General features: G+C 73.3%; 52 protein-coding genes (2 of these 52 running past the window's edge). 28 read left to right on the forward strand and 24 right to left on the reverse strand.

The window, feature by feature from the left end; genetic code table 11:
* On the reverse strand, positions 1-710 hold the 5' portion of the coding sequence (locus OG361_RS35330) for a YndJ family protein (protein WP_405862624.1). The gene continues 175 nt to the left of window position 1, outside the view; the window shows 710 of its 885 coding nt (coding positions 1-710); its start codon is at positions 708-710; its stop codon lies off the left edge, out of view.
* A gap of 216 nt (positions 711-926) precedes the next feature.
* Between OG361_RS35330 and OG361_RS35335 the strand changes: the two genes are divergently transcribed.
* From OG361_RS35335 to OG361_RS35370, 8 genes are all read left to right on the forward strand, one after another.
* Entirely contained in the window at positions 927-2228 is a 1302-nt protein-coding gene (locus OG361_RS35335) for a DUF6777 domain-containing protein (RefSeq protein WP_405860147.1), read from the forward strand.
* A gap of 65 nt (positions 2229-2293) precedes the next feature.
* Positions 2294-4381: a SpoIIE family protein phosphatase gene (locus tag OG361_RS35340; protein ID WP_405860149.1), complete on the forward strand. Its 2088-nt coding sequence runs from the start codon at positions 2294-2296 to the stop codon at positions 4379-4381.
* A 101-nt stretch (positions 4382-4482) separates the two neighbouring features.
* A complete protein-coding gene (locus OG361_RS35345; protein ID WP_405860151.1) occupies positions 4483-5967 on the forward strand; it encodes a wax ester/triacylglycerol synthase family O-acyltransferase in 1485 nt (494 codons plus the stop codon).
* Positions 5968-6003: 36 nt separating this feature from the next.
* Positions 6004-6876, forward strand: coding sequence for an Fpg/Nei family DNA glycosylase (locus OG361_RS35350; RefSeq protein ID WP_405860153.1), 873 nt, complete (start codon positions 6004-6006; stop codon positions 6874-6876).
* Positions 6877-6886: 10 nt separating this feature from the next.
* The gene (locus OG361_RS35355) at positions 6887-7645 is read left to right on the forward strand and encodes a LytR/AlgR family response regulator transcription factor (RefSeq protein ID WP_405860155.1); all 759 of its coding nucleotides are present in this window, start codon (positions 6887-6889) and stop codon (positions 7643-7645) included.
* A gap of 198 nt (positions 7646-7843) precedes the next feature.
* Entirely contained in the window at positions 7844-8230 is a 387-nt protein-coding gene (locus OG361_RS35360) for a hypothetical protein (RefSeq protein ID WP_384573458.1), read from the forward strand.
* A 36-nt stretch (positions 8231-8266) separates the two neighbouring features.
* The gene (locus OG361_RS35365; RefSeq protein WP_405860157.1) at positions 8267-10000 is read left to right on the forward strand and encodes a cation acetate symporter; all 1734 of its coding nucleotides are present in this window, start codon (positions 8267-8269) and stop codon (positions 9998-10000) included.
* Between the two features lie 61 nt (positions 10001-10061).
* Positions 10062-11270 (forward strand): histidine kinase, encoded by a 1209-nt coding sequence (locus tag OG361_RS35370; protein ID WP_405860159.1) that lies wholly within the window; start codon positions 10062-10064, stop codon positions 11268-11270.
* Positions 11271-11308: 38 nt separating this feature from the next.
* Here OG361_RS35370 and OG361_RS35375 read toward each other — a convergent pair whose 3' ends face one another.
* The 3 genes from OG361_RS35375 to OG361_RS35385 form a co-directional block, all read right to left on the reverse strand.
* Positions 11309-11830 (reverse strand): hypothetical protein, encoded by a 522-nt coding sequence (locus tag OG361_RS35375; protein ID WP_405860161.1) that lies wholly within the window; start codon positions 11828-11830, stop codon positions 11309-11311.
* Between the two features lie 240 nt (positions 11831-12070).
* A complete protein-coding gene (locus OG361_RS35380; RefSeq protein WP_405860163.1) occupies positions 12071-12508 on the reverse strand; it encodes a PaaI family thioesterase in 438 nt (145 codons plus the stop codon).
* A gap of 4 nt (positions 12509-12512) precedes the next feature.
* Positions 12513-13070 (reverse strand): sigma-70 family RNA polymerase sigma factor, encoded by a 558-nt coding sequence (locus OG361_RS35385; protein WP_405860165.1) that lies wholly within the window; start codon positions 13068-13070, stop codon positions 12513-12515.
* Between the two features lie 260 nt (positions 13071-13330).
* Between OG361_RS35385 and OG361_RS35390 the strand changes: the two genes are divergently transcribed.
* Positions 13331-14560: a CapA family protein gene (locus OG361_RS35390; RefSeq protein ID WP_405860167.1), complete on the forward strand. Its 1230-nt coding sequence runs from the start codon at positions 13331-13333 to the stop codon at positions 14558-14560.
* Positions 14561-14658: 98 nt separating this feature from the next.
* Entirely contained in the window at positions 14659-15534 is an 876-nt protein-coding gene (locus OG361_RS35395; RefSeq protein ID WP_405860169.1) for a polysaccharide deacetylase family protein, read from the forward strand.
* 61 nt (positions 15535-15595) lie between these two features.
* Here the strand turns inward: OG361_RS35395 and OG361_RS35400 are convergent, their stop codons facing one another.
* Positions 15596-16258, reverse strand: coding sequence for a class F sortase (locus tag OG361_RS35400; RefSeq protein WP_384573481.1), 663 nt, complete (start codon positions 16256-16258; stop codon positions 15596-15598).
* Between the two features lie 426 nt (positions 16259-16684).
* On the opposite strand from OG361_RS35400, the gene OG361_RS35405 reads away from it, so the two are divergent.
* Entirely contained in the window at positions 16685-17203 is a 519-nt protein-coding gene (locus OG361_RS35405; protein ID WP_405860171.1) for a hypothetical protein, read from the forward strand.
* A gap of 131 nt (positions 17204-17334) precedes the next feature.
* Here the strand turns inward: OG361_RS35405 and OG361_RS35410 are convergent, their stop codons facing one another.
* The 3 genes from OG361_RS35410 to OG361_RS35420 form a co-directional block, all read right to left on the reverse strand.
* Positions 17335-17892, reverse strand: a complete 558-nt coding sequence (locus OG361_RS35410) for a hypothetical protein (RefSeq protein WP_405860173.1) — start codon at positions 17890-17892, stop codon at positions 17335-17337.
* Between the two features lie 168 nt (positions 17893-18060).
* Positions 18061-18825, reverse strand: a complete 765-nt coding sequence (locus OG361_RS35415; protein WP_384573489.1) for a hypothetical protein — start codon at positions 18823-18825, stop codon at positions 18061-18063.
* Between the two features lie 19 nt (positions 18826-18844).
* Positions 18845-19435 (reverse strand): hypothetical protein, encoded by a 591-nt coding sequence (locus OG361_RS35420; RefSeq protein ID WP_405860175.1) that lies wholly within the window; start codon positions 19433-19435, stop codon positions 18845-18847.
* Positions 19436-20052: 617 nt separating this feature from the next.
* Here OG361_RS35420 and OG361_RS35425 point away from each other — a divergent pair.
* Together OG361_RS35425 and OG361_RS35430 are read left to right on the forward strand one after the other, a co-directional pair.
* Positions 20053-20865 (forward strand): SAM-dependent methyltransferase, encoded by an 813-nt coding sequence (locus OG361_RS35425; protein WP_405860177.1) that lies wholly within the window; start codon positions 20053-20055, stop codon positions 20863-20865.
* Positions 20862-23027 (forward strand): putative bifunctional diguanylate cyclase/phosphodiesterase, encoded by a 2166-nt coding sequence (locus OG361_RS35430; RefSeq protein ID WP_405860179.1) that lies wholly within the window; start codon positions 20862-20864, stop codon positions 23025-23027. The genes OG361_RS35425 and OG361_RS35430 overlap by 4 nt, the downstream gene beginning before the upstream one ends.
* A 140-nt stretch (positions 23028-23167) precedes the next feature.
* Here OG361_RS35430 and OG361_RS35435 read toward each other — a convergent pair whose 3' ends face one another.
* Positions 23168-25342: a hypothetical protein gene (locus tag OG361_RS35435; RefSeq protein ID WP_405860181.1), complete on the reverse strand. Its 2175-nt coding sequence runs from the start codon at positions 25340-25342 to the stop codon at positions 23168-23170.
* Positions 25343-25431: 89 nt separating this feature from the next.
* Positions 25432-26343 (reverse strand): LysR family transcriptional regulator, encoded by a 912-nt coding sequence (locus OG361_RS35440; RefSeq protein WP_405860183.1) that lies wholly within the window; start codon positions 26341-26343, stop codon positions 25432-25434.
* Between the two features lie 96 nt (positions 26344-26439).
* On the opposite strand from OG361_RS35440, the gene OG361_RS35445 reads away from it, so the two are divergent.
* Genes OG361_RS35445 through OG361_RS35455 form a run of 3 tightly spaced genes read left to right on the forward strand, consistent with a single transcriptional unit; the run spans position 26440 to position 29856 of the window.
* On the forward strand, positions 26440-27165 hold the full coding sequence (locus tag OG361_RS35445; protein ID WP_405860185.1) for a succinate dehydrogenase: 726 nt from the start codon (positions 26440-26442) through the stop codon (positions 27163-27165).
* 1 nt (position 27166) lies between these two features.
* A complete protein-coding gene (locus tag OG361_RS35450) occupies positions 27167-29113 on the forward strand; it encodes a fumarate reductase/succinate dehydrogenase flavoprotein subunit (protein WP_405860187.1) in 1947 nt (648 codons plus the stop codon).
* Positions 29110-29856 (forward strand): succinate dehydrogenase/fumarate reductase iron-sulfur subunit, encoded by a 747-nt coding sequence (locus OG361_RS35455; RefSeq protein WP_405860189.1) that lies wholly within the window; start codon positions 29110-29112, stop codon positions 29854-29856. The genes OG361_RS35450 and OG361_RS35455 overlap by 4 nt, the downstream gene beginning before the upstream one ends.
* A 7-nt stretch (positions 29857-29863) precedes the next feature.
* On the opposite strand, the gene OG361_RS35460 is transcribed toward OG361_RS35455, so the two are convergent.
* The 3 genes from OG361_RS35460 to OG361_RS35470 are packed head-to-tail and all read right to left on the reverse strand — an operon-like array spanning position 29864 to position 35533.
* Positions 29864-32056 carry a protein kinase domain-containing protein gene (locus OG361_RS35460; protein WP_405860191.1) on the reverse strand — a complete coding sequence of 731 codons (2193 nt, stop codon included), beginning with the start codon at positions 32054-32056 and terminating at the stop codon, positions 29864-29866.
* Between the two features lie 42 nt (positions 32057-32098).
* Positions 32099-34450 (reverse strand): ATP-binding cassette domain-containing protein, encoded by a 2352-nt coding sequence (locus tag OG361_RS35465; protein WP_405860193.1) that lies wholly within the window; start codon positions 34448-34450, stop codon positions 32099-32101.
* A gap of 9 nt (positions 34451-34459) precedes the next feature.
* Entirely contained in the window at positions 34460-35533 is a 1074-nt protein-coding gene (locus tag OG361_RS35470; protein WP_405860194.1) for an LLM class flavin-dependent oxidoreductase, read from the reverse strand.
* A 79-nt stretch (positions 35534-35612) separates the two neighbouring features.
* Here OG361_RS35470 and OG361_RS35475 point away from each other — a divergent pair, with 79 nt between their 5' ends.
* Positions 35613-36101: a hypothetical protein gene (locus tag OG361_RS35475; RefSeq protein ID WP_405860196.1), complete on the forward strand. Its 489-nt coding sequence runs from the start codon at positions 35613-35615 to the stop codon at positions 36099-36101.
* 116 nt (positions 36102-36217) lie between these two features.
* On the opposite strand, the gene OG361_RS35480 is transcribed toward OG361_RS35475, so the two are convergent.
* Positions 36218-36433: a dodecin gene (locus OG361_RS35480; protein ID WP_384575853.1), complete on the reverse strand. Its 216-nt coding sequence runs from the start codon at positions 36431-36433 to the stop codon at positions 36218-36220.
* Between the two features lie 288 nt (positions 36434-36721).
* Between OG361_RS35480 and OG361_RS35485 the strand changes: the two genes are divergently transcribed.
* From OG361_RS35485 to OG361_RS35495, 3 genes are all read left to right on the forward strand, one after another.
* Positions 36722-37969 (forward strand): extracellular solute-binding protein, encoded by a 1248-nt coding sequence (locus OG361_RS35485; RefSeq protein WP_405860198.1) that lies wholly within the window; start codon positions 36722-36724, stop codon positions 37967-37969.
* A gap of 138 nt (positions 37970-38107) precedes the next feature.
* A complete protein-coding gene (locus OG361_RS35490) occupies positions 38108-38986 on the forward strand; it encodes a GNAT family N-acetyltransferase (RefSeq protein WP_405860200.1) in 879 nt (292 codons plus the stop codon).
* Entirely contained in the window at positions 38983-39954 is a 972-nt protein-coding gene (locus OG361_RS35495) for a lysophospholipid acyltransferase family protein (protein ID WP_405860202.1), read from the forward strand. The genes OG361_RS35490 and OG361_RS35495 overlap by 4 nt, the downstream gene beginning before the upstream one ends.
* On the opposite strand, the gene egtD is transcribed toward OG361_RS35495, so the two are convergent.
* Genes egtD through egtA form a run of 4 tightly spaced genes read right to left on the reverse strand, consistent with a single transcriptional unit; the run spans position 39849 to position 44144 of the window.
* Positions 39849-40814 (reverse strand): L-histidine N(alpha)-methyltransferase, encoded by a 966-nt coding sequence (egtD, locus tag OG361_RS35500; RefSeq protein ID WP_405860204.1) that lies wholly within the window; start codon positions 40812-40814, stop codon positions 39849-39851. The two genes, OG361_RS35495 and egtD, sit on opposite strands and share 106 nt — an antisense overlap.
* Positions 40811-41563: an ergothioneine biosynthesis protein EgtC gene (gene egtC / locus OG361_RS35505; protein ID WP_405860206.1), complete on the reverse strand. Its 753-nt coding sequence runs from the start codon at positions 41561-41563 to the stop codon at positions 40811-40813. Before egtC ends, egtD begins: the two co-directional genes overlap by 4 nt.
* Positions 41563-42888: an ergothioneine biosynthesis protein EgtB gene (gene egtB, locus OG361_RS35510; protein WP_405860208.1), complete on the reverse strand. Its 1326-nt coding sequence runs from the start codon at positions 42886-42888 to the stop codon at positions 41563-41565. Before egtB ends, egtC begins: the two co-directional genes overlap by 1 nt.
* On the reverse strand, positions 42885-44144 hold the full coding sequence (gene egtA / locus OG361_RS35515) for an ergothioneine biosynthesis glutamate--cysteine ligase EgtA (RefSeq protein ID WP_405860210.1): 1260 nt from the start codon (positions 44142-44144) through the stop codon (positions 42885-42887). Before egtA ends, egtB begins: the two co-directional genes overlap by 4 nt.
* A gap of 233 nt (positions 44145-44377) precedes the next feature.
* On the opposite strand from egtA, the gene OG361_RS35520 reads away from it, so the two are divergent.
* Complete coding sequence (locus OG361_RS35520; protein WP_405860212.1) at positions 44378-45208, forward strand: TIGR02452 family protein; 831 nt, start codon at positions 44378-44380, stop codon at positions 45206-45208.
* Between the two features lie 77 nt (positions 45209-45285).
* Entirely contained in the window at positions 45286-45456 is a 171-nt protein-coding gene (locus OG361_RS35525; protein ID WP_405860214.1) for a hypothetical protein, read from the forward strand.
* A gap of 273 nt (positions 45457-45729) precedes the next feature.
* Here OG361_RS35525 and OG361_RS35530 read toward each other — a convergent pair whose 3' ends face one another.
* The 4 genes from OG361_RS35530 to OG361_RS35545 form a co-directional block, all read right to left on the reverse strand.
* Positions 45730-47160 carry a flotillin family protein gene (locus OG361_RS35530; RefSeq protein WP_405860216.1) on the reverse strand — a complete coding sequence of 477 codons (1431 nt, stop codon included), beginning with the start codon at positions 47158-47160 and terminating at the stop codon, positions 45730-45732.
* An 81-nt stretch (positions 47161-47241) separates the two neighbouring features.
* A complete protein-coding gene (locus OG361_RS35535; protein WP_267047192.1) occupies positions 47242-47472 on the reverse strand; it encodes a hypothetical protein in 231 nt (76 codons plus the stop codon).
* 14 nt (positions 47473-47486) lie between these two features.
* Positions 47487-48194, reverse strand: a complete 708-nt coding sequence (locus OG361_RS35540; RefSeq protein WP_405860218.1) for an alpha/beta fold hydrolase — start codon at positions 48192-48194, stop codon at positions 47487-47489.
* A gap of 107 nt (positions 48195-48301) precedes the next feature.
* Positions 48302-49582 carry an MFS transporter gene (locus tag OG361_RS35545; RefSeq protein WP_405860220.1) on the reverse strand — a complete coding sequence of 427 codons (1281 nt, stop codon included), beginning with the start codon at positions 49580-49582 and terminating at the stop codon, positions 48302-48304.
* A 155-nt stretch (positions 49583-49737) separates the two neighbouring features.
* On the opposite strand from OG361_RS35545, the gene OG361_RS35550 reads away from it, so the two are divergent.
* From OG361_RS35550 to OG361_RS35560, 3 genes are all read left to right on the forward strand, one after another.
* The gene (locus OG361_RS35550; protein WP_405860222.1) at positions 49738-50772 is read left to right on the forward strand and encodes a LacI family DNA-binding transcriptional regulator; all 1035 of its coding nucleotides are present in this window, start codon (positions 49738-49740) and stop codon (positions 50770-50772) included.
* A 17-nt stretch (positions 50773-50789) separates the two neighbouring features.
* Positions 50790-51059, forward strand: coding sequence for a hypothetical protein (locus OG361_RS35555; protein ID WP_405860224.1), 270 nt, complete (start codon positions 50790-50792; stop codon positions 51057-51059).
* Positions 51060-51203: 144 nt separating this feature from the next.
* A complete protein-coding gene (locus tag OG361_RS35560; RefSeq protein ID WP_405860226.1) occupies positions 51204-52391 on the forward strand; it encodes a thiolase family protein in 1188 nt (395 codons plus the stop codon).
* 131 nt (positions 52392-52522) lie between these two features.
* On the opposite strand, the gene trxA is transcribed toward OG361_RS35560, so the two are convergent.
* Entirely contained in the window at positions 52523-52888 is a 366-nt protein-coding gene (gene trxA / locus OG361_RS35565) for a thioredoxin (RefSeq protein ID WP_405860228.1), read from the reverse strand.
* A gap of 115 nt (positions 52889-53003) precedes the next feature.
* Here trxA and OG361_RS35570 point away from each other — a divergent pair, with 115 nt between their 5' ends.
* Positions 53004-54533 (forward strand): dihydrolipoyl dehydrogenase family protein, encoded by a 1530-nt coding sequence (locus OG361_RS35570; RefSeq protein WP_405860230.1) that lies wholly within the window; start codon positions 53004-53006, stop codon positions 54531-54533.
* 7 nt (positions 54534-54540) lie between these two features.
* On the opposite strand, the gene OG361_RS35575 is transcribed toward OG361_RS35570, so the two are convergent.
* On the reverse strand, positions 54541-55176 hold the full coding sequence (locus OG361_RS35575) for a TetR/AcrR family transcriptional regulator (protein WP_405860232.1): 636 nt from the start codon (positions 55174-55176) through the stop codon (positions 54541-54543).
* Positions 55177-55333: 157 nt separating this feature from the next.
* Here OG361_RS35575 and OG361_RS35580 point away from each other — a divergent pair, with 157 nt between their 5' ends.
* Positions 55334-56731: a purine-cytosine permease family protein gene (locus tag OG361_RS35580; RefSeq protein ID WP_405860234.1), complete on the forward strand. Its 1398-nt coding sequence runs from the start codon at positions 55334-55336 to the stop codon at positions 56729-56731.
* A gap of 61 nt (positions 56732-56792) precedes the next feature.
* On the forward strand, positions 56793-57671 hold the 5' portion of the coding sequence (locus OG361_RS35585) for an amidohydrolase (RefSeq protein WP_405860235.1). The gene runs 867 nt beyond the window's last position; 879 of the gene's 1746 nt are visible here — the first part of the coding sequence; it begins with the start codon at positions 56793-56795; its stop codon lies off the right edge, out of view.

A 57671-nucleotide genomic window follows, 5' to 3' on the forward strand; every position in this document is an offset into this window, starting at 1 on the left:
GTGGCCTCGCCGAGCGCCCAGCTCAGCGCGAGCAGCATGGTGACGACGAGGACCAGGGCCGAGACGGCGAGCAGGCCGCGTGTGAGCCGGTCGGCCGCGAGTTCGCGCCGCTCCCGCAGGGTCAGGACGGCGACCGCCGCCATGCCGGCCGTGAGGACGACCGCTCCCACGAGCTCGGCCCAGTCGTCGACGAAGTAGCCGAGCAGGACGAGCAGGGTGCCGGCGGGGACGCTCAGTGCGGCGAAGCGGGCGGTGGGGCCGTCGTCGGCGCGGCAGACGAGACCGGCGACGAGCGCGGCGGCGAAGCCCGCGAAGTGGAAGTGCGGGACGGTCAGCGCGAGCATGTCGAGCTCGAAGCCGAAGAACGGGTACGCGGCCCGTTCGGCGACGAGCGCCGCCCCGGCGACGGAGGGGGCGACGAGGGAGGTCAGGACCGCGATCTCTCTCGGCCGCAGCGAGCGGGTGAGGGTCAGCCGGGCCGGGGCCTGGAGCGCGAGCGCCAGGGTGGCGAGGGCGTAGACGGCGGCGAGCCCGGCCGCGAGACCGGAGCGGGGGAGCCAGAGGGCCAGCGCTCCGGGGGCGGCGAGGAGCGGCCAGGCGCGGCGGAGCGGGTCCCACCCCGGTGGCCTGGGGCCGTCGAGGAGTGCGAGCCCCGTCGGCACCACCCAGAACATCCCGATCATCACGACCGGATTCACCAGAAGTGACAGCGCGGTCATAGGACACCCCCCGACTTGAACGTGTTCAACTGGCGATCCGAGCGTAGAGCCTTTCTTGAACGTGTTCAAGTACTGCGTTCGGCCGGCCGGGTGCAGGCCGCCCCGGTCGGCCGTCCCCCGCTTGCGGGGGCCCGCGCGCTGCGACAGACATGAGGGACTGGCCGGAACCGGGCGCAGGGCCCCGGGGAGAGAAAACGGGAGAACCAGGTGCGCACACCCCTGCGCCGGACGCGGCGAACTCCTTCGGCTCCCCGCCCGACCCCACCCGCCCGGAACCGCTCGGTTCCCACCGGGCCCGCCGCGGTAACCGCCGTCACCGCACTCGCCTCGGCCCTGCTGATCGCCGGCTGCTCGTCCCGCGGCGACGGCGGCAGCCACGGCGAGCAGCCCGCGGCCGCCGTCGGCCAGGAGATCCTCCTCCAGCCGCTCGGCGCCCGGGGCCCCGACCCCTTCACCGACTCCACCGCCCGGATCACCGGCCCGGTGGCCGCCCCGGAGCGGGACCCGGACGCCGCCTCCCTGCAGCAGGTCCGCGAGGTCACCGGCTCCACCCCCGGCCTCTACGGCGGCACGCGGGCGGAGGGCAGCTGCGACGTCGAGCGGCAGGTCTCCTTCCTCGCCGCCGACCAGGCCAGGACCCGCGCCTTCGCCGAGGCCGCCGGCATCCCCGAGACGAACGTCTCCGGCTGGCTGCGCGGGCTGACCCCCGTCGTCCTGCGCGCCGACGCCAGGGTCACCAACCACGGCTACCGGGGCGGCCGTGCCACCCCCTTCCAGTCCGTCCTCCAGACCGGTACGGCGGTCCTCGTCGACCAGTACGGCTCGCCGCGCGTCCGCTGCGCCTGCGGCAACCCGCTCCGCACCCCGGTCGTGGCCAAGGGCGGGGTCCACCAGGGCGACGCCTGGGACGGCTTCGACCCCGAGCACGTCATCGTCGTCCGGCCGACCACCACCGTCGTCACCAGCCTGGTCATCGTGAACGCCGCCGACAGCACCTGGATCGAGCGGCGGACCGGCAGTGACGGGGCCGAGGACCGGAAGCCCACCGTGGAGCCGGACTGCGACCCGGACACGTGCCACCTGTCCGAGGCCGCCACGCCGGATCCCGCCCGGCCGGACGCGAGCGCGCCGGTCCCGAGCACACCGGACCGGGCCACGCCCGACCCGAGCGCCCCGGACCGCCGGACCCCACCGGATCCGGCCTCCCCCGATCCGGTCTCGCCCGACCCCGCCTCCCCGGCCCCGACGGACCCCGCTCCCGTGGTCCCGGACCCGTCCGGGACGGGCGGCACGGATGGCGACCCGACGCCCGCGCACCCCGATCCCTCGGGGGAGCCGTACCCCGACCCGTACGAGGAACCGCGCTCCGAGCCGTACCCCGACCCGTACACGGACCCGAACACCGACCCGTATGCCGAGCCGCCCACCGTTCCGGACGGCGAGCTGCCGCCCGAGGAGCTCTTCCCGAACGGCACGGGGCAGGAGCAGCCCGAGACCTTCGAAGGATGAGGGGCCGACGGGGTGAAACGGATCTCCATGGTGCGCATGGGCGGGGCTGCGCCTAGCGTGGCCCCATGAGCGCGGGTATCGGGGGCGGGGAGGCGGCCGAGCGGCTCCGCCGTGCGGCGGAGGAGCCGGGCGCCGGAGCCCGGATCCTGCACGACTTCGGCTCGGCCTTCCGGATGGGCGGCTTCGACTGGGACCTGCTCACCGGGACGATGATCATGGACGAGGCCGCCCTTGAGGTCTTCGACATCGACCGCGCCGATTACGACGACCGCCCCGAGAGCCTCGGCTCCCGGATCCTGCCCGACGAGGCCCGCCGCCTCGACACCATGGTCGCCCAGGCGCTCAAGGAGGGCAGCGACCAGTACGGCGCCTACTTCCGGATCCGCCGCCGCGACGGCGGGCAGCAGTGGACCCACACCCAGGGCATCGTCGAGCACGACGACACGGGCCGTCCGGTGCGCATCGTGGGCGTCGTCCGCGACGCCACCCACGAGCTGACCGAGTCCGCCGCCCGGCTCGGCCTCGACGAGGGGCGCCGACGGCGCGCAGGCGTCGTCGAGGGCACGACGGCCGCCCTCGCCGACGCCCGGACCGTGCAGGACGTCATCGACCTGCTCAACGACTCGCACGCCCTCGAACACTTCGGTGCCGCGAGCCTCGTCGTGGGCCTCCTCGAAGCCGGCCGCATCCATCTGGTCGCCGAGGGGGCCGACGGCGCCTTCGTGCCGGGCACCCGCTTCACCCGGGTGGACGAGCCGTACCCGATGAGCGAGGTGATCCGCACCCTGCGGCCTCGGTTCATCGACTCGGCCCGGGACTTCGCCACCTCCTTCCCGGTGCTCTGGCCGCACATCAGCGGGCTCGGCATCACCGCCGCCGCCTATCTGCCCCTGATCGCCCAGGCCCGGCCCATCGGCGCGCTCGGGCTGCTGTACAGCGACAGGACCGGCTTCAGCGAGGACGAGCGGACCCTGCTCGTCGCCCTCGGGAGCAGCATCGCCCAGAGCCTCCAGCGCGCCATGCTGTACGAGCAGGAACACGACCTCGCCGAAGGGCTCCAGCAGGCGATGCTGCCGCGCCGGATCCCCGAGGTGCCCGGCGCGCAGACGGCCGTCCGCTACCGCTCGGCCCGGCTCGGCCAGGACATCGGCGGCGACTGGTACGACATCATCCCGCTGCCCGGCGGACGGGTCGGCGCCGTCATCGGCGACGTCCAGGGCCACGACACCCACGCGGCCGCCGTCATGGGCCAGCTGCGGATCGTGCTCCGCGCCTACGCGGCCGAGGGGCACACCCCGGCCACGGTCATGGCCAGGGCCTCGGTCTTCCTGCACGAGCTCGACACCGAACGCTTCGCCACCTGCACCTACGCCGAGGTGGACCTCGCCACCGGGGTCGTCCAGATCGTCCGGGCCGGCCATGTCGACCCGCTGGTCAGGGAGGTCGACGGCAGCTGCCGCAGGCTTCCCGTGGAGGGCGGGCTGCCGCTCGGGCTCTCCGCGGAGTTCGGCCGCCTCGACTACCCCGTGACCACCCTGGAGCTGGACCCCGGCCAGACCCTGATGCTCTACACCGACGGTCTGGTCGAGAAGCCCGGCGCCGACCTCGACGAGGGCTTCCAATGGCTCACCTCCCTCGTCCGGCGCGGGCCCGCCGACCTCCAGCAGCTCGCGGACCACCTCTGCGACGTGGTCGCCGACCGCGGCGGCGAGGACGACGTGGCGATCCTGCTGCTGCGCCGCCAGGCCGCGTACCCGCCGCAGCGGGCCGGCCGGTTCCGGCAGCACGTGGCCCAGAGCGACCCGGAGGCGCTGAGTTCCGCCCGGCACATGATCCGGGCCGCGGTCCGGGCCTGGGGCGCGGGGGAGCGCGCGGACGAGATCGAGCTGGTCGCCGACGAGCTGATGACCAACGCGCTGATGCACACCGACGGCGGGGCGATCGTGACCCTGCGGATCCTCGTCGGACCCGAGCGCCGGCTGCGGGTGGAGGTCGAGGACCGGTCCAGCGCGCTGCCCCGGCGCCGTGAGGCGGGCGAGGCGGGGGTCTCCGGCCGTGGACTGCTTCTGGTCGACCGGCTCTCCGACGTCTGGGGCGTGGAATCGCGGGGCGGAGGCAAGTGTGTGTGGTGCGAGTTCACCGTGGAGGAGTGATCCTGTTAACTGAGCGTGAACTGGTCGTACTTGACCGTAACTGACGGTACGCGATTGACTTTGCTCTCCCGCCCCTCCGCGCAGGACGTGAGGACCCCCCGTTGAGCAGCAGCGAGCTACTGGCACCCCTCGATCTGGCCTTCTGGCATCTGGAATCCGCCGCCCACCCCCTGCACCTCGGGGCCCTCGTCCACTTCGGCCCCGTCCCCCCGGCCACGGGCCACGAGCCTCCGGACGTCCTGGAACTCCTCGCCCGCCGCGCCGCCGCCGTCCCCCGGCTGCGGATGCGCGTGCGCGACGTCCTGCTCCCCGTCGGCGGCGCCGCCTGGAGCGCCGACCCGGACTTCGACGTAAGCCGCCACGTCCGCCGGATCGCCCTCCCCGGCGCGGACTTCCCCGCCGAGGCCGCCCGGCTCGCCGCCGAGCTCATGGAGCAGCCCGTCGAGCGCGGCCTGCCGCCCTGGGAGATGTACCTGCTCAGCGGCGCCCCCGACGGCTCCTTCGCGGTCCTCGTCAAACTCCACCACGCCCTCGCCGACGGCATGCGGGCCGTCGCCATCGGCGCCGGGATCTTCGACGAGATCGCCGCCGGCCGCCGCCCGGCGCGCCGACCCCGCCCCGTACCCCCGCGGTCCTGGCTCCCCGGCCCCGGACGCCTCTTCGACCTCGCCCGGGAGCGGCTCGGCGACCTCGGCCGGGCCGTCGAGGTCGGCGTCTCCGTCGTCGGCTCCTCCGTCGTCCGCGCCGGCCGCCTCGACGGTCGGCCCGCCGCCGCCCTCGCCGCCGACTCCAGCGGTACGCGCCGGATCGCCACCGTGACCCTGCCCCTCGACCGCGTCCAGCGGATCCGCCGCACCACCGGCGGCACCGCCAACGACGTGCTCCTCGCCGTCGTCGCCGGAGCCCTGCGCCGCTGGTTCGACGGGCGCGGGCTGCCCCTCCCCGGCGCCGACCCCCGGGCCCTCGTCCCCGTCTCGCGCCGCCGCCCCGGCGCCCCGCCCGGCCCCGGCAACAGCCTCTCCGGCTACCTCCTCGACCTGCCGGTCACCGAACCCGACCCGGCGGCCCGACTCGCCGCCGTACGGCACGCCATGGACCGCAACAAGGCCGCCGGCCCCTTCAGGGGCGCGGGCGCGGTCGCCCTCCTGGCCGACCAACTGCCACCGCTCGCCCACCGCTTCGGCGCCCCCTTCGCCTCCGGCGCGGCCCGGCTCCTCTTCGACCTCCTCGTCACCCAGGTGCCGCTGCCCCGCTCGGCGCTCTCCCTGGGCGGCGCCCCGCTGCGCGCGCTCTTCCCGATGGCCCCGCTCGCCCGCGGCCAGTCCCTCGCCGTCGCCATGTCCCCGTACGGGGGCCAGGTCCACATCGGTCTCGTCGCCGACGGGGCGGCCGTCCCCGACCTCGACGCCCTCGCCGCCGCGCTCACCGCCGAACTGGAGCTGCTGGACCCGGTCCCGGAACCGGACCTGGACCTGGAACTGGTCCCGGACCTGGCCCCGGTCCCGGAACCGGACCTGGACCTGGCCCCCGACCTGGACACGAAACCGGTCCCGGAACAGGTCCCGGAACCGGTCCCGGAGTCCTGACGCGCGCCGGGGCCGCCCGTGCGGCAGGGTGGAGCCATGCCCGAACTGCCCGAGGTGGAAGCGCTTCGCGAGTTCCTCGACGCGCACCTGGTGGGCAAGGAGATCGCCCGCGTCCTGCCCGTCGCGATCAGCGTCCTCAAGACGTACGACCCGCCCCTGACCGCCGTCGAGGGCGCCGAGGTCACCGCCGTCGGCCGGCACGGCAAGTTCCTCGACCTCACCACCGTCGGCGCGGCGGGCGAACTGCACCTCCTGTTCCACCTGGCCCGCGCGGGCTGGCTCCGCTGGCAGGACCCGCTGCCCTCCGGGCCGCCGAAGCCCGGCAAGGGCCCGCTGGCCCTCCGTACCGCGCTCACCGGGGGCGACGGCTTCGACCTCACCGAGGCCGGCACCACCAAACGCCTCGCCGTCCACCTCGTCCACGACCCGCGGGAGGTGCCGGGCGTCGCCCGCCTCGGCCCCGACCCGCTCGCCGAGGACTTCGGCCCCGGGGCCTTCGCCGCCCTCCTCGCGGGCGAACGCCGCCAGATCAAGGGCGCCCTGCGCGACCAGAGCCTCATCGCCGGCATCGGCAACGCCTACAGCGACGAGATCCTCCACGCCGCGAGGATGTCCCCCTTCAAACCCACCCAGAACCTCACCCCGGAGGAGACCACCGCCCTCCACACGGCGATGCGGACCACCCTCCGCGAGGCCGTCGAACGCTCCCACGGGCTCGCCGCGGGCCGGCTGAAGGCGGAGAAGAAGAGCGGGCTGCGCGTCCACGGCCGGACGGGGGAGCCCTGCCCGGTCTGCGGCGACACCATCCGGGAGGTCAGCTTCAGCGACTCCTCCCTCCAGTACTGCCCCACCTGCCAGACCGGCGGCAAGCCGCTCGCCGACCGCCGCCTGTCCAGACTCCTCAAATAGACTCCCGCGCATGCTGCGCGTACTGGCCGTCGACGACGAGGAACCCGCCCTCGGGGAGCTGCTCTACCTGCTGCGCGCCGACCCGCGGGTGCGCACCGCCGAGGGCGCCGGCGACGCGACCGCGGCCCTGCGCAGGATCGGGCGCGCCCTGGAGACGGGACCCGACGGGGACGAGGGGGTCGACGTCGTCTTCCTGGACATCCACATGCCCGGACTCACCGGACTCGACGTGGCCCGGCTGCTCGCCGGCTTCGCCCGCCCCCCGCTGGTCGTCTTCGTCACCGCCCACGAGGGCTTCGCCCTGCAGGCCTTCGACCTCAAGGCGGTCGACTACGTCCTCAAGCCCGTCCGCCGTGAACGCCTCGCCGAGGCCGTCCGCCGCGTCCACGACCTGGTGCACGCCACCGCCCCGGCCGTGACCTCCGGCCTCGTCGCGCCCGAACAGATCCCCGTCGAGCTCGGCGGGGTCACCCGCTTCGTCTCCGTCGACGACATCGCGTACGTGGAGGCCCACGGCGACTACGCCCGCCTCCACACCGACCACGGCAGCCACCTCGTCCGCATCCCCCTCTCCACCCTCGAGGAGCGGTGGGCCGCCCGGGGCTTCGTCCGCATCCACCGCAGCCATCTCGTGGCGCTCGCCCGCATCGACGAACTCCGGCTCGACGGCGGGACCACCTCGGTGCGGCTTGGCGACACCGACCTCGCGGTCAGCCGCCGCCACGCCCGCCAGCTGCGGGACCTGCTGATGCGGCGGGCCGGCGGCTGAGCCCGTACCTCCCCTCCCTCTCGCCGTCCGTGTCTACCGCGAGCGGGGAGCGCTGCGTAGACTCCACGCGTCCCGGGCCCACGGCCCGTGCCAGCCGTCGGTAGCTGTCGAAAGTCGTCGGTAGCCGTCGGAAGTCGTCAAAAACCGTCGGTAGCCGTAGCCGTCGGAAGTCGTCGAGAGAGGCCGGAGCGGACCCCGATGTCCGAGCACCACCCGCCGCGCAGACCCCGGCGCGAGACCGTCACGTACGCCTCCGCCCACGGCGCCGGCTCCGTCCCCGGACCCGCCGGGCGGCGGCCCGCCCACCCGCCGGCCCGCTCCGAGATCGACGAGCAGACCACCCTCGGCCACACCTACGTCCGCTCCCTGATGCGCAGCCAGCTGCGCGCCGCCCTCACCGCCCTCGGCGCGCTCGCCCTGCTCGTCGGCTCGCTGCCCCTGCTGCTCGCGCTGCCCGCCCCCGAGGCCCTCGTCTGGATCGCGCTCGGCGCCGGGGTGTACCCCGTCGTCTGGGGCATCGCCCACTGGTACGTCCGCCGCGCCGAACGCAACGAGCGCGACTTCACCGGTCTCGTCGAACGGTGAAGCGCCCCGCATGAACCAGCACCGCGTGGTGGCGGCGTGAACCAGACCTACGCCGTCGCGGCCGTCACCGCCGTCGTCCTCGCCACCGTCCTCATCGGCGCCCTCGGCCTGCGGATCTCCCGCACCACCTCCGACTTCTACGTCGCCTCGCGGACCGTCCGGCCGGGCCTCAACGCCGCCGCCATCAGCGGCGAGTACCTCTCGGCCGCCTCCTTCCTCGGCATCGCGGGACTCGTCCTCGTCCAGGGCCCCGCCATGCTCTGGTACCCGGTCGGCTACACCGCCGGATACCTCGTCCTGCTCGTCCTCGTCGCCGCCCCGCTCCGCCGCTCGGGCGCGTACACCCTCTCCGACTTCGCCGAGGCGCGCCTCGAATCCCCGCAGGCCCGCCGCCTCGCCAGCCTCTTCGTCGTCGGCATCGGCTGGCTCTACCTGCTGCCGCAGCTCCAGGGCGCCGGGCTCACCCTGGAGATCCTCACCGGCGCCCCCGACTGGGTCGGCGGGCTGCTCGTCGCCCTCGTCGTCACCGGCACCGTCGCGGCGGGCGGCATGCGCAGCATCACCTTCGTCCAGGCCTTCCAGTACTGGCTGAAACTCACCGCTCTGCTGGTCCCCGCCCTCTTCCTCCTCGCCGCCTGGTACGGGGACGGAACGCCGCGGGCCCGCTTCGACGCCCCCGCCGTCCTCCGCGAGCACACCGTCGTCCGGGTCGCCGACACGGTACGGATCGGCCTCGACGCCCCGCTCACCCTCACCGTCACCGGCACCCTCGACGCCGTCCCGTACGACCACCGGACCGTCACCCTCGAACCCGGCACCCACCACGTCCTCGCCGGCACCGAACTCGCCTTCGCGCCGGGCGCGGTCCTGCCCGAGCGGGCCGCCAGCGGCACCGACCCGCTGGGCTGGTCCCAGCCGCTCGCCGGCGGACACGACGGACACCAGCTGTACGCCACGTACGGGCTGATCCTCGCGACCTTCCTCGGCACCATGGGCCTGCCGCACGTCGCCGTCCGCTTCTACACCAGCCCGCACGGCCGCGCGGCCCGCCGGACCACCCTCGTCGTGCTCGGTCTCGTCGGCGCCTTCTACCTGCTGCCGCCGCTCTACGGAGCCCTCGGCCGGATCTACGCGCCCGAGCTCGCCCTCACGGGCTCCGCCGACGCCGCCGTCCTCGTGCTGCCCGCGCGGATCCTCGGCGGGTTCCCCGGCGAACTCCTCGGCGCGCTCCTGGCGGGCGGGGCCTTCGCGGCCTTCCTCTCCACCGCGTCCGGGCTCACCATGTCCGTCGCCGGGGTCCTCACCCAGGACGTGCTGCCCTCGCGGGGCGTACGCCACTTCCGGCTCGCGACCCTGCTGGCCACCGCCGTCCCGCTCGCCGTCGGGGTGGTCGCCTCAAAGGTTCCGGTCGCCGACGCCGTCGGCCTCGCCTTCGCGGTCTCCGCCTCCTCCTTCTGCCCGCTGCTCGTCCTCGGCATCTGGTGGCGCCGGCTCACCCCGCCCGGCGCCATGGCCGGGCTCCTGCTCGGCGGCGGGTCCGCGCTCGCCGCCGTCATGGCGACCCGTGCCGGGCTCGCCCCCGAGGGCTGGCCCCACACGCTGATGGCCTGGCCCGCCGTCTGGTCGGTCCCCCTCGGCTTCCTCACCATGGTCCTCGTCTCGCTCGCCACCCCGGGCCGCGTCCCGCCCGGCACCCCGGCACTCCTCGCCCGACTCCACCTGCCGGAGGAGATCACCGGCACGGTGCCCTCCCAGGAGGTACGCCGATGACCGGGCCCTTCCCAGGAGGTACGCCGATGACCGGCACCGTCCTCTCGCGGGCGGTTCGCCGATGAGCGGCATCGCCCTCGCCGCCGCGGCCGCCGCCGGTGCCGTGCTGCTCGCCGCCGGCTTCGTCCTGGGGCGGTTCGCCGCCCGCCGCGGGGGCCGCGCCGCCGATCCCGACCTCGGTACGCCCGTCGAACGGGCCACCTTCCACACGCTGCACACCGCCTCGCTCGCCGCGCCGCCGCTGCGCGCCGGACTCACCGAGGAGACCGCCCGCAAGGCGGTCCGCACGCTCCGTTCGCTGCTCGGCACCGAGGCCCTCTGCCTCACCGACCGGAGCGCGGTCCTCGCCTGGGACGGACCGGGTGAGGACCATCACCGCGCGCACGTCCCCGCACTGGCCGCCGAGACCCTCGGGACCGGCCGCAGCAGGTCCGCGCACACCGGCTGCGCCGACCCGGCCTGCCCGCTGGGCTGGGCGGTGATCGCCCCGCTCACCGGCGAGGACGGCGTCCTCGGCGCGCTCGTCGCCTACGGCTCGCGGGAGTCGGCGGTCCTCGTACGGGCCGCGACCGAGGTGGCCCGCTGGGTCTCCGTCCAGCTGGAGCTGGCCGAGCTCGACCGCTCGCGGACCAGGATCGTGGAGGCCGAGATCAAGGCCCTGCGCGCCCAGATCTCCCCGCACTTCATCTTCAACTCCCTCGCCGCCATCGCCTCGTTCGTCCGCACCGACCCCGAGCGCGCCCGGGAGCTCCTCCTGGAGTTCGCCGACTTCACCCGGTACTCCTTCCGCAGGCACGGGGAGTTCACCCAGCTGGCCGACGAACTGCGCTCCATCGAGCAGTACTTGGCTCTCGCCGGGGCCCGCTTCGGGGACCGGCTCAAGGTGACGCTCCAGATCGCCCCCGAGGTGCTGCCGGTGACCCTGCCCTTCCTCTGCCTCCAGCCGCTGGTGGAGAACGCGGTCAAGCACGGTCTCCAGGAGCGGGAGCGCGGCTGCCGGGTGACGATCGCCGCCCGGGACGCGGGCGCCGAGGCCGTGGTGACCGTCGAGGACGACGGGGTCGGCATGGACCCGGAGCTGCTGCGCGCCGTCCTGCGGGGGGAGCATCCGGCGGGCTCCGGCATCGGTCTGTCCAACGTGGACGAGCGGCTGCGGCAGGTCTACGGGACGGAGCACGGCCTCGTCATCGAGACCGGGGTCGACGCGGGGATGAAGGTGACCGTACGCATCCCCAAGTACCGCCCCGGCGTGCACCGTTCCCCCGGGTGAGCCTCCCGGCCTTCCCGTACGTCCAGTACCCCCCCCGATCAGCGCAGGTACAGCGAGAGATGGGCGAGCGGCAGGCCCAACTTCCAGGCGGGCAGCCAGACCTGGTCCTCCTCGTCCACCGCGGACCCGGGATCGTCGGAATCGGACCCTTCGAGGTCGGCGGCGCGCACCCAGGTGTCGCGCAGGTTCCGCCAGGCGGTGTGCGCCAGGGCCAGGTCGGGACCGTCGTCCGAGGCCGCTTGCCGGGCCGCGAGCCGCTCCTCGACCCAGGACGGCCAGGGCCGGTCGTACGCCGTGCGGCGCAGCAGGGCGTCGAGCCGTACAGGGGTACGCGGGCCGCCTGCCGCGCCCCGGCCGCCGGCTCCCTCCGTGTCCTCCGACAGATGGACGGTGAGGGCCAGGGCCTGGAGGCCGGCCCGGTACTCCAGCGAGCCGGGCGCCACGAGCGCGGCGGTCCGCAGCACCTCGTCGGCCAGGTACTCGGCGCACAGCCAGGCCATCGGGACGGCCAGTCCGTCGCCGCTCGTGCCACCGGTGCCGTTCGTGCTCTCGGACAGCAACGCTCCCACCTTCTCCCGGACGTCGGGGACCCGGACCACTGGGGGCCCGGGGAAGAGCCTCCACCGAGAAGGGCCTCCGCGGGTCCCGCTTTGCTCAACTCGCCCGTGTGGTTTCGGATACGTTTCCCGGCCGGATCGGTGCCGGTGGGATTCCTGTTGTCTCGGGTGATGTGCGGGGCGGGGGAGGCGGGGACGACAGGGAGCCGCGGCCGGTTCGGTGCTCGGTGGCCGCGCGCGGGTTCAGCCGAGCAGTGCGTACACGGCGGTGGCGTGGGCGGCGGTCTCCTCCGTGCCCTCGGCGGTCATCGTGATGTCGGCGAAGGCCATCCGCTTGCCCGTCTTGGTGAGCCGGGCCCGTACCAGGACGTCGCTGCCGACGATCGCCCGCTGGAAGGTGATGGACTGCTGGACGGTGGTCATCGGCACGAAGCCGCCGCGGGCCGCGGCGACCGCGATCACCGTCGCGGTGTCGGCCGCCGCCATCAGGGCCTGTCCGGAGAGGCCACCGCCCTCCCGGGCGAGCCGGTCCGACCAGGGAAGCCGGAGCACGGCCCCGGCCCCGGCCCCGGCACCTGATCCGGCTCCGTCGACGGAGTCGACCGAGAGCCCCAGATCGAGCACCCAGGGGGCGAAGTTGTCGGCGAGGAGCTTTTCGGCGGCGGCGATAGTCAGCGTCACGGCGTCATTGTGGGGCCGCGGCGCGCGGCCGGGCAACGCCCGCGCGCCGCGGACGGTAGCCGGGCAGCGAACGGCCGAGCTGCCGCAGCGCGTAGTGCGAGCGGGACTTGACGGTCCCGGCCGGGATGCCGAGGTCCACGGCGGCCTCGTTGACGGTCAGGCCGCGGAAGTAGAGCCGGACGAGCACCGCCCGGTGCTCGGGGCTCAGTTCGCGGACGGCCGCCCGTACGTCGAGGGCGGCCTCGGCGGTGGCGGTGGCGTCGGCGGGGTCGGGGGTCACCGCGAGCACGCCGTCGCCGATCTCGGCGGGCCGGGCGAGGCGTGAGCGGCGGGCGTCGATGGCCAGTCGGCGGGCCACGGTGAAGAGCCAGGGCCGCATGGAGGCGTAGGGCCCTTCGAAGGCCTCGGGGTGGAGCCAGGCCCGTACGAGGGTCTCCTGGGCGAGGTCCTCGGCCCGCTGCCGGTCCCCGTAGGTCAGCCCGAGCAGGAAGGAGAGCAGCGCGGGACCGTGGTCCCGCTGCAGCTGTTCCAGGTTCCGTTCGTCGGTCGTCGCCGTCTTCATGCTTCCCGCCTCTCCCGCGGCCCGTCGTCCCGGCGGTATACGAACGCATCCGGAAGCGGAGAGACAGGGAACGGACAGCGGTCTGCGACGAACGGTCGCACCGAGCGGCGAATGGTACGGCGAACGGTCAGGCGGAGTCGTTGCGTCCGTTTCAGCGGGGTTCATGAGCTTCTGCGGCCTTGACCCTTGACTGGGGCTTTCTCGCGAGATCAATTCTTCAGAACAGATGTTCATAGCAAGGACTGAGCGGAGTGCCGTACATGACCTCACGCACCAGACCGGCGGTGGTGGCGGTCGCCGCCCTCCTCCTCGCGGCGGCCACGGGCTGTTCGGAAGCCGGCGGCCCGGGCGGCACCGCCCCCGGTGACCCGGCCGGGCGGCCCGCCGCACCGTCCTCCACCTCCGGCACGCCCCCCGCCTCCGGCACGACCCCCGCTCCCGGCACGACCCCCGCGCCCGCCGGGTTCACCCTCGTGGCCTCCGGTGACGTCCTCCCGCACGACTCGATCATCCGTCGCGCCGCCCAGGACGCCGGCGGCGACGGATACGACTTCGCCCCCATGCTCGCCGGGGTCAAGGACGTCGTCTCCCGCGCCGACCTGGCCATCTGCCACATGGAGACCGTCTACGGGGAGGAGGGCGGCCCCTACACCGGCTACCCCGCCTTCAAGTCGCCGCCCGAGGTCGCCACCGCGCTCAAGGCCACCGGCTACGACTCCTGCTCCACCGCCTCGAACCACACCCTCGACGACGGCGCCGCCGGTCTCAGCCGCACCCTCGACGCCCTGGACAGGGCCGGGGTCCGGCACGCCGGCTCCGCCCGTACCGCCGAGGAGGCGGCGCGCCCCACGCTGCTCAAGGCCGGTGGCGCCACCGTCGCCCAGCTCGCCTACACCTACGACACCAACGGCTACCCGCTGCCCCAGGGGCAGCCCTGGGCGGTCCAACTGCTCGACGAGCGCAAGGTGATCGACGACGCGCGCGCCGCCCGCGCGGCCGGCGCCGACGTCGTCGTGGTCAGCGTCCACTGGGGCACCGAGTGGCAGACGGAGGCCGACGGGCGGCAGCTCTCGCTCGGTCGCGCGCTGACCGCCTCCACGAGCGGCGGCCGTCCCGACATCGACCTGATCATCGGTACCCACGCCCACATCCCGCAGGCCTACGAGAAGGTCAACGGCACCTGGGTCGTCTACGGGATGGGCGACCAGATCGCCGGGGACATGATCAACCACGAGGGTGCCTTCGACCCCCGCGGAAACCAGGGCACCCTCGGCCGCTTCACCTTCGCCCCGCCCAAGGCGCCCGGTGGGCGATGGGAGGTCAGCAAGGCCGAGTTCGTCCCGCAGTGGTTCGACACCGGCCGGGGCCGGGTCGTCAACCTCGGCGCGGCGGGGGACGGCGACCCGCGCCACACCGCCATCCGCGAGACGATCCGGCAGGTCGTCCTCGGCCGCGGCGCCGACAAGGACGGCCTGGTGATGGGGAAGTAGGGCCGGGGCGTTTCCGGCTATCGGCTCATCGGGTGCTTTCGCACAGGCGGCCGGTGTCGATGAGCCGGGTGGACCCTCGCCCGTACGAACTATTAGTCATGAAAAAGGATGAGATGACTAGTGGGCGTCGGGCGGTGCTGCGCCTCGCCGCCGCGCTCGGCGCCACGGCCACCGTCGGCTACCTCGCGGCCGACCGGCTCGCCGCCCCCGACGGGCCCGCGGGCGCCGCCCCCGCTCCCCAGGGCGCCCCGGGAACTGGATCGGGATCGGCGGGCGGACCGCAGGCCGCGCGGGCCGCCCGGCTCCGCCCGTCCTCGTACCGGCTCCAGCCGATGACCGCGTACGCGCCCCCGGCCTTCCGGCGGGCCGTGCCGCCGGTCCGGCAGCGGCCCTTCCTCAGCATGTCCGGGGTCGGCCGCTCGATGGTGCTGACCTTCGACGACGGCCCCGACCCGCGCTACACCCCCGCCATCCTGGAGACCCTGCGCCGCCACGACTGCCGGGCGATGTTCTTCGTCTGCGGAGAGATGGCCGTCGAGAACCCGGACCTGCTGCGGGAGATGGCCGCCGACGGCCATGTCGTCGGCAACCACTCGTGGTCCCACCCGCTCATCCCCAAGCTGCGGCCCTCCCGGATCCGCGACGAGCTCGGCTCCACCAGCGAGGTCGTGGAACGGACCCTCGGCGCGGCCCCGCTCTGGTACCGCGCCCCCTACGGGGCCTGGAACCGGCACTCCTTCGAGATCGGTGCCGAACTGGGCATGGAGCCGCTCGCCTGGACCGTCGACACCCTGGACTGGAAGGAGCCGGGCACCGGGACCATCGTCCGCCGCGTCCTCGACGGGGCCGCCCCCGGCGCGGTCGTCCTCTCCCACGACGCGGGCGGCGACCGCGCCCAGAGCGTGGCCGCGCTCCGCCGCTACCTGCCCGAACTCCTCGACGCGGGCTACCACATCACCGTCCCCCGGCGCTGAATGCTCCGGTGCGGGAAAGGGCCCCGGCACCACCAGGTGCCGGGGCCCTTCGCGTGTCCCGCTAGCGGGAGCCGACCATCCGCGCGTACACGACGACGTTCCCGTCGTAGCCACGCGCGCGCGTGTACCCGCCGCCGCAGGTGATGACCCGCAGCTCGGGCTCGCCCGTGTCGGCGTACACCTGCACGCCCGGGAAGTTGTCCTTCGAGTACACCTCGAGCCCGTAGATCTCGAAGACCGCGATCCGGCCGTCGTACCGCTCGACCTCGATGTGCTGGCCCTTCTCCAGGGAGCCCAGGCCGTAGAAGACCGCGGGTCCCTGGGCGTTGTCGACATGGCCGACGACCACCGCGGTGCCGCGCTGGCCGGGGGAGATGCCGTTCTGGTACCAGCCGGCGAGGTTGGCGTCCTGGGGCGGCGGGGCCGCCACCCAGCCGTCCGGGTCCAGGCCCACGTCCATGATCGGGGCCGCGACCTGGATCGCCGGGATCTTGATCCGGGAGGCGGGGGCGAAGGGCAGCGGCTCCAGACCCTCGGTCGCCCCGTCCTGCGGCGGGGTGACGGGGCGTGCCACCGGACGGGCCGCCGCGGTGGGCTGCGGAGGCCCGTCCGCGACGTCCACTCCGTTGCGCATCATCGCGATCCCGGACAGCATGGCGAGGGCCAGGACGCCCCAGGGGCGGCGTCTCCTGCGCTGGAAGACGCGGAAGTCCTTCGGGGGCATGGTTCTCCCTTCGTGGCGTCGTCAGAACGGTAAAGGCGACCTGACGGACCGTCGCGCCGGACGGTGCGAACGGGTGGGGGCCGCCGCCGGACGGGTGTCGGAGCGCGGGTACGAGGGTGTGCCGACGTCCCTCCTGCCCCGCGCGCGCCCGGGGGCAGCGTGGAGCGCGCCCCGGGTGACGGGCAGCCGACAGGTGGGTGACACGGGGCTGACCCATCCGAGTAATCGTCAGATAAGCGGCCCGATCTGCTCTGACCTGCGGTTCTTCCTCCTTCGAGGACCCGATTCCGGGCGTGTCGCCTCACCGGGGTGGACCAGTGCCGAAATGCGCGGCTCGCTCCGACTTGTGATGGTTCGTCATGGAGGGCGTACTCGTCGACACTCCCGGAGCACCGCTTTGGGGCGTCTTCCACTGGAGGTTCAACCATGCGTGCAGCACGCACTCTGGCGGTGACCGCCACCGCGATCGCGGCGGTCGGCCTTGCGGCCCCCCTTGCCGCCGCCACCTACGGTCCGGGCAACGTCGTCAGCGGTGGCTCGAACAACACCCCGAGCAACGTCACCGTCAGCCCCTTCGAGGTCCACCCCGGGTCGACGCTCACGATCACCGCCAGGGGCTGCAACCGTGGCGGCACGGTCACGTCCAACGCCTTCCCGGACGCCACCCTCTCGGGCGGCAACGGCGTCTCCACCGCCGTCGCCCGCGTCTACAACAACGCAACTCCCGGCAACTACAACCTGGCCGTCAGGTGCAACGGCGGCTCCAACGTGGTCACGGAGCCGTTCCGGGTCCTCCCGGGCCGCGGCGCCCAGGGCGGCCTCGGCGGCTCGCTGGCCCCCAGCTCCACGGAGATGGCCGTCGGCGGCAGCCTGGTCGCCGCCGCCGCGCTCGGCGGCGGGCTCTTCATCGCCCGTCGCCGCCGTATGACCGGTGTGGGGGTCTGATCGGTCGAACCTCCCGGTCGGCCGGTCCGTCCCGGTCGGCCCGCTGTGCCCGTCGCCCCCGAGTCCCTGCCAGGACCCGGGGGCGACGGGCGTCCGCGGACGCCGGGCGCCGGACCGGGCACGACGGCTGCTCAGTGACGACGGGCCGAGCCGGAGCGGCGACGCACCACGTACACGCCGCCGACGGTCGCGGCGAGCACGAGGGCACCTCCGGCAGCCAGTTGGAGCGGCTCGAAGCCGCCCACCGAACCGCCCAGACCGCCCTGCACGCCACGCGGGGGAGTGAGGATGGTGGAGCTGATGGTCGGGGTGGCCGTGGGCAGACCGCTGATGGTCAGGACCACGGTGTCCTGGACGCCGCCCGTGCAGTTGAACGACACCGTGTACGCCGCGCCGCGCCGGGCGTCCGAGTCCACGGTGGCGATGGCCGCCGAGCCCGGTGCGATGGTGACGGTGTCGAAGATGCCGGCCGAGGCCGTCGCCGTACTGGCGCAGCCGGGGGCGCTCAGCGTCACCCGGCCGCCCGGGGCGACGAGCGAGGGTGACACGACGAAATCGCCCGGTGCCTTGGCCCGTGCCGCTCGCGGGTTCGGTGCGGGAGCACCGTCCGCCGCGACGGCGGTGGGGGCGGCCAGGGCGAGGGCGGCCGCCCCCAGCAGGGCAGTGGTCGCGGCACGTATCGCGCGCATGGTGAATCCTCCGGGTCCCGAGGGGCAGCCGCGGAAAGGGGGTTTCCGCGAAAGACCGTGCGTACACCTCGATGTCCGAAACGCTAGGAGCGCACTACCACATCCGCGATCCCAGACGCGCGAATGGGGCATCCTTGTCCCCCGTGCGGCCTACTCGGGAGCCCGGGCTCACCCCGTGACCTGCGGGAACAGATCGGTGAACGGCGCGGCGGTGGCCGAGATGCCCCGGCCGAACGGCGCGTCGAAGTCCCAGATGAGGAACAGCAGGAAGGCGATCAGCACGCTGAAGAGTCCGGCGAGCAGCAGTTCGCGCCCGGTCCTGCGGATCTGCAGGGTGAAGATCAGTCCGACCGTCACCAGGGCGCCGATGATCAGGCCGAACCACACCACCCCCGGCATGGTCGCCCCCGCGTTCTGCCCGCGCGCCCCCCGGGCATCGTCTGCGGCGGCCACCTGGTCCACGAGCGGCTGGTACGCCTGTCCCTCGAAGTCGTTGGCAGGCTGGTAGTCGGTGACGCTGCGCCGCACCTTCTCCAGGAGCGCGGTGCCCTCCTCGCTCAGCTCGCCGTTCTCCGCCATGTACGTCCACTCGTCGTTGACCACATAGCCGACGTACGCGTCGACGTCGGCGCGGATGCGCTCGCGGACCGCCTGCGGGTACACCTCGACGCGGGCCGAGATCTCGTGCATCGCCTGGGCCTCCTGCCGCACGGTCTCCTGTGCGGAGCCCCGGGCCTCCCAGACGCCGGCGATGGCCAGGCCGAGGACGATCGCGTAGATCACGCCGATCATCATCGTCATGTACTCGATGACGTCGGGGGTCTCGCTGGGGTCGTCGTCCTCCGGGATCCGGCGGTGGTTGATGACGACGATGGTGAGGACGACGGCGCAGGCGGCGGCCATCGCCAGGGTGAGAACAAGCCATTCGGACATGCGTAACCTCCGGCGGAGCTCAGCGGGAGCGGGGGCGCAGGATCGCGGTCGCGAGCACTGCGGGGGCGATGATCACCAGCGTCATCGTGAGGACGGACGTGCCGCCCTTCGGCTGGGGCCGCGCGGCGCGGCGGTAGTGGGGGAGGGCGACGGGGCCCTGGGCCGGGATCCGGGGCCGCGCGGTGGGCGCGGGTGCGGGGGCGGGGGCGGGAGGGGACGCCGGGGGCGCGGGCGCCGGAGTGCGCGCCGGCGGGACCGTGGTGACCGGTGCCGGTGAGGCGGGCTCCGGGCGGGGCGCGGGAGTGGTCACCGGGGGAGGCGGCGGCGTCGTCGTCCGTACGGGAGGCGGGGGTGGCGCCGGGACGGGCGGGGAAGGCGGCTTCGGCGTCGTGGGCCGGGGCGTGGGCTTCGGGGGTGGTGGAGGCGGCGGCGGAGCCGGGGTGGGTGAGCACGCGCCCGGTCCGATGACCGCCACCGAGGTGTGCGAACCGTCGGGGCCGGTCGTGGCGTAGGCGCAGGAGTCGGCGGCGGCCGGGACGGGTGCGGCGAGCAGCCACACCAGTCCGAGGGCCGCCAGCGACCGCGCGAGGAGTGATCCGTACAGAGACACGCCGTCGAGCTTGATCACAGACGCGGCGAACCGGGGCGGAAACGGCGGGGATTCGCCGGATGGTGGGGTTCTCGGGACGCGTGGTTTGACGTTTCGCCGGGCCGGCGGCGGATTCGGCGCAATGCCCGGGTGTCGGCCGGGTGTCGGAGGGCCGCGCGATTCACCGCCGGGAGCCCTCCCGGACCCGGCTTGCCGCCGACCTGACTTAGTCGGGTCCCGCCGGGACCCCGTGGTGACCCCGCCGGGACTTCCGCAGGGCTCCGGTGGCAGAACTGTCCGGTTGTCGCCCTGTCGTGCGAGTGGGCCAACAGGGCATCCTGCACCGGCGGCAGGGCCCCGTCGGGGCCAACGGCCGAGGTGCGGCCGGGGCCTGGGCCGCCGTCCGGGCCGGTGGCGGACGGCGGGGAAGTCGACGCACACTCATATGCACGTGAATTTGCACGCCCTGAAGGCGTGAACTCTGCGCTCCGAGAGCATGTGCCAATGACGTGTGACCAAGAACGGACCGCGAATTTCCGTTTCTACTCGCTCTCCCGGCGGGCGATCAGTAGCCTCACCTCGAACACCGGCCGCGAACACATGGCCGCATCCCCCATGGCGACTTGTTGGAGACATTGATGGAGCGTCCCGCCTGGGCTCCGCCGGGTATCGACATTTCGGTGCCGAGCGTGTCCCGTATGTACGACTTCTATCTGGGCGGCTCGCACAATTTCGAAGTCGACCGGGAAGCGGCGCGCAAGGCCATGGAGTTCATGCCTGGCCTGCCCAAGATCATGCAGGCGAACCGTGCCTTCATGCGGCGTGCCGTCCGGTACGCCGTTGACAACGACGTCAACCAGTTCCTGGACATCGGCTCCGGCATACCCACCTTCGGCAACGTGCACGAGGTCGCCAGGGCCGCCGACCCCGCCGCCCGGGTCGTCTACGTCGACCACGACCCGGTCGCCGTCGCCCACAGCCGGGCCGTCCTGGAGGGGGACGAGGCCGCCACGGTCGTCGCCGCCGACCTGCGCAAGCCGGCCGACATCCTCCACAGCCCCGAGGTGTCCCGACTCCTCGACCTGGACCGGCCGGTGGCGCTGCTCCTCGTCGCCGTCCTCCACTTCCTGGAGGACGCGGACCGGCCGGACGAAGCCGTCGCCGAGCTGATCGACGGCCTCGCGCCCGGCAGCCTCCTCGTCGTCACCCACGCCTCGTACGAGGGCATCCCGCTCACGGAGGAGCAGGCGGGCGGCACCGTCGGCGTCTACCGGAACATCCGCAACCCCCTGGTGATGCGGTCGGGCGAGGAGATCACCCGCTTCTTCGAGGGCACCGAGCTGGTCGAGCCCGGCCTCGTCCCGATGCCCGCCTGGCGACCGGAGAGCTCGGTCGAGGAGGAGGACCCCTGGGCCTTCTCCGGTTTCGCAGGGGTGGGGCGCAAGCCGTGAAGGTCCCGTCGCAGCCGACCGGCGCCGTCGCCGAAGCCGACGGCCCGGAGGACAGACTCAGGCGGTTCGTCACCATCTGGAGCCGCGCGATCTTCCCGGTGACCGCCACCTCGCTGACCCGCGCCGAGTTCGAAGGGCACCTGCTGCCGCTGGCCCGCACCCTGTGCGACGCGCTGCACGCCCGGCCCTTCGACACGGCCCCGGCCCAGGGCGCCGGCGCGGCCCTCGTCGCCGCCCACTGCACCGACCCCGACGCGCTCGGCCGCAGCCTCGGCGTGGTCGACTCGTACCTGGTCCTCTACTGCGGTACGGAGTCGGACGTCCCGGCCGAGGAGCTCCGCGCCCGCTGCGCCCGGCTCCAGCACGCCATGGCCGTCGGCTACGCGCAGGCCCTCCGCGAGCGGACCCGTGCCGAGCAGGAGGCGATCGCCCGCTCCGCGCTCGCCGCCCGCAGCGCCGCCGAGATCGCCCTGCACGCCACCGAGAGCCGCTTCCGCGCGGTCTTCGACGGGGCGGCGATCGGCATCGGCATCGCCGACCTCGACGGCAACGTCCTGGAGGTGAACGAGACCCTCACCCGCATGTTCGGCGGGATGGAGGGCCAGGTGCGCAGCCGGAACGTGAGCGAGTGGGTCCACCCGGAGGACGGCCCGCACGTCTGGAAGCTGTACGAGGAGCTCGTCCGCGGCGACCGGGAGCACTACCGGGTCGAGAAGCCGTACTACCGCGGCGACGGAACGGTTCTCTGGACCAACCTCACCGTCTCCCTCCTCCGCGACGCCGAGGGCCGGCCCCAGTACCAGCTGGCCCTCATGGAGGACACCACCGAACGGCGCCTGCTCCACCTGCGCCTGCGGTACGAGGCCACCCACGACGCGCTCACCGGGCTGCCCAACCGCACCCTGTTCTTCGAACGCCTGGAGAAGGCGCTCGCCCCCGGCGACAACGCCCGCTTCGGCCTCTGCTACCTCGACCTCGACGGCTTCAAGGTCATCAACGACAGCCTCGGCCACTCCACGGGCGACCGGCTGCTCGTCGAGGTCGCCGACCGGCTCCAGAGCTGCGTCACCGGCTCGGGCGAGATGGTGGCCCGGCTCGGCGGGGACGAGTTCGTCGCCCTCACCACCGGCGCCGCCGGCGAGCAGGACGTCACCGAACTCGCCGACCGCATCCTCGCCGCCCTCGCCACCCCCCTCCGCATCGACGGCCGCGAACTCACCGTGCGCGGCAGCCTCGGCGTGGTCGAGGGACCGGCGGGGGAGCGGACCCCGGCCGAGGTGCTGCGCAGCGCCGACATCACCATGTACCGGGCCAAGTCCGCGGGCGGCAACCGCTTCGAGCTCGCCGACCCCGAGGCCGACGCCCGCGCCATCACCCGGCACGGCCTCACCACGGCGCTGCCCACGGCCCTGGAGCGCGGCGAGTTCTTCATCGAGTACCAGCCGCTCGTCCACCTCGACGACGGCAGCGTGCACGGCGCCGAGGCCCTCGTCCGCTGGTGCCACCCGCAGCACGGGGTGCTCGGCCCCGACCGCTTCATCCCGCTCGCCGAGGACACCGGCCTCATCGTGCCGCTCGGTCGCTGGGTGCTCCAGGAGGCGGTGCGCCAGGCCCGCTTCTGGCAGGCCCGGCACGCCGACGGCGGCCCGCTGCGCATCAACGTCAACCTCTCGCCGACCCAGCTGCACCACCCGCGCCTGGTCGCCGACACCGTCGACGTTCTGGAGCGGTCCGGGCTCGAACCGGGCGCGCTCTGCCTGGAGGTGACCGAGTCGGCGCTGATCGGCGCCGACGAGGACCTGCTGAAGCCGCTGCGGCAACTCGCCGAGATGGGCGTCGACATCGCGCTCGACGACTTCGGCACCGGCTACTCGAACCTGGCCAACCTGCGCCGGCTGCCGGTGAGCGTCCTGAAGCTCGACCGCTCCTTCACCCGCGGCATGCAGCAGCACCCGGTGGACCCCGTCGACCTGAAGATCGTGGAGGGGATCGTCTCCCTGGCGCACAGCCTGGAGCTCGCCGTCACGGTCGAGGGCGTCGAGACCGGCGCCCAGGCGCGCCAGCTCCGCGACCTAGGCTGCGACACCGCCCAGGGCTGGTACTACGCCCGCCCCGGCGCCCCGGACCGCATCCACTCGCTGCTCCTGGCGGACGCGGTCTGAGACCCGGGCGTACGAAACCGGCCTCCCCACGCGAAGCGGGGAGGCCGGAAGAGGTACGGGGGAGGAAAGCGGAGAGGCTATTTCATTGGAGGATGAGAAGGAAGCCTTTCCATGGCCTCGCCCCGGGACGACCGTAACACTCAGGCGGGCAGCAGGTCGCGCAGATTTTCCGGAGTGAGCACGCGCGAGCCCGGAGCCAGGCCGTCCGGACGTTCCAGACCGATGTACGTGACCGGGGCGTCCGGCAGCGTACGACCGTCCCACAGCGTCGCCGGCGCCCCCGACTCCTCCATCAGCGCCACAAGATGGCGAACCGTCAGGGGAGTCCGGCCGATCAGACCGCGCAGCAGGACCGCGATCGAGACCCGGTGCTCCTCGACCCGGTTCGCCGACGGTGTGCCCCGCAGGTACAGATGCAGCCAGTGCGCGTGCCAGCGGCCCTCGTCGTCCCGCCGGAACGCGAGCGGCAGCGCGACCCGGCCGGGCCCCCGGAGATCCGACTTCATCCGGACGGTACGCGGCTCGAACGGCCGACCCCGCTGCGCGGACTCGCGCAGCATGAAGCCGAAGAAGCACTCCGCCGCCTCGTCGAAGCCCTCGCCCGAGTAGACGTGCACCTGCGGAACGACGAAGGTGCCGCGCACTGCGCCGAGCCGCAGATCGATGAACTCCGATGCCCCGTCCGGCGCCGCGGTGATGTCACCGGAGTGACTGCCCTCGACGTCGGTGAGCGCCGTGTACGAAAGCCAGGTGACCGTCGCGTAGTTCTCGTCCAGGACGATTGCCGACAGATCGTGGTCCGTGGTGCGCCCGGCCTCCCTCCAGTACGTGAAGAAGCGCAGCAACTCGCCCTCGACCGGTGAGACGGAGCCGCGCGGCAGGACGCCGAGCCCCGCCGAGGCCGCCCGGCCGCTCAACGGCAGCGCCACATCGAGGACTTCGGGGTCGATCAGGAGGTGTCCGGGGTCCGGCAGCCGACGCCGGGTTTCCGCGTCGAGCACCTCGATGAGCCGCTCGCGGACGGCGTCCGCCAGCGGCGGGCGCGTGTCGGCGGTGACCCAGGCCTTGCCCTCCCGGTTCACGAACACGCGGCGCTCACGACTCTCGTCCGCGCGATTCTGGACGTGCTCGCGCACCGCCAGGACGACCCGGCCCGACACCTCCGGCGCGGCCCGCTCGGCGGCCGCCAGGACGGCATCCCGCTCCTTGCCCTCCGCCGCGCCGCGCAGGAGCCGGTCCAGGGCGCGGAACAGGCGCCCCGGGGCCGCCGAGGCCAACAGCTCGGCCGCGCCCGTGACATCACCCCGCCCGAGCAGCTCCTCCACGCGGCTGTCGAGCGACGGTGCCTTCCGCTCACCCCGCGCGACGGCGAACACCTCGGCGGCGTGCGGCCAGTGCGGGTACTCGTGGGGGTGCAGCCGCTCCCCGAGCCGCTTCCACGCCTCCGCGTGCGCGGACACGTCCGCGAGCTTGGCCGGGGACGCGGCCACCACCGCGTCGAGCCCCGAGAGCAGGGCGCGGCGGTACGGGCGGGGCAGCGCGCGGAAACGGGTCGGCTCGCGCAGGGTGACATCGCCCTCCGCGAGGGCGCAGGCCAGCCGCAGGACATCGGTCACGGTGTCGAGCAGCGGGGCGGTGCCCGCCCGCAGCCGGGCGCGGTTGACCACGGCGCGGTTCTCCCGAACGGTGATGGTCTCGGGCTGGGGGCCGTCCGCGCAGTGCTCGGCGAGCACGGCCAGATCGCGCAGATGCTCCTCACCGAGCGGGGTCGTGCTGCCGGCCAGGGCCAGATAGAGCCCGGTGACCTCGGCGTCCACGTCCGAGCCCAGGTGCAGCACCGTCAGCCGGTCACCGGCCGCCGCGATCAGCTCGTCGTGCACGGAGAGCATCTCCTCGTACGTGTGGCGGTATCGGCCGTACGAGGGGAGGGTCAGCAGGTCGAGGACGCCCGCGCGCAGCTGGTCGAGCGTTCCGGCGCGGGCGTCGTCGTCGTCGAGCGCCTCGATCACGCACGCCATCCAGAAGTCGAGCGTGTCCGGCACGTTGGCCGGGAAGTCGACGAAGTAGACGTTGTGCCGCACGTGGTCGCCGACGAGTTCGCGGACCGTGGCCAGGGTCTGGACGGCGGTGTCGACGACGGTCGGCTCCGCGAATCCCGACAGGCGCTCGATCAGCTCGCCCGAGAGCTTGAACCCGGCGGTCATCAGGGCCGCGTCGAACCTGCGAACGGCGGCGGCCCCGTCTCCGGCCGGACCGGTGGGGGAGGGGAGACGGTGGGTGTGCCGGACGACCAGGTGTTCGAGAGCGTGGACCATGGAGGCATGCTCGCAGCCGCGCGCTGCCTGTCGCACGCGGATTTCGGGGCCTCGGCCCGTGGCTCCGGAGTCAGACGGTGGCTCCGGCCTCAGACCGTGGCCCCGGCCGGGTCCGGGCCGCCCCGGCGCGAGGCGAGCAGCACCCGCTGGAGCTCCCGCGCCGCCCTCGGCGGCGCCACGTCGCTGCGGTGGGCCAGCGCGATGGTGCGGCGCAGGCCCGGGCGGGCGAGCGCCGTCACCCGCAGGTCGCGGCCGGCCCGCGCGGCGACCATCGCCGGTACGACCGCGAGCCCGAGCCCCGCCCGTACGAAGCCGAGCACCGCGTCCAGCTCCCCGCCCTCGACCGTGAAGGTGGGCTCGAAGCCCTCCGCCCGGCAGGCCGCCACGGTCAGTTCCCGCAGGTCGTAGCCGTGCCGGAACATCACGAGCGGCTGGTCCCGCAGGTCCTTGATCCGCACCGGGCGGCGCGGCGCGGGCGCCGAGGCCGAGGAGACCACCACCAGGTCCTCCCGGAGCAGCTCGACCGTGGTCAGCGCCGGTGACGGGGACGGCAGCGGCAGCACGACGAGCGCCAGGTCGAGCGCCCCGCGCGCCAGCTCCCGTACGAGGTCGTGCGAGCCGCCCTCCTCGATGAGGAGCTCGATCCCGGGGTGCAGGTCGTGGAAGGCGCGCAGGACGTCCGGAAGGAGTCCCGTGCACAGGCTCGGCGTCGCGCCGAGCCGCACCCGGCCCCGCTTGAGCTGGGCCAGCTCCTGCACCTCCAGCCGGGCCGTCTCCGTGTCGGCGAGGATCCGGCGGGCGAGCGGCAGCAGGGCCTCGCCCGCGTCGGTGAGCGCGATGTTCCCCCGGGCCCGGCTGAACAGCTCCGCGCCCAACTCCTGCTCCAGGGCCTTGATCTGCTGGGAGAGGGAGGGCTGCGAGACATGGACGCGCTCGGCGGCCCGGGTGAAGTGACGGGTCTCGGCCACAGCGACGAAGTAGAGGAGCTGCTGGAACTGCATGCCCCCAGCGTAGAGGACATGGATAGGTGACGCCTATCGAGATCAGCCGGACCATGTCTTGGACCTCTCGGGCCCTTCGGCCCTAGCGTCGTGAGCATGGCTCTGGCACCCACGAGGGACCGGACGACGGGCCGCCCGCCGTCCCCCACTCCGTCACGCGGATTCCTGTCATCGACCCTCGGCAAGAAGACGGTCATGGCGGTGAGCGGGCTGATCATGCTCGGCTATCTCGTCGCCCATGTCGCCGGCAACCTGAAGGTCTTCTTCGGCCCCGAGGAGTTCAACGCCTACGGCCACTGGCTGCGGGTCATGGGCGCCCCCGTCCTGCACCACGAGTGGGCCCTCTGGCTCGTCCGGATCGTGCTCCTCGCCGCCGTCGGCGCCCACGCCGTCTCCGCGTACCAGCTCAGCCGACGCGACCTGAAGGCCCGCCCCACGGCGTACGTCCACCGCCGCAGGCGCGCCTCGTACGCCACCCGCACCATGCGCTGGGGCGGGATCATCCTCGCCCTCTTCATCGTCTGGCACATCCTCGACCTGACCACCGGCACCGTCCACCCCGGCGGCTTCGAGGAGGGCAAGCCCTACCAGAACGTCGTCGACACCTTCTCCACCTGGTACGGCAACGTCATCTACATCGTCGCCATGCTCGCCGTCGGCCTCCACGTCCGCCACGGCTTCTGGAGCGCCGCCCAGACCCTGGGCGTCGGCTCCGCCCGCCGTGAGCGCCTCCTCAGGGCCACGGCCAACACCCTCGCGCTCGTCCTGACCGCGGGCTTCGTCTCCGTACCCGTCGCCGTCATGACCGGAGTGGTGAACTGACATGAGCTACCCCGAGTACACCGTCGGCGCCCCGCTCGCCGACACCAAGGCACCCGCCGGACCCGTCGCCGAACGCTGGGACACCCGCCGCTTCGAGGCCAAGCTGGTCAACCCCGCCAACCGCCGCAAGCACCGTGTCATCGTCGTCGGCACCGGCCTCGCCGGCGGTTCCGCCGGCGCGACCCTCGCCGAACAGGGCTACCACGTCGTCCAGTTCTGCTTCCAGGACTCCCCGCGCCGTGCCCACTCCATCGCCGCCCAGGGCGGCATCAACGCCGCCAAGAACTACCGCAACGACGGCGACTCGATCCACCGGCTCTTCTACGACACCGTCAAGGGCGGCGACTTCCGCGCCCGCGAGTCCAACGTGCACCGCCTCGCGCAGATCTCCGTCGAGATCATCGACCAGTGCGTCGCCCAGGGCGTGCCCTTCGCCCGCGAGTACGGTGGACTCCTCGACACCCGCTCCTTCGGCGGGGTCCAGGTCTCCCGCACCTTCTACGCCCGCGGCCAGACCGGCCAGCAGCTGCTGCTCGGCGCCTACCAGGCGCTGTCCCGGCAGATCGCCGCCGGCACCGTCGAGATGCACGCCCGTACGGAGATGCTCGACCTGATCGTCGTCGACGGGCGGGCCCGCGGCATCGTCGCCCGCGACCTGATCACGGGCGAGATCTCCACCCACTACGCGGACGCCGTCGTCCTCGCCAGCGGCGGCTACGGCAACGCCTTCTACCTCTCCACCAACGCGATGAACTCCAACGCCACCGCCGTCTGGCGGGCCCACCGGCGCGGCGCGTACTTCGCCAACCCCTGCTTCACCCAGATCCACCCCACCTGCATCCCGCGCACCGGCGACCACCAGTCCAAGCTGACCCTGATGAGCGAGTCCCTCCGCAACGACGGCCGCATCTGGGTCCCCAAGGCCAAGGGCGACACCCGCCCCGCCGCCGACATCCCCGAGGACGAGCGCGACTACTACCTGGAGCGGATCTACCCCTCCTTCGGCAACCTCGTCCCCCGCGACATCGCCTCCCGCGCCGCGAAGAACGTCTGCGACGAAGGGCGCGGCGTCGGCCCCGGCGGCCAGGGCGTCTACCTCGACTTCGCCGACGCGATCCGGCGGCTCGGCCGCGGGGCCGTCGAGGAGAGGTACGGCAACCTCTTCGAGATGTACGAGCGGATCACGGCCGAGAACCCGTACGAGGTCCCGATGCGGATCTACCCCGCCGTCCACTACACGATGGGCGGACTCTGGGTCGACTACGACCTCCAGACCACCGTCCCCGGCCTCTTCGCCATCGGCGAGGCCAACTTCTCCGACCACGGGGCCAACCGGCTCGGCGCCTCCGCCCTCATGCAGGGCCTCGCCGACGGCTACTTCGTCCTCCCGTCCACCATCAACGACTACCTCGCCCGCCACCCCCACGCCGAGCCCGTGACCGACGAGCACCCGGCGGTCCGGGAGGTGCTCGCCGAGACCGAGGACCGGCTGAGCCTCCTGCTCGCCGTGGACGGCGACCGCACCCCCGACTCCTTCCACCGCGAACTCGGCGAACTCATGTGGGAGTTCTGCGGAATGGCCCGCACGGAGGCGGGCCTGCGCAAGGCCCTCGCCCGCATCCCCCTGATCCGGGAGGAGTTCTGGCGCCGCGTCAAGGTCCCCGGAACCGGAGAGGAGTTCAACCAGTCGCTTGAGAAGGCCAACCGCGTCGTCGACTACCTGGAGCTGGCCGAGCTCATGTGCCTCGACGCGCTCCACCGGGCCGAGTCCTGCGGCGGCCACTTCCGCGAGGAGTCCCAGACGCCGGACGGCGAAGCGGCGCGCCGCGACGAGGAGTTCGCGTACGCGGCGGCCTGGGAGTTCGGCGGAACCGGCGTTGCCCCCGTCCTCCACAAGGAGGACCTCACCTTCGATTACGTCCACCCCACCCAGCGGAGCTACGCATGAGGCTCACCCTGCGCGTCTGGCGCCAGCGGAACGCCGGCGCCCCCGGCGCCATGTCCACCTACGACGTCGACGGCATCTCCGCCGACATGTCGTTCCTGGAGATGCTCGACACCCTCAACGAGGACCTCATCCTGCGCGGTGAGGACCCCGTCGCCTTCGACCACGACTGCCGCGAGGGCATCTGCGGCGCGTGCAGCCTCGTCATCAACGGCGACGCCCACGGCCCGGAGCGCACCACCACCTGCCAGCTCCACATGCGCTCCTTCCGCGACGGCGACACCATCGACATCGAGCCGTGGCGCGCGGCGGCCTTCCCCGTCGTCAAGGACCTGGTGGTCGACCGCTCCGCCTTCGACCGCGTCATCCAGTCCGGCGGCTACATCAGCGCCCCCACGGGCTCGGCCCCCGAGGCCCACGCGACCCCCGTCCCGAAGGCCGACGCGGACTCGGCCTTCGAGCACGCGGAGTGCATCGGCTGCGGGGCGTGCGTGGCGGCCTGCCCCAACGGCTCGGCGATGCTCTTCACCTCCGCCAAGATCAACCACCTGAACGTCCTCCCCCAGGGCTCCCCGGAACGCGAGACCCGGGTCCTCGACATGGTGGCCCAGATGGACGCGGAGGGCTTCGGCGGCTGCACGCTGACGGGCGAGTGCGCGACGGCGTGCCCGAAGGGCATCCCGCTGCCGTCGATCGCGGCGATGAACAGGGAGTGGCTGCGGGCGCGGAGGAAGGTGCGGGGGTAGAAGGCGGTCAGGTGACGCGGGGGTAGGCGTCGTAGGACCCCCATCGCTGCTCGGTGGGGACGAAGAAGAGCCCTCCGGCGACGATGTAGCTGTTGTACGCCGGCGGGGTCATGGACGCGTACGGGACACCGGGGCGGCTCACCACCTTGTGGGACCGCAGATCGACGACCACGGCCTGGTCCTCGCAGAGCAGATACAACCGCTGCCCGGTGACCACCGGTGCCACCGCGTTGGCGCCGCACTGTATGCCGGTCGGGGTTTCCCACAGGCGGCGGCCGTCAAGGGCGAGGGCTCTGAGGACGGTGCCGCCGGCACTGGTGACCGAGGGCGTGGCGAACAGACCTTGTGCTGTCGCGGTGACCGGGGCCGTGGTGACGTTCCGGAGCACCGTGCCCGTCGTGCTCCGGAAGTCCTGGACGAGGAGACTCCTCGGCTCGCCGTCCCGCTCGGGAAGGTGGCAGAAGTACGTCAGGCGCTCGGCGTACGCCTCCCACTCCGTGTCCGTGTCCGTCTCCAAGACGGTCAGGTCCCGTCCGGAACACTGAGCGGAGAGCGGGGTCTCGGCCTCGGTGACGCCGCTCACGGTATCCAGGGCCGTCACTCGGTACCCGGCGGACCTGCCTTTGCCGAGGGACCGGAGGACGTGCAGCTGGCCGTGGGCGACGCGTATCGTCGGCAGCACTCCTCCTTCCGTGACCACCGGCTGTTGCCAGGCGAGGCGGCCGCGCGCGACATCCGCGGCCACGACCGTGCCGGACTTGGTGGCGCCGTAGACGCGGCGGCTGTCCGCGGTGAGGCCGCGCACCGCCTCCCCCACGGGAAGGGACCACTTCACGGTGCCGGTCATCGCGTCGAACCCGCGCAGGCCGTCCGCCACGGTCACGACCATGGTGTCGCCGACCACGGCCGGCGGCTGGTCGCCGACGACATCGGTCGGTACGGACCACACCTCGGTCCCGCTCCCGCCGTCGAGGCGCACCACGCGTTGGCGAACGCCGTCCCCCGATGCGGAGGTGCACAGCAGGGACCGGACCTCGTACACGCAGGGACCGATGCCCCCGCCGGACACCCAGGGCAGCCATGTGGAGGGCTGTCGCCAGGGGCCGTCCCCGTACGAAGAGGAGCCATTGGGGTTGCCGCCCAGTACGGGGCGGTACACCTCTGAGGCGCTGACGGCGGTGGCGTCGGTGAGTCCCGGTCGGTTCGCGGCGACCGGATCGATGCCGGCGCCGCCTCGACCCGGGTCGCGGAACGTGAAATACGAGCCCGCGCCGGCGAGCACCGCGAGCGCGACGGCAGACGCGAGGATCACGCGCCGGGTCGGACGGAGACGACGGGCGTGTCGGGTCTCCGGATCCGCCGCCGAGGGCACGGCGGGGCGCCGCCCCCAGTCCGCCACCGGGGCCTTCCTGAAGGCATCGAGCAACCCGGCGGGGTCCGGCCGTTCCCCCGGCTCCTTCGCCAGGCACCACTGGATGATCTCCCGTACCGTGCTGGAGAGTTCCGCCACCTCCGGCGGCTCGTGGACCACGTTGTACGCCGTCATGAACGGGCTGCCCGCGTCGAACGGGCCCCGGCCCGTCGTCGCGTAGACCAGGACCGCGCCCAGTGAGAACACGTCCGACGCCGGAGTCACCCGGTGCGGGGCGGAGAGCTGTTCCGGGGACATGAACGGGGGCGTGCCCAGGATGCGGCCCGTGACCGTCAGCGTCTGGTGGTCGGCCGCCCGGGAGATGCCGAAGTCGATGACCCGGGGACCGTCCTCCGTCAGGAGGACGTTGTCGGGCTTGAGGTCGCGGTGGATCACCCGCACCTGGTGCATGTCCCGGAGCGCCTCCACCAGGCCCACCGCCAGGAGCCGTAACTCCGCTCCGGACAGCGGCCCTTCGGACTCGACCCGGGATCGGAGCGTCCGCCCGGGGACGTACGTCGTCGCCATCCACGGCCGCGCCGCGTCGGGATCCGCGTCCACCACCGGCGCGGTGAAGGCACCGCTGACCCGGCGGGCCGCCCGGACCTCCTGGCGGAAGCGGGTGCGGAACTCCGCGTCCGCGGCGAACTGTTCGTGCACCACCTTCAGCGCCACCGGACGCCCCGAATCGATCTGTGCCAGGAAGACCGTGCCCATGCCTCCCGCGCCCAGCCGGTCGAGGAGAGCGTAACCACCGATCTCCCGTGGATCGTTGTCCCGCAGCGCCACGTTCCCCGCCCCCCCGTTCCGTGTGCGGGAGAGCGTACCGGGTCAGCCGCCGAGCGCCCTGGCCAGGTAAGGAGCCGTCCGGCTCGCGGGTGCGGCGGCCACCTCGGCCGGCGGCCCCGCGGCCACCACCCGGCCGCCCTCGTCGCCGCCGCCCGGGCCCAGGTCGAGCACCCAGTCGGCGGTCGCGACGACGTCCATGTCGTGCTCGACGACGACCACGGAGTGGCCCGCGTCCACCAGACCGTGCAACTGGCGCATCAGGACCTCGACATCGGCCGGGTGCAGACCCGTCGTCGGCTCGTCCAGCACGTACAGCGTGGGGGAGCGGTGCGGCCGCTGGAGCTCGGAGGCGAGTTTGACGCGCTGCGCCTCGCCGCCGGACAGCTCCGTGGCCGGCTGCCCGAGCCGCAGATAGCCGAGGCCCACGTCGAGCAGGGTGCGCAGACTCCGGGCCGCGGCGGGGGTGTCCTCGAAGAACTCCGCCGCGGACTCGACGGTGAGGTCGAGGACTTCGGCGATGGTCAGGCCACGGAGCCGCACCTGGAGCGTCTCGGGGTTGTAGCGGGCGCCGTGGCAGTGGGGACACGGGGCGTACGTGCTCGGCAGGAAGAGGAGCTCCACCGACACGAAGCCCTCGCCCTGGCAGGTTTCGCAGCGCCCTCCGGAGACGTTGAAGGAGAAGCGCCCCGCCTTGTAGCCACGCGCCTTCGCCTCCTCGGTCTCCGTGAACAGCTTCCGCACGACGTCGAACAAGCCTGTGTACGTGGCGAGGTTGGAACGCGGTGTCCTGCCGATGGGCCGTTGGTCGACCGTCACCATCCGTCCCACCCCGGAGAGTTCCTCGGTGAGCGCGCCGACGAGGGTCGACTTCCCCGAGCCCGAGACGCCCGTGACGGCGGTGAGGACGCCGACCGGGAAGGCCGCGTCCACCGCCCGCAGATTGTGCCTGGTCACCGGCCCCGTACGCAGCCAACCCGCCGGTGCGCGTACGGTCCGCGCGGGCGCCGGGTCCCGGTCGAAGAGGAAGCGCCGGGTCGCGGACGCCTCGACGGCGGCCAGCTCCTCCGGCGGTCCGCTGTGCAGGACGCGCCCGCCGTGCACCCCGGCGCGCGGCCCGACGTCCACGAGCCAGTCGGCGTGGCGCACGACGTCGAGGTGGTGCTCGACGACGAAGACCGAGTTCCCCGCGGCCTTCAGCCGGTCGAGGACCACGAGGAGCGCCTCGGTGTCGGCCGGGTGCAGACCGGCGGACGGCTCGTCGAGGACGTACACGACACCGAAGAGACCCGAGCGCAGCTGGGTGGCGAGCCGCAGCCGCTGGAGCTCGCCGTTGGAGAGGGTGGGGGTGGCGCGGTCCAGGCTGAGGTAGCCGAGGCCGAGTTCGGTGACGGTGGAGATCCGGGCGACGAGGTCCTCGGTGAGCACGCGGGCCGTCTCGGCGCCCTCCGCCGGCGGCGTCGCCGCGAGGAGGCCGGCGAGGACCGTCAGCGGCAGCGCGGCCAGCTCGGCGATCGTCCGTCCCGCGAAGGTGACCGCGAGCGCCTCCGGGCGCAGCCGGCTGCCCTCGCACACCGGGCAGGGCGCACTGGTCAGGAAACGCTCCGCCTTCGCCCGCAGCGTCGTGCTCTTCGAGTCCGCGTAGGTGTGCAGGACGTACCGTCGCGCACTCATGTACGTGCCCTGGTAGGGCCGTTGGATGCGCCCCGCGTCCCGTACCGGATGCACCGTGACCACCGGCTGCTCGTCGGTGAAGAGGATCCACTCCCGGTCCTTCGCGTCCAGCTCGCGCCACGGCCGGTCGACGTCGTAGCCGAGGGTGTCCAGGACGTCCCGCAGGTTCTTCCCCTGCCAGGCTCCGGGCCAGGCCGCGATGGCCCCCTGACGGATCGACAGATCGCGGTCAGGGACGAGGAGCTTCTCGCTCGTCTCGTGGATCCGCCCGATGCCGTGGCACGAAGGGCACGCGCCCGCCGCCGTGTTGGGGGAGAAGGCGTCGGAGTCCAGCCGCCGCGCCCCCTCCGGATAGCGCCCGGCCCGTGAGAACAGCATCCGCAGGGAGTTGGAGAGCGTGGTCACCGTACCGACGGAGGAGCGGGCGTTCGGCGAGGACCTCCGCTGCTCCAGGGAGACCGCCGGCGGCAGCCCGGTGATCTCGCCCACCGCGGGTGCCCCCACCTGGTGGATCAGCCGCCGCGCGTACGGCGCGACCGACTCGAAGTAGCGCCGCTGCGCCTCCGCGTAGATCGTCCCGAAGGCGAGGGACGACTTGCCGGAGCCGGAGACCCCGGTGAAGGCGACGAGTGCGTCGCGGGGGATGTCGACGTCGACCCCGGCGAGGTTGTGCTCGCGGGCGCCGCGGACACGGACGTACGGATCGTGGGGGTTGTCGTGCATGGGTCGATATTAGCTACTGCTCCCTGTTTGCCCCGGTCGGGCCCCGGCCGGGGTGGCAGCGACGGGCGGCGGGGTGAGCCCGACGGCGCGGGCCAGCCCGCGGTACGAGTCGCTGAGCGCCGCCCGGTCGTACGTGCTCGTCGTCACCAGCACCTCCTGGGCGCCCGTCTCCTTCACCGCCCGCTCCAGGGCGTCGGCCACCTGCTCCTCCGTGCCGTGCACATGGCCGCGCAGCCCCGCCTCGTAGAAGCCGCGCTGCTTCTCCGTCATCGTCGGCGTCAGCCCCTCGATCCGCTCGGGCGACGCGAGCGGCGGGAACTCGCCCCGGGTGCGGGAGTACGCGAGAGACCAGGCCTCCGGCATCAGCAGCCGCCGGGCCTCCTCCTCGCTCGCGGCCACCACGACCGTCCCGGCCATGACCACGTACGGCTCCTCGGCCCACGGGGAAGGGCGGAAGGCGGAGCGGTACGCGTCGACGGCGGCGAGCACCCGGTCCCGGCCCCGCAGGTCACCGATGACCAGCGGCAGGCCGGCCGCCGCCGCGATCCCCGCGCCCTCACCCGTCGCGAGGACGAAGGGCGGCACCCGCAGACCCTCGGCGGGCCGGGCGTGCACCTGCGGATGAGCCGTCTGCGCGCCGGTGAACCAGCCGAGGAGCTCGGTCAGCTGCTCCCCGAACCGCTCGGCGTCGTCCTTGTCGCGGCCGAGCGCCCGCCGGATGCCGTCCGTGAAGCCGACCGAGCGGCCGACGCCCATGTCGATCCGGCCGGGGAAGAGGGACTCCAGTACGCCGAACTGCTCGGCCACGACGAGCGGCTGGTGATTGGGCAGCATCACCCCGCCCGTGCCGACCCGTACGGTCGAGGTCGAGGCGGCCACGGCGGCGGCGAGCACCGTCGGGGCGGAGCCGGCGACCCCCGGCACGCTGTGGTGCTCCGACACCCAGAAGCGGTGGTAGCCGAGGGCCTCCGCCTCCCGGGCGAGCCGCACGGTGTCGCGCAGGGCCTGCGGGGCGTCCTCGCCCTGCCGGGTGCGGGAGCGGTCGAGGACGGAGAATCGGATGCCGTCGAGGAAGGTGCTCACCTACGGTCCAACGTCCGGGGCGCGGAGGGATTCCCGCGCCGGAGGTACGGGGGAGTGCCCCGGCTCCTACGCTGGGCCCGTGACACGCGACAACCGGCCGCTGGCCGTCTTCGACCTGGACAACACCCTCTCCGCGACCGCCCACCGCCAGCACTTCCTGGAGGGGCGGCCCCGCGACTGGGACGGATTCTTCGCGGCGGCGCCCGACGATCCCCCGCTGGAGGAGGGCGTCACGCTGTGCCGGAAGGCTGCCGAGGAGTGCGAGGTGGTCTACCTGACCGGGCGGCCGGAGCGGTGCCGCCGGGCGACCGTGGCCTGGCTGGCGGCGCAGGGCCTGCCGGAGGGGCGGATCCACATGCGGAGCAACCGCGACTTCCGGCCGGCCCGGGTGACCAAGGTGGAGGTCCTGCGACGGCTGGCCGCCGACCGCGAGGTCCGGATGCTCGTCGACGACGACGTGCTGGTGTGCGACGCGGCGGAGGCGGCCGGGTTCCGCGTCGTGCGCGCCGGGTGGGCGGTCCTGTCGGAGGAGCTGACGGACGCCCAGGAGAAGGAGGGCAGGACCTGATCCCGGACCGGATCCCGGGCCGGAGCCCTACCTGATGGCGGCGTGGTCCCGGGCCGGAGCCCGGCTTCGGCCCCGGCCCCGGTCTCTGCCCCGGTCCTGGTTCCGGCCGCCCTCGGTCAGGTCTCGTCCTCCAGGCGGAAACCGACCTTCAGCCCGACCTGGTAGTGCTCGATCGCGCCGTCGACGATATGACCGCGGACCTGGGTGACCTCGAACCAGTCGAGGCCCCTCAGTGTCTGCGAGGCGCGCTTGATGCCGTTGCGGATGGCTTCGTCGACGCCCTCGGTGGAGGTCCCGACGATCTCGGTGACGCGGTAGGTGTGATTCGACATGGGGGCCGAACTCCTCTCGGTGCGTCCCTCCACCGTGCCCCAGGGTCCGGCGGCGCGCGACAGGACGGACTCCGTACGAAGTGCGGTCGATTACCGAGGGTAAGGGTCCGGGGCGGCTGTCCGGCGACTGTCCGACGGCTGAAACGAGATGGTCAAGGACTTGACCACTTCGTTGGTCCAGACCAGAATCCAGGCCACATACCCGCGCGAACACCCCGTTCGTCCCCCCACGTCGGGTCAGCCCCCAATGCCGCACGAACCTGTGCAGAACCGCAGAAGGTGACCTACGTGAAGAACCGCCATCTCGCCTGCCCCTTGGCAGCCGCCACCGCGCTCGCCCTCGCCGGGTGCGGGATGCTGCCGGGCGGGGGCCAGACGAAGACCGTGAACATCTGGCTCATGCGGGACAGCGCCGGCGAGGACTTCCTCACGCGCTTCACGGAGGCCTACGAGCAGGAGCACGACGGCGTCGAGCTCAAGGTCACCATCCAGGACTGGACCGGCATCGGGAAGAAGGTCACCGAGGCCATCCAGGGCGGCGGCGGCCCCGACGTCATCGAGGTCGGCAACACCCAGGTCGCCCAGTACGCCGACACCGAGAAGCTCTACGACCTCACCCTGGAGTCCGTCCGCGACCTCGGCAGCGAGGACTGGCTGCCCGGTCTCGCCCAGCCGGGCAGCATCGGCGGATCCCAGTACGGCATTCCCTGGTACGCGGCCAACCGCATCGTGATCTACAACAAGGACCTCTTCCGGGACGCCGGGATCGACAAGCCGCCGGCCACCCGCGCCGAATGGCTCGCCGACACCGAGAAGCTCAACCGCGGCGGCTCCCAGGGCATCTACCTCGCCGGCCAGGACTGGTACACGCTCTCCGGCTTCATCTGGGACGAGGGCGGCGAGCTCGCCGTCGACAAGGGCGGCGAGTGGACCGGCGCCCTCGACACCCCGGCGGCCCTGCGCGGCATGGCCTTCTACAAGGAGCTCCAGTCCCTCGGGAGCGGCCCGAAGGACGCCGACGAGCAGAATCCGCCGCAGGCCGACGTCTTCGCCAAGGGCGACGTCGCCCAGCTCATCGCCACGACCGGCTCCGTCGCCCCGATCCTCAAGGCGAACCCGGAGCTCAAGGACAAGCTGGGCTACTTCGCGATACCCGGCAAGAAGGCCGGCCGGCCCTGCGCCGTCTTCACCGGCGGCTCCGACCTCATCATCCCGGAGAACGCCCCGGAGCGCGCCGCCGCCCTCGATGTCGTCAAGGCGCTCGCCGGCGAGAAGTGGCAGACCGAACTCGCCCGCACCATGGGGTACGTCCCCAACAAGAAGGGCCTCGCCTCCGTCGTCTCGGGGCAGGAGGCCACCGCCGTCATGGCGGCCGCCGCCGCCCGCGGCCGGGCCACCCCCAACTCCCCGCAGTGGGCGAACGTCGAGGGGGACAACCCCATCAAGCCGTACATGACGGCCGTCCTGCAGGGCGAGGACCCGGCGCAGGCCGCCAGGAAGGCCTCGGCCGAGATCACGGACACGCTCGCCGAATAGCATTCAGCGTTCGCACATCCGCGAGCCCCCGGACGGTCATGTCGAATCCAGCCGGTGACGGAAGAAGTAAGGAGCAGGGCCACCGCTCACGCGGTCCGGCCCCGCCCCTTCCCCTTCCGTCCGCCGGAGGAGCCCGACATGACCGCACCGTCGCCCACGCTCGCCGTCCCCGCCGCGACCCAGGCCTTCCCCGCCGGGACCCCCACCGTCTCCGCCGCGATCCAGGCCGTCTCCCCCGCGATCCAGGCCGTCCCCGCCCAGCCGCAGGCCCGTGCCGAGCAGCCCACGCCCCGGTACGTCGTCGGTCTCGCCCGTGACCAGGAGGACGTACGCGCCGCCCAGCGGCTGCGCCACCAGGTCTTCGCCGGCGAGCTGGGCGCCCGGCTCGACGGCCCCGAGCCCGGTCTCGACTCCGACGCCTTCGACGCCTACTGCGACCACCTCCTCGTCCGGGAGGAGACCACCGGCGAGATCGTCGGCACCTACCGCCTGCTGCCGCCCGAGCGGGCGGCCGTCGCGGGGCGGCTCTACTCCGAGAGCGAGTTCGACCTCACCCGGCTCGCCCCCGTCCGGCACGACCTCGTGGAGGTCGGCCGCTCCTGCGTCCACCCCGCCCACCGCAACGGCGCCGTCATCTCCCTCATCTGGGCCGGCCTCGCCCGCTACATGACCCGGACCGGCCACAACTGGCTCGCCGGCTGCTGCTCGGTCCCCCTCGCCGACGGCGGCACGCTCGCCGCCACCACCTGGGACACCGTCAGGGCCAAGCACCTCGCCCCCGAGGAGTACTGGGTCACCCCGCACCGCCTGTGGAGCCCCGAAGGCATCGCCCGTCCCGAAGGGCGCACCGAACTCCCGCCGCTGCTCCGCGGCTACCTCAGGCTCGGTGCCTGGGTGTGCGGCGCCCCCGCCCACGACCCCGACTTCGGCGTCGCCGACCTCTACGTCCTGCTCTCGCTGCGCCGCACCAACCCGCGCTACCTCAAGCACTTCCTCTCGCTCGCCCCGGCCCGGTGAACGGGACCACGGCACCCTCGCCGTGGCTCCCCACGGCGCCCTGCACCCCCGGCCGCTGCGCCGCCCATCCGGATTCCGGCACCGACCACGCGGCCCCCGCGGCCGGCGCCGCCCTGGCCGCGGTGCGCCTGGCCGCCGGAATCGGCACCGTCCTCCTCGGCATCCTGCTCGCCCCGGCCGCCGGACTCCTGCGGCCTCCGGTCCGGGCGGCCCTCGTCCGCTTCTGGGTACGGGCGGTGGTCCGGGCCTTCGGCGTACGCGTCCGGTTCGAGGGGACCGCCGTACCGGCCGCCGGTCCGCTCCTCGTCGTCGCCAACCACGTCTCCTGGCTGGACATCCCACTCCTCGCGGCCGTCCTGCCCGGCCGGATGGTCGCCAAGGCGGAGGTCCGCCACTGGCCGGTCCTCGGCACGATCGCCGCGCTCGGCGGGACCCTCTTCATCGACCGGGACCGGCTGCGGGCCCTGCCCGGCAGCGTGAGCGCGATGGCCGGGGTCCTCGCGGCCGGCGGCCGGGTGGTCGTCTTCCCCGAGGGCTCGACCTGGTGCGGACGCGCGGGGGGCCGCTTCCGGCCGGCCGCGTTCCAGGCGGCGCTGGACAGCGGCGCCGACGTCCAGCCCGTACGGATCGACTACCGGCCCACCGGCGCCGCCGCGTACGTCGGGGACGACCCGCTGGGTGCCTCCCTGTGGCGGATCGTCACCACCCGCCGGCTCACCGCCGAGGTCCGCACGCTCACCCCGATATCCGGTACACGGTTCCCGGACCGAAGGTCTCTGGCAGCCGCGGCCCAGCGGGCCGTCGCCCCTCAGCAGGCTGTGGCCCCTCAGCGGGCCGTCGCTCCCCAGCGCGCCGTCTTCCCTCAGCGGGCCGTCGCCAACGACAGCGCGAACCTGCCCTTCTCATCGGTCCACCACCGGGACAGGTCGAGACCCGCCTCCGCCAGTTCCTCCCGTACGCCCGCCTGACGGAACTTCGCCGACACCTCGGTCCGTACCTCCTCGCCCGCCGCGAAGGGCACCACGAGGTCCAGGTCCGGGATCTTCACCGTGAGCGGGTACCGGGCGCGCAGCCGCATCTCGATCCACTCGCGCTCGTGGTCCCAGACCGCGACGTGGTCGAAGGCGTCCGGATCCGCGTCGGCGCCCAGCTCCCGGTCGATCACCGACAGCACGTTCTTGTTGAACGCCGCCGTCACCCCGGCCGCGTCGTCGTAGGCGGCCACGAGCGTCGCCTCGTCCTTCACCAGGTCCGTACCGAGCAGCAGGGCGTCGCCCGGGGTGAGCATCGCCCGGACCGAGCTCAGGAACGTCCGCCGCTCGGAAGGGAGCAGATTGCCGATCGTCCCCCCGAGGAACGCCACCAGACGCGGACCGGGCGTCCCCGGCAGCGCGAGCCCCCGGGTGAAGTCGGCGACCAGCGCGTGCACCCTCAGCTCGGGTCGCTCCGCGAGCAGCGACTCGGCCGCCCCGGTCAGCGCGGTCTCGCTCACGTCCACGGGCACGTAGCTGTCGAGACCGGGAAGGAGCGCGTCGATCAGGAACCGGGTCTTCTCGGAGGAACCCGAACCCAGCTCGACCAGGGTCCGGGCCCCGGTGGCGGCGGCGATCTCCGGCGCCCGCGCGATCAGGATCTCCCGCTCCGCCCGGGTCGGGTAGTACTCGGGCAGCCGGGTGATCTCCTCGAAGAGCTCGCTGCCCCGGGCGTCGTAGAACCACTTCGGCGGCAGCGCCTTGGGGGAGCGGGTCAGCCCGTGGAGGACGTCGGTGCGCAGATCGGCGCCGGCGGCGTCCGGGGCGAGGGTGCGGGTCAGCTGGAACGGGCTCACGCGGAGGGCTCCTTGAGCGGGGAGAGGGTGACATCGCTGCGGCCGGCGGTCACGAGCGTGTGCTCGGGCACTTCCCGCCACAGCGGATCGTCGTCGTACGGTTCGGAGGCCACGACCACGCGGTCGGGGCCCGTCAGGTACCAGAGGCTGTTCCCCCAGGTCGTCGCCGTGACGGTGGTGCCGTCGGTGAGCAGCAGGTTCAGCCGCGAGCCGGGGGCCGCGGCGGCGGCCTCCCGCACGGTGTCGGCGAGGGCGGTCGCCGGCGCGTCCCCGGCCCGCAGCCGGTGCAGCACGAGCGCCCACAGCAGCGCCGAGTCGGTACGCGCCTCCAACCGCAGCAGCTCGTCGGCGGACAGCGTCCCGGCCGCGTCGGCCAGGGAACCGGGCCAGCCCGTGACGGCGCCGTTGTGGCTGAACAGCCAGGGCCCCGCGGCGAACGGAGCCGCCGCGGCCTCCCCGTCGGCGCCGGGCAGCGTGGCACCCCGTACCGCCCCGAGCAGGGCCCGGGAGCGGACCACCCGGGCGAGGTCCGCGAAGGAGAGGTCGCCCCAGATGGGCGTCGCCCGCCGGTACCGCGCGGGCACCGGATCGCCCTCGGCGTACCAGCCCACCCCGAAGCCGTCGGCGTTCACCACACCGCTGCTCTGCGTACGCGGATCCCAGGACTGGCGCAGCAGGGCGTGCTCCGGCCCGACCAGCAGCTCTCCCAGAGCCACCGGCTCACCCACGTAGGCGATATGACGGCACATCAGTCGAGCTCCGCGGTCCGCGCCGTCCGGAAGCCGGAGAAGATCTGGCGCCGCACCGGCAGGTCCCAGTTGCGGAAGGTGCCCCGGCAGGCCACCCGGTCGACCGCGAACGAGCCGCCGCGCAGCACCTTGTGCTCCGGCCCGAAGAAGACCTCCGAGTACTCCTTGTAGGGGAAGGCGGTGAAGCCCGGGTACGGCAGGAAGTCGCTCGCCGTCCACTCCCACACGTCGCCGATCAACTGCCGGACCCCGAGCGGCGAGGCGCCCTCCGGGTAGCTGCCCGACGCCGCCGGGCGCAGGTGCCGCTGGCCGAGGTTCGCGTGCTCCGGACCCGGATCGGCGTCCCCCCACGGGTAGCGGCGCGAGCGCCCGGTGGCCGGGTCGTACCGGGCGGCCTTCTCCCACTCGGCCTCGGTGGGGAGCCTGCGCCCCGCCCAGCGCGCGTAGGCGTCCGCCTCGTACCAGCTCACGTGCAGCACGGGCTCGTCCTCGGGCACCGGCTCCGTCACCCCGAAGCGGCGGCGCAGCCACTGCCCGCCGTCCCGGCGCCAGAAGAGCGGCGCCGCGATGCCGTGCTCGCGGATCTGGGCCCAGCCCTCGGGCCGCCACCAGCGCCGGTCCGTGTAACCGCCGTCCGCCATGAAGGCCAGATAGGCGCCGTTCGTGACGGGGGCGGTGTCGACGAAGAAGGCCGGAACGATCCGGGCGTGGGCCGGCCGTTCGTTGTCGAGGGCCCACGGCTCGTCCGAGGTGCCCATGGTGAACGGCCCGCCGGGGACGAGCACTTCGGGCGGCAGCGGACCGGACCGCACGGCCGGCGGCGGGGGAGCGGTCAGCGCCGCGGGGCCCCGGCGCAGCTGATGGGTGATCAGCATGGTCTCGTCGTGCTGCTGTTCGTGCTGGGCGATCATCCCGAAGGCGAAACCGTCGTCGAGCAGCGGCCGACCCTCCAGCGGGGTGCTCTCCAGCACGTCGAGCACCCGGAGGCGTACGTCGGCCGCGTAGGCGCGGGCCTCGCCCGGCGCGAGCAGCGGCAGCGACGGGCGGCTGGCGCGCGGATGCTCGAAGGCGTCGTATATGGAGTCGATCTCCGGGCGCAGCGCGTCCCGCCCCGCGACGGCCCGCCACAGCCACTGCTCCTCCTGGTTGCCGATGTGCGCCAGGTCCCAGACCAGCGGCGACATCAAGGGCGAGTGCTGGGCGGTGAGTTCACCGTCCTTGACGCAGGAGGTGAGCAGGGCGGTGCGCTCCCGGGCGACGGTCAGGGCGTCCACGGCCCGCCCGCGCAGCGCCTCCGGATCGGCCTCCCTCGCGGTTCCGGTCATGACGTCACCACCTGAAGCTCGTCGGCCGGGCAGCTCCCGGGGATCACGTACCGCTCCTGGAAGGCGGCGACCGCCTGCCGCACCTCCCCGCTCGCCCCGATCCGGGGCAGCGCCTCAAGGGCCGCCGAGAAGACCGTGCGGGCGGCGGCGTGCAGTTCCGGATCGGCGAGGCCGTCCCGCGCCGCCGAGAGCCACAGCGGATTGCGCGGTGCCTGCGCCGAACCGGCCTGCTCAGCAAGGGGCTTCACCGCCCGGTACACGGTCTCCGCAGCCGCCGCGTCCTCGAACACCGCCGTCGTCACGGCCACCGGCACCATCCAGCCGTCCAGGCCCGGTTGCGCGTCGATCATGCGCAGCTCCAGATGGCCGCGCGGCCGTACCGGCGGGAAGAGCGTCGTCAGGTGGTAGCGCAGATCGTCCAGGTCGGCGGGGCGGGGGAGGCCGGTGCGCAGCCACTCGCGGAAGGTCAGCCCCTCCGGCACGTCCCACGGTCCCTCGTCGGCCCGTACGCACAGCACCGGGGTGTCCAGGACGTGCGCGGCCCACTCCTCGCGCGGTCTCCCGTCCGGTCGGGGCGCGAGGGCCCGCCGGGGGTCGAGATCCGTCCACAGCGCCTGCCGCGTCGAGCGCCAGCCGGTCCGGCGTCCGCCGTGCAGCGGGGAGTTGGCGAAGACGGCCACGAGGACCGCGCCGAGGAGATGGGCGAGCTGCCAGCGCCGGTGGTAGCCGAGCGGCCCCGGCTCGTCGAGCCCCGCGTCGAGACAGACCTGCACCGATGCCGATTCGCACATCATCGCCCGGCCGGAGGGCCCCGTGCGGTCGAGGGCGATCTCCATGGCGTCGTACCGCGGCTCGCGGAGCACCCGGCCGCGCGGCGCGTGCCAGGGGTCCACCCCGTATCCGCTGAGGGTGAGCCCGAGGGGGCCGAGCGCCTCCCGCACCGCGCGCAGATCGGCGGCGAGCGAGTCGAGGCACTCCATGAGGGAGCCGGCCGGACGCGAACTGAGCTCCAGCTGCCCGCCCGGTTCGAAGGTCAGGGCGGACACCAGCGGCAGGGACCGTACGGTGTCGAGCGCCGCGGCGAGCCTCGGCGGACGTACGGGCACGCGGGGGTCACGCAGGTCGTGGACGAGCCATTCCAGCTCCGCCCCCACCGTGCGGGGCGGACCGGTCTTGAAGCAGATACATCGCAGCAGGTCCTCCGCCTCCGCCTCGGTGAGTGGGGGGCCGCCACGCAGTGTGCCGCTCTCTGGCATCCGTGCACCTCCTGATCGGCCGGACGGGCCCTCGGGGAGTGGTCCCGGAGAGCCGCTGCTTCCACCTAAAGCCACCGCCGACCGGCGTGCAAGAGCGCCCCTGAGGAGCCGCACGCGCCCCCTGTGCCCCCGTCCGTCCGAAACTCCCCCGCCCGGCGGGCGCTCCCGCGCCCGCCGGAAACCCCGGAAAATCCCGTTGTCCACGGCGGGACGAAACGATCATGCTGGCGTCCATGAGTGCACGACTGCGCGAGATCGCTCGGCGGACCGAGGAGATCGTGGCCGCGGGTGAGTACCGGGCCCCCGACGGCCGGACCGTCTCCCTCGCCGAGGACCTGACCGCCGCCCTGGCCGGAACCCGCCTCCACGGACCCGACCCGGTCCCCGTCACACCCGACACCGACCGCACCCCCACCCTCGCCGTCACCGGGGAGAGCAGCCTCGCCGCCGCCCGCCGGATGACCTCGGCCGACCCGGCCCGCCCGGTCGCCGTCCTGAACTTCGCCTCCGCCCGCAACCCCGGCGGCGGCTACCTCAACGGCGCCCAGGCCCAGGAGGAGGCGCTCTGCCGAGCCTCGGCCCTCCACGCCACGCTGCTGCGCGCCCCCGACTACTACGCCTGCCATCGTGCGGAAAGGGACGCCTTCTACACCGACCGGGTCATCCACTCGCCCCGGGTCCCGGTCTTCCGCGACGAGCGCGGCGCGCTGCTCGCCGAGCCGTTCACGGTCGGCTTCCTCACCTCGCCAGCGCCCAACGCGGGCGTCGTCCGGCGCCGCACCCCCGAGCTCGCCGACCGGTTGCCCGCCGCCCTGGCCGCCCGCGCCGAACGGGTCCTGGAGACGGCGGCAGCGGCCGGCTACCGGCGGCTCGTGCTCGGAGCCTGGGGCTGCGGGGTCTTCCAGAACGACCCGGCGGAGGTCGCGGGCGCCTTCAAGGCGCTGCTCACGGGGGACGGACGGTTCGCCGGCCACTTCGAGGAGATCGTCTTCGCCGTCCTCGACCGCTCCTCCGGTACGCCGACGCTCGCCGCCTTCGCCCGGGTCTTCGACAGACCTGTCTGACATGCGGCTTTCGTTCCTCCGTGCGAGGCTGAGGGGATACGGACCACCGTCCGAAACCCGTCACGGGAGGCACGATCGTGGGCAAGAAACAGACCCGGACCAACCGAGGCGCCCGTACCGGCGGCCACGAGCAACGCACCGAGGCGGCCGCGAAGGAGAAGAGCGCGGCGACACCCACGAGAGAGCCACAGATGCCCGTCGTGGAGCACTCGGCCCATCGCAAGGAACGGAAGTTCGGCCACAACTGAGGCCACTCAGGCCACTGAGCCCGCACGCTCGGGCCACTGAGCCCTGTCGGGCCACTGAGCCCGCACGCTCGGGCCACGGCCTTGTCGGCCCACTGAGCCTGCAAGCTCGGCCCACTGAGCCCGCTCGGGCCGGTGAGCCACTCAGGCCAGGCAAGGCCAGGCCACCGGGGCCCCTGACACCCTGACACCCTGACGCCCCGAGGCCAGGGGATCGCACGGACGGGCCCGGCGCCGTGAAGGCGCCGGGCCCGTGCGCTGACCGACCGCCCGCGGTTACTCCGCGTCGCCGACCGTGATCTCCACGCTCTCCACTCTCTCTGCGCTCTCCACGCGCTCCTCCGACCGGGCCGGCGGAACGCCCAGCCGCTCCTGCGCCCCCGGGTTCATGGTGGAGAGCAGCTGCCGGGCCAGACCGAGACCGGTCCCGCCCATGGTGAGCGCCTTGGCGAACACGTCCGCCATCCCGTCGGCGCCGTTGAGCAGCACCATCTGGTCCACGTTCCCGAAGGCCGACGCGCCGGCCGAGACGATCTCCGGCCACTTCTCGGCCAGCTGCTGGGCGACGACGGCCTCCTGGTTCTCGGCGAGCGCCGCCGCACGTGCCTTGATCGCCTCGGCCTCCGCCAGACCCTTCGCCCGGGTCGCCTCGGCGACCGCGAGCCCCTTCGCGTGCTGCGCCGCCGCCTCCGCCTCGCCGGTGAGCCGGGTCGCCGTCGCCTTGGCCGCGCTCGCCAGCTCGGTCTCCTTCGCGTCGGCCTCGGCCGCCGAGATCCGGGCGTCACGCTCGGCCGCGGCCAGCGTCCGGGTCTCGTAGGCCATGGCGTCGGCCGGCTTGCGGACCTCCGCCTGGAGCTGCTGCTCCTTGCGGTGGCCCTCCAGCTCGGCCACCCGGGTCTCCTGGACCACGACCTCCTGGCGCGAGGCCGCGTCGGCGAGCGGGCCGGCCTGTCGGGCCTTGGCCGAGGCCTGGTCCCGCTCGGCCTGGTAGCCGGCCTGGAGGATCTCGCTGTCGCGGGTCGCCTCCGACATGCGTGCCGCGGCCATCTGCTCGGCCTCGGTCGCCCGCCGGTTCGCCTCCGCCTGGGCGATCCGCGCGTCCCGCTGGACGGCGGCCGCGTGCGGGGCGGCCAGGTTCTTGATGTACCCGGTCGGGTCCTCGATCTCGTGGATCTGCAGCGAGTCGACGATCAGGCCGAGCTTCTCCATCTCCGTGCCACAGGCCGAACGGGCCTGCCCGGTCAGCTTCTCCCGGTCACGGATCATGTCCTCCACGGTCAACCCGCCGACGATGGCGCGGAGATGACCGGCGAAGACGATGTGCACCCGCTCCGACATCAGCTTCTGCTGGTCGAGGAAGCGGCGGGCGGCGTTGGCGATCGACACGAAGTCGTCGCCGACCTTGAAGATCACCACACCGCGGACCTTGAGCGGAATGCCCTGGTGGGTGACGCACTCGACGGACAGCTGGGTCTCGTTGAGGTCGAGAGAGAGCTTGCGCACCGCCTGGACGCCGGGCATCACCAGGGTGCCGCGACCGGTGACGATCCGGAACCCCATCCCCGCGCCGAGGCCCTCGTTCTTGTGGTTGGAACCGGAGATGATCAGCGCCTCGTTGGGTTCCGCGACGCGCCACATCATTTTGAAGACGATGACGAGAAGGACGAAGGCGCCGACGACGACGCCCGCCAGAATGCCGATTCCCATGGGCAGTTCCCCCTTCACCGGAGCCGTGCGGACCCGGTGAAGGGAGTGTGCGCCCGTGACGGGCGCCACTCAACGGTTCGGTCAACTGTCGTACGCGGCTGTGACATAGACGGTGCGTGGAGGGAGATGTTCCATGACCATCACGACCGTCCCGGTCTCGATCCGTTCCTTCGGCGAGGCCGGGTAGGCGAGGAAGTGCTCGGCGCCGCCCCGGATCCGGACGATCACCTCGCCGACGAGACCGGGCCCGACCGTGCCGGTCACCCGGCCGAGCAGTCCCACCATCGAGGAGTCCATCGACGCGTCGTCCATGGGTGAACGGTACGTCAGATCCAGTCGTCCAGCGCGGACATGAACCCTTCGAAGTCGTCCCGGTGGATGGTGTGTCCGGCGCCCGCGACGGTACGGAGGGTGAAGCCGCGCCCCTCCAGCATCCTGGCGTCGTCGGCGGAGATCAGCAGGCTGGGGTCGGCGAGCGTGACGAGGGAGGGGACGGCGGGCCGTACCGGCCACATGTCCGTGCCGGTGACGTCGACCAGACCGTACGCCGAGCGCTCGTCCCAGACGCGTACCGCCTCCATCTCGGTGTCGAGGTCCTCGTCCGACCAGCGCGGGTTGAACCCCTTCACGAGGCCCCGGGTGAGGGACTTTCCCCGGACGAAGAGCTCGGGCACGTATCCGTCGGGGCCGCGCCGCAGGTGCCAGGCCGGGTCGGAGTACACCGCGCGAGCGGGCGCGAGGCGCTCCACGGCCCGGACCAGGGCGAGCCCGCCGAGGGAGTGCCCGACGGCCAACTCGGCGCCCGCCGGGAGGGTTTCGACGAGATCGTCGGCGTAGTCCTGCGGCCGGTACTCCTCCGGACCCGCGGCCCGCCCGCTCACCCCGTGCCCCCGCAGGTCCACGGCGATCACCCGGTAGCCCCGTGACGCGAGGGCCGGTCCGACCCGCCGCCAGGTGCGGTGGTCGGCCATGAGGCCGTGGACGAGCAGGGCGATCCGGTCACCGGATCCCCACGTGGTGGTGTGCAGGCGCACGGTGCTGCCTCTCTGACTCTCTGACGGCTATGGGGGTGTCCCGCGGATCAGGGGCATCGGCAGGCCCTGATCCGCCGGACACCCCCGGGCGGGGGCCGACCGGTCGGTCAGCGCACGCTGCGGATGGGGCGCACGGCCAGCGCGCCGAGCACCGACAGTACGGCGCCGAGCACGAACAGGGCGGTGTATCCGCCACTCAGCGAGACGACGAGCGAGGCCACGAACGGGGCGACGATCTGCGGGCCCGCGTTGGCGACGTTGAGGACGCCCATGTCCCGGGCCGCGTCCTCGGCCTTGGGCAGGACCATGGTCACCAGGGCGGTGTCGACGGCCATGTAGCAGCCGAAGCCGAGACCGTTGACGATCGAGAAGGCGAGCATCGCGGTCCAGCTGGTGGAGACGGCCGGGATGACGAGGGCGACGGCGGCGAGCGCGGCGGAGGCGCCCACGAAGAGCTTGCGCCGGTCGTATCGGTCGGACAGCCAGCCGCCGAGCACGGTGGAGATCACCATGGCGACCGCGTTGAGCGGCATGAGGATGGCCACGGCCTCCTCGGGGGCGAGCCCGGCGGGCAGCTCGGTGTGGTCCTTGAGGATGTACAGCTGGAATCCGGCCACCGCGAAGTAGCCGAGGATCAACAGGGCCCGGCCGATGAACGCCCAGCGGAAGTCGTGGTCCTTGAGGGCGCTGCCGAACGCGGCGATCTGCCGCCTGACCGGCAGCGGGGCCTTCGGGGGCATGCGCTCCTCGCGGGCGCAGGCGCTGAACAGCACGGCCGTGCCGGCGACGATCGCGCCGAAGACGAGGTAGCCGGTGCGGTAGTCGTCGGAGAAGGCGGCGCCGACGAGGGCGCCGATCGTCGAGCCGATGGGCAGCCCGAGGCCGACGGCGGCCGAGGCCTTGCCGCGCGAGGCCGTCGGGACCCGGTCGGGCACCACGGAGGTGATGGCCGCCTGGTAGATGTTCATGACGGCCTGGCCGAGGCACCAGGCGATCGTGACCAGCAGGATCGTGTCGACGCTGCCGAGGAGCAGCATCACCGGGAGGGCGAGCAGGCCGCCGGCCAGGATCCACGGGTTGCGCCGCCCCGAGCGGTCCGAGAGGGCACCCGCGACCGGGTTGAAGACGGTCGCGAAGATCGCCGATATGCCGGAGACGAGGCCGAAGTTCGCGACCTTGTTCGCCGGGTCGATGGACTCGATCTGGAGCGCGAGGAGCATGCCGGGCACGCCGATGTACAGGGCGTACATCGCCGTGTTTCCGGCGAGCAGCAGGGGCAGCAGGCCCCGCGTCGGCCGGCCTGCCGCGGGGGAGTCGGGGCCGGCCGTACCGGCGCAGGGACCGGCGGTGCCGGTGCCGGAGCCGGTTCCGGGGGAGGAAAGGGCCACTTTGCCCTCCTGGGGAGATCGCCCGATGAGGGGGCGAGGAGCGGATTCAACGATAGAGTTACACGTGTCAGTGACGCGTGTGAGCACTGTGTAGCACTCGAATCCGGCCATCCGCCAGACCCCGTGCCGGATTGTTCTGGAAAGATGCCGGAGCGATGAGCCAGTCAACCGAACAGTCCCCCGAGCGCCCCACCGGGCGTGCGGTCCCCACCAGTGCCGATGTCGCGCGCCTCGCCGGCGTCTCCCGGGCCACCGTCTCGTACGTGCTGAACAACACCTCGGCCGTCCGCATCAGCGAGCCCACCCGCCGCCGGGTGCGCGAGGCGGCCGAGGAGCTGGGATACGTGCCCCACGCGGCGGCCCGCAGCCTGCGCGCAGGCCACAGCAGAATGGTGCTGCTGCCGAGCGCCCACATCCCCGTGGGTCCGCTCTACAGCCAGTTCTTCAGCGACCTCCAGTGGGAGCTGCGGCGCCTCGACTACACGGTGGTGCAGTACGGCAGCGTCGGACTGAAGTCCGACGAGGCGGCCCGCGCCTGGGCCGAGCTGCGGCCGGTCGCCGTGGTCTCGCTCGGCGAGGTCGAGCTCACGGAACAGGCGGTCGAGCTCCTCAAGCGGTCCGGCGCCCGCGCCGTGATCACCCTCGGCACCCAGCAGGTCGAGGGCACCCACTCCCTGGTCATGGACCAGGGGCGGGTCGGCGAGGTCGCCACCGCCCACCTGGTCGAGAGCGGCCGGCGCCGGATCGGCGTCGTCGTGCCCGAGGAGCCGGGCCTCGGGATGTTCTCGCAGCCCCGCCTCGACGGCGCCCGGCGCGCGGCCGAGGGCACCGGCGCCACCGTCGTCCCCCTGCCCCTGCGGTACGAGGAGGCCTCGGCGGAGGCGCTCGCCGGGCGGTGGCGCGAGCTGGGGCTCGACGCCGTGTTCGCCTACAACGACGAGTACGCGATGCTCCTGATGCGGGCGCTCCAGGACGCCGGGATCTCCGTACCCGGTGAGACCGCCGTCGTCGGCGCCGACGACCTGCTCCTCGGCCGGCTGCTGCGGCCGCGGCTGAGCACCGTCCACATCGACATGGTCCTCGGCCGGGAACTGGCCGAACTGGTCGACCGCGCCGTGCGGGACGAGGCCGTCCCGCCCCGGTCCCGCCCCCTGCTGGACTCGCGGGTCGTCCGGCGGGAGTCCAGCTGAACGCTTAGCGTCGGTGCATGAGCACAGTTCCGAAGCGCTTCGAGATCATGCTGGTGTCCGAGCACGTCGAGGACCGCGGCGACGCGTCCGTGGAGGACAGCGCCGTCCGCACGGCCGTCGTCTCGGCCACGGGACGGCACGGCTCCTCCGGTTACCCGATCTACGAGGGACACGGCATCGTGGCCGACATCGACCCCGAGACGCGGACGGTCGAGGCCCTGCTCGTCGACGGCCGTGAACTCGACTACGGACTCACGGCCCTCGTCCGCCCGGCGCCGCGCGGCTGACCTGGCACTCTCCCCTCCGGCCCGGCCGGAAGAGGCCCGTTGACACGGTGCCGCGTCGGGCCCAGACTCGGCGCGCACGCCGGAAACGAAAGTTTCCTCACCAGGCGAACAGAGTCGTTCCGAAGGTCACGTGGGAGAGAACCGATGAGCATCCGCGACGTCTACATCGTCGACGCCGTCCGCACACCGATCGGGAAGTTCGGGGGCGCGCTCGCCCGGGTGCGCCCCGACGACCTCGCCGCCCACGTGGTGAAGGCGCTCGTCGACCGCTCGCCCGCGCTCGACCCGGCACGCGTCGACGACGTGTACTTCGGCGACGCCAACGGCGCCGGCGAGGACAACCGCGACGTGGCCAGGATGGCCGTCCTGCTCGCCGGACTGCCCGTCACCGTCCCCGGCGTCACCGTCAACCGGCTCTGCGGCTCCGGCATGGAGGCCGTCATCCAGGCCGCCCGGGCCGTCGCCCTCGGCGACGCGTCCGTCGCCATCGCCGGCGGCGTCGAGTCCATGTCCCGCGCCCCGTGGGTCCTGCAGAAGCCCGAGCGGGCCTTCCCCGCCGGCCACCAGCAGCTCCACTCGACGACCCTGGGCTGGCGCATGACCAACCCGCGGATGCCGGCCGAGTGGACGGTCGCCCTCGGCGAGGGCGCGGAGCTCGTCGCCGACAAGCACGGCATCACCCGCGACCAGCAGGACGCCTTCGCGCTCGCCAGCCACCGCAAGGCCGCCGAGGCCTGGGCCAAGGGGCTGTACGACGACGAGGTCGTCCCGTACACGGGGGTGGACCTGGCCCGGGACGAGTGCATCCGCGACGCCACGTCCATGGAGGCGCTCGCCAAGCTCAAGCCCTCCTTCCGCCCCACGGGCGGCACCGTCACCGCGGGCAACTCCTCGCCGCTCAACGACGGCGCCGCCGCCCTGCTCCTCGTGGACGAGGAGGGGCTGCGCGAGACGGGCCGCGAGCCGCTCGCCCGCATCCGTACGTCGGCGGTCACCGGCATCGAGCCCCAGCTCTTCGGCCTCGGCCCGGTGGCGGCGGTCCGCCGCGCGCTGGAGAAGGCGGGACGTTCCTTCGCGGACCTGACGACCTTCGAGCTCAACGAGGCCTTCGCGGCCCAGGCGCTCGGCTGCCTCGCCGAATGGCCGGAACTCGACCGGGAGATCGTCAACCCGCGCGGCGGCGCGATCGCCATCGGTCACCCGCTGGGCGCGTCCGGCGCCCGCCTCGCCGGATCCGTGGCGCACCAGCTCGCCGCGGCGGGCTCGGGCACGGGACTCGCCGCGCTCTGCATCGGCGTCGGCCAGGGCCTCGCGCTCGTCCTGGAGCGCTGACCGGGTCGGAGTGCCCGAGCGCAAGGGCCCCGGAGCCTCGGGCCCGGCGCTGCGGGACATCCCGGAGCGCCGGTCCCGGAAACACGACGAGAGGGGTACGGGAGAGCCTCCCGTACCCCTCTCGCACGGGGTCACTGCTGCTGCGCGGCCTCGACGGACTTGCGGACCTCGTCCATGTCCAGCTTGCGGGCCTGCCCGATGACGTCCTCCAGAGCGGTCTCCGGCAGCGCGCCCGGCTGCGCGAACACGGCCACGTTGTCCCGCACGATCATCAGCGTCGGGATCGAGCGGATCTCGAACGCGGCGGCCAGCTCCTGCTGCGCCTCCGTGTCCACCTTCGCGAAGACCAGGTCCTCGTGCCGCTCGGAGGCGGCCTCGAAGATCGGGCCGAACTGACGGCAGGGACCGCACCAGGAAGCCCAGAAGTCGATCAGGACGAACGCGTTCCCGCTGACGACCTCGTCGAAGTTGTCCTTGGTGAGCTCTACGGTGCTCATGCTTCCTACCTTTCGGGGTCTCCTGGTGGTGTCCTCACGGTCCCCTGGGGACTCGCCCGGCACAACGGCGTAGTGAGCCGAGCTATTCCGGACCGCTGCCAGCAGACTGTTGCCCATGACGCGAACGGTGGAACAGGGACAGGGGCCGGGGCACGGACACGGGTCGGAGAGCACGTACGACGTGGTGGTCCTCGGGGCGGGACCGGTCGGCGAGAACGTCGTCGACCGGGTGCGGGCGGCCGGCCTCAGCGTCGCGGTCGTCGAGAGCGAGCTGATCGGCGGCGAGTGCTCGTACTGGGCGTGCATGCCCAGCAAGGCGCTCCTCCGCCCCGCGCTCGCCCGCTCCGACGCCCGCAAGGTCGCCGGGCTGCGCGAGTCGGTCTACGGGCCGCTCGACGCCCTGGAGGTCTTCAGCCACCGGGACGAGGTCGTCGGGCACTGGAAGGACGACGGCCAGGTCGAGTGGCTGGATTCGATCGGCGCACGGGTCTTCCGGGGCCACGGCCGTCTCCTCGGTCCCCGCCGGGTCGCCGTCACCGGGCCCGAGGGTGACGAGCACGTGCTCACCGCCCGGCACGCGGTCGCCGTCTGCACCGGCAGCCGCGCCGTCCTCCCCGACCTGCCCGGTCTGCCCGGAGCCAGGCCCTGGACCAGCCGTGAGGCGACGAGCTCCGGCCGGGTGCCCGGCCGGCTGATCGTGGTCGGCGGGGGAGTGGTCGGCGTGGAGATGGCCACCGCCTGGCAGGCCCTGGGCGCGAAGGTCACGCAGCTGGTACGCGGCGGGGGCCTGCTGCCCCGCATGGAGCCGTTCGTCGGCGAGCGCGTCGCCGAGGCCCTCGCCGCGCGCGGCGCGGACATCCGCACCGGCGTCCGGGTCGCCGCGGTCGTACGCGACGGGGGCAAAGGCCCGGTGACCGTGGTCCTGGAGGGCGGCGACCACGTCGAGGGCGACGAGGTGCTCTTCGCGACCGGACGGGCCCCGCGCACCGAGGACATCGGCCTGGAGACGGTCGGCCTGGAACCGGGCTCCTGGCTCGCCGTGGACGACAGCCTGCGGGTCACCGGCAGCGACTGGCTCTACGCGGTCGGGGACGTCAACCACCGCGCCCTCCTGACCCACCAGGGCAAGTACCAGGCCCGGATCGCCGGTGCGGCGATCGCCGCGCGGGCGAACGGCGCCCAGGGCGGGGGCGGGGGCGGGGACGGGGGCAGGGACGGGGACGCGAACGGCGCCCCGGAGGCGGCGCACGAGGAGCGCTGGGGTCCGCACGCGGCCACCGCCGACCACGCCGCCGTCCCGCAGGTGGTCTTCTGCGATCCCGAGGCGGCCGCCGTCGGCCTCACCCTGGCCGAGGCCGAGCGCGCGGGTCACCGGGTCCGGGCCGTCGACGTCGACATGCGGCAGGTCGCCGGGGCCGGGCTCTACGCCCAGGGCTACCGGGGTCACGCCCGGATGGTCGTCGACCTCGACCGGGAGGTCGTCCTCGGTGCCTCCTTCGTGGGCCCCGGGATCGGTGAACTCGTCCACTCGGCCACGGTCGCCGTCGTCGGCGAGGTCCCGATCGCCCGCCTGTGGCACGCCGTACCGTCCTACCCGACGCTGAGCGAGGTGTGGCTCCGCCTCCTGGAGGCCTACCGGGGCTGACGCCCCGTCACGCCCCTTGCCCCTCAAGCGGGTCGGAGGCGTACGGGGCGATCAGCAGCCGCGCCGCCGCGCGTGCCGCCTCCAGGGCGGGTCGCGGGTCCCGGCCGGACTCCTGGCCCAGGACGACCCGGGTGCTCAACCCGTCGAGCAGGGCCAGGAGTTCGGAGGCGCGGGCGGTCGTGTCCAGTGGTGCGAAGCGTCGCCGGGCGACCCCCGCCGCGAGCAGCGACTCCAGGTCCTCCTGCCAGCCCCGGTCCAGCTCGTCCTGGGCCTCGCGCAGCGCGGCGTTGCCGGGCGTGCGCGCCCAGAGCTCGATCCACAGCGTCCAGCGCGGGTCGCGGGGCCCGCGCGGCAGATAGAGCCGGAGGAAGAGGTCGAGCTTGCGCTCGGCCGTGACCCGCCGGGCCAGCAGGGCGCGCCGCTCCTCGGCGAGCGCCGCCTCGCTCCACCGGAGGGCGGCGAGCAGCAGCAGGTCCTTGCTGCCGAAGTAGTACAGGATGTGGCCGCCGCTCGTGCCGAGCCGCTCCGCGAGCGCCGCCATGGTGAGCGAGGCGAGGCCGTCCTCGGCGATCGCCGTCATGGCCTCCTCCAGCATCCGCTCCTGGGTGACGTGCCCGTCCCGCCGTCGTGCCGCCCCTGCCACCGCCGCCGTCCCCGTTCTCTGTTCCCGTTCGCTGTTTCCTCTGTGCGCGAGATCGACCTTAACCGCAACCTCCGAAGGTCTTGACGTGGCCTGAACCTATCGCACATCTTGAATGCCGTTCTAAAACTTAGAACAGCATTCAAGACAGGAGTGCGATGTGCTCGGACACGAGACGGCGCCCGTGACCACGGGCCGGGACGAGGTCTTCCAGGTCGAGGAGCACGGGATCGACCCCATCCCCGACGCCGAACGGCACGGCAGCGCCAAGGACGTCTTCTGGCTCTGGTTCGGCTCGAACCTCACGTTCACCTATGTCATCAACGGCGCCCTCGCCGTCGCCTTCGGGCTCTCCTTCTGGCAGGCCACCGCCGTCGTCGTACTCGGCGGCCTCTCCTTCCTCGCCATCGGCGCGGCGGGACTCGGCGGGGTGCGCACCGGCACCGCGACCCTCGTGATCTCCCGGGCCGCCTTCGGCATCCGCGGGAACTGGCCCGCCGGCCTGCTGAACTGGATCGTCAGCATCGGCTACACCGTCGTCAACACCGTGGTCGGCACCCTCGCGCTCGAAGCCTTCTTCGCCGACCTCGGCTGGCACGGCGGACACGCCCCCAGGGCCCTCGCGCTCGCCGTCACCCTCGCGCTGACCTTCGCCGTCGCCCTCTGGGGCCACGCCACCGTCCAGTTCGCCGAACGCTGGATGGCCTACGTCCTCGCCGTCGGCTTCGCCGTGCTCCTCGTCCTCGTACTCCCCGGCGCCGACACCTCCGCCCCCTCCGCCGCGCCCGGAGCCTCCGGCTGGAGCCTCGCCTTCGTCGTCATGCTCGCCGGCCCCTTCTCGTACCTCCCCATGCCCGCCGACTACACCCGCTACCTGCCCCGCACGACCTCCCTCAGGGCCGTCACCCTCAGCGGCGCGCTCGGCGGCTTCCTCTCCTCCGTCGCCCTGGGCGTCGCCGGAGTGGCCGCCGCGACACAGGCCGACATGACCGACGCGGTGGCGGGCACCGAGAGCCTGCTCCCCGGCTGGTTCCAGCCCCTCTTCCTCGCCCTCGTCCTCGGCGGCTCGGTCACCAACTCGATCATCACGCTCTACTCGTCGAGCCTGAACCTCCAGGTCCTCGGCATCCCGTGGAGCCGGGCGCGGGCCATCGTCATCAGCGCCGCCGTGACCGGCGCGGGCTCCCTCGGCGCCCTCTTCCTCACCGACTTCACCACATCGCTCCTCTCCTTCCTCTCCCTCCTGATCATCGTCTTCGCCCCCTGGGGCGGGGTCTTCCTCGCCGACATGGTGCTCAGGCGCTGCGCCTACGACTCCGCCGCCCTGCACGCGGGCCCGGGCGGCGCCTACTGGTACCGCTCGGGCTGGCACCCGGCCGGCCTCACCGCACTCCTCGCGGGCCTCCTCTTCTCCGCGCTCACCTGCGACTCCGAACTGTGGACGGGCCCCCTGGTCGCCCCGCTCGGCGGCGCGGACCTCACGCTGCTCGGAGCGGTCGTCTCCGCCCTCGTCTACGTCCTCCTCGCGCGCCGCACCGTCGCCCCGGCCCGCCCCTGACACCCCTCCCGCCCTCGTCACACCCTCCGCACCACCCATGTACGTCACGGAGCCACCCCGCATGAACAGCACCACCGCAGCCGCCACCGCTCCCGCCACCGCCCCCGCAGCCGCCACCGCCCCCGCTCCCGTCCCTGCCCCCGCCCCTCAGGAACTCCCCGCCCCCGCCGATCTCGTCCTCGTCGGGGCCCGCGTCCACACCGTCGACCCCGCGCTCCCCGAGGCGGAGGCCCTCGCCGTCCGCGCCGGACGCATCGTCTGGATCGGCTCCGACGCCGAGGCGGGCGCCTGGACCGGACCCGGCACCCGGGTCCTCGACGCCGGCGGGCGCCTCGTCCTGCCCGGCTTCGTCGACGCCCACAACCACGTCCGCCTCGGCTCCGACGACGCCTGCGTCCAGCTCGCCGGCGCCCGCACCCTCGACGCCGTCCACGAGCGGATCCGCTCCTGGCACGCCGCGCACCCCGACGCCGAGTGGATCGAGGCCGAGGCCTTCGACTACTCGGCCGTCCCCGGCGGACGGATGCCCACCGCCGCCGACCTCGACCCGGCCACCGGCGACACCCCCGCCGTCGTCCTCAGCTACGACGTGCACACCGCCTGGCTCAACACCGCAGCCCTCCACCGCCTCGGCGTCGACCGCGACCACACCGACCTGCCCTTCGGCCGGGCCGTCACCGACCCGGCCACGGGCGAACCCACCGGATTCGTCAAGGACTTCGCCATCAAGGGCCTCTCCCGCGACGGCCACCGCGCCCTGCGCGAGCTCGGCGTCCCCTGGGCATCGGCCGACCGGCAGTACGGCCGCCTCGCCAAGAGCCTGGACGACGCCATCGGTTACGGCATCACCACCGTCGTCGAACCCCAGAACTCCCTCGACGACCTGGCCCTCTTCCAGCGCGCCCGCGCCGAGGGCCGGCTGCGCTCACGGATCGTCGCC

The organism is Streptomyces sp. NBC_00090 (genome assembly GCF_045160815.1).
Lineage (GTDB): Bacteria > Actinomycetota > Actinomycetes > Streptomycetales > Streptomycetaceae > Streptomyces.

Excerpts from the sequence above, each read along its gene's own strand:
- OG361_RS35340 (WP_405860149.1), top strand. The coding sequence starts at position 2,294 with ATGAGCGCGGGTATCGGGGGCGGGGAGGCGGCCGAGCGGCTCCGCCGT.
- OG361_RS35350 (WP_405860153.1), top strand. The coding sequence starts at position 6,004 with ATGCCCGAACTGCCCGAGGTGGAAGCGCTTCGCGAGTTCCTCGACGCG.
- OG361_RS35355 (WP_405860155.1), top strand. The coding sequence starts at position 6,887 with ATGCTGCGCGTACTGGCCGTCGACGACGAGGAACCCGCCCTCGGGGAG.
- OG361_RS35360 (WP_384573458.1), top strand. The coding sequence starts at position 7,844 with ATGTCCGAGCACCACCCGCCGCGCAGACCCCGGCGCGAGACCGTCACG.
- OG361_RS35370 (WP_405860159.1), top strand. The coding sequence starts at position 10,062 with ATGAGCGGCATCGCCCTCGCCGCCGCGGCCGCCGCCGGTGCCGTGCTG.
- OG361_RS35385 (WP_405860165.1), bottom strand. The coding sequence starts at position 13,070 with ATGAAGACGGCGACGACCGACGAACGGAACCTGGAACAGCTGCAGCGG.
- OG361_RS35390 (WP_405860167.1), top strand. The coding sequence starts at position 13,331 with ATGACCTCACGCACCAGACCGGCGGTGGTGGCGGTCGCCGCCCTCCTC.
- OG361_RS35395 (WP_405860169.1), top strand. The coding sequence starts at position 14,659 with ATGAAAAAGGATGAGATGACTAGTGGGCGTCGGGCGGTGCTGCGCCTC.
- OG361_RS35400 (WP_384573481.1), bottom strand. The coding sequence starts at position 16,258 with ATGCCCCCGAAGGACTTCCGCGTCTTCCAGCGCAGGAGACGCCGCCCC.
- OG361_RS35405 (WP_405860171.1), top strand. The coding sequence starts at position 16,685 with ATGCGTGCAGCACGCACTCTGGCGGTGACCGCCACCGCGATCGCGGCG.
- OG361_RS35410 (WP_405860173.1), bottom strand. The coding sequence starts at position 17,892 with ATGCGCGCGATACGTGCCGCGACCACTGCCCTGCTGGGGGCGGCCGCC.
- OG361_RS35415 (WP_384573489.1), bottom strand. The coding sequence starts at position 18,825 with ATGTCCGAATGGCTTGTTCTCACCCTGGCGATGGCCGCCGCCTGCGCC.
- OG361_RS35425 (WP_405860177.1), top strand. The coding sequence starts at position 20,053 with ATGGAGCGTCCCGCCTGGGCTCCGCCGGGTATCGACATTTCGGTGCCG.
- OG361_RS35435 (WP_405860181.1), bottom strand. The coding sequence starts at position 25,342 with ATGGTCCACGCTCTCGAACACCTGGTCGTCCGGCACACCCACCGTCTC.
- OG361_RS35440 (WP_405860183.1), bottom strand. The coding sequence starts at position 26,343 with ATGCAGTTCCAGCAGCTCCTCTACTTCGTCGCTGTGGCCGAGACCCGT.
- OG361_RS35445 (WP_405860185.1), top strand. The coding sequence starts at position 26,440 with ATGGCTCTGGCACCCACGAGGGACCGGACGACGGGCCGCCCGCCGTCC.
- OG361_RS35450 (WP_405860187.1), top strand. The coding sequence starts at position 27,167 with ATGAGCTACCCCGAGTACACCGTCGGCGCCCCGCTCGCCGACACCAAG.
- OG361_RS35455 (WP_405860189.1), top strand. The coding sequence starts at position 29,110 with ATGAGGCTCACCCTGCGCGTCTGGCGCCAGCGGAACGCCGGCGCCCCC.
- OG361_RS35465 (WP_405860193.1), bottom strand. The coding sequence starts at position 34,450 with ATGCACGACAACCCCCACGATCCGTACGTCCGTGTCCGCGGCGCCCGC.
- OG361_RS35480 (WP_384575853.1), bottom strand. The coding sequence starts at position 36,433 with ATGTCGAATCACACCTACCGCGTCACCGAGATCGTCGGGACCTCCACC.
- OG361_RS35490 (WP_405860200.1), top strand. The coding sequence starts at position 38,108 with ATGACCGCACCGTCGCCCACGCTCGCCGTCCCCGCCGCGACCCAGGCC.
- egtC (WP_405860206.1), bottom strand. The coding sequence starts at position 41,563 with ATGTGCCGTCATATCGCCTACGTGGGTGAGCCGGTGGCTCTGGGAGAG.
- egtB (WP_405860208.1), bottom strand. The coding sequence starts at position 42,888 with ATGACCGGAACCGCGAGGGAGGCCGATCCGGAGGCGCTGCGCGGGCGG.
- egtA (WP_405860210.1), bottom strand. The coding sequence starts at position 44,144 with ATGCCAGAGAGCGGCACACTGCGTGGCGGCCCCCCACTCACCGAGGCG.
- OG361_RS35520 (WP_405860212.1), top strand. The coding sequence starts at position 44,378 with ATGAGTGCACGACTGCGCGAGATCGCTCGGCGGACCGAGGAGATCGTG.
- OG361_RS35530 (WP_405860216.1), bottom strand. The coding sequence starts at position 47,160 with ATGGGAATCGGCATTCTGGCGGGCGTCGTCGTCGGCGCCTTCGTCCTT.
- OG361_RS35535 (WP_267047192.1), bottom strand. The coding sequence starts at position 47,472 with ATGGACGACGCGTCGATGGACTCCTCGATGGTGGGACTGCTCGGCCGG.
- OG361_RS35550 (WP_405860222.1), top strand. The coding sequence starts at position 49,738 with ATGAGCCAGTCAACCGAACAGTCCCCCGAGCGCCCCACCGGGCGTGCG.
- OG361_RS35555 (WP_405860224.1), top strand. The coding sequence starts at position 50,790 with ATGAGCACAGTTCCGAAGCGCTTCGAGATCATGCTGGTGTCCGAGCAC.
- OG361_RS35560 (WP_405860226.1), top strand. The coding sequence starts at position 51,204 with ATGAGCATCCGCGACGTCTACATCGTCGACGCCGTCCGCACACCGATC.
- trxA (WP_405860228.1), bottom strand. The coding sequence starts at position 52,888 with ATGAGCACCGTAGAGCTCACCAAGGACAACTTCGACGAGGTCGTCAGC.
- OG361_RS35570 (WP_405860230.1), top strand. The coding sequence starts at position 53,004 with ATGACGCGAACGGTGGAACAGGGACAGGGGCCGGGGCACGGACACGGG.